The sequence below is a fragment of the Flavobacterium psychraerolatum genome (assembly GCF_025960985.1).
Taxonomy (GTDB): domain Bacteria; phylum Bacteroidota; class Bacteroidia; order Flavobacteriales; family Flavobacteriaceae; genus Flavobacterium.
In genome coordinates, this window is the sequence record NZ_JAOQMX010000013.1 from 1 (window position 1) to 57,671 (window position 57,671).

47 protein-coding genes and 1 pseudogene (1 of these 48 running past the window's edge) are annotated in these 57,671 nt (G+C 33.5%); 28 read left to right on the forward strand and 20 right to left on the reverse strand.

Features of this window, described 5'->3' with window-relative positions:
• Positions 1-1,042: 1,042 nt before the first annotated feature.
• Positions 1,043-1,750, forward strand: coding sequence for a pseudouridine synthase (locus M2326_RS06650; RefSeq protein ID WP_264618777.1), 708 nt, complete (start codon positions 1,043-1,045; stop codon positions 1,748-1,750).
• Between the two features lie 261 nt (positions 1,751-2,011).
• On the opposite strand, the gene trhA is transcribed toward M2326_RS06650, so the two are convergent.
• Positions 2,012-2,659, reverse strand: a complete 648-nt coding sequence (gene trhA, locus M2326_RS06655; protein ID WP_264618778.1) for a PAQR family membrane homeostasis protein TrhA — start codon at positions 2,657-2,659, stop codon at positions 2,012-2,014.
• 346 nt (positions 2,660-3,005) lie between these two features.
• On the opposite strand from trhA, the gene M2326_RS06660 reads away from it, so the two are divergent.
• Both M2326_RS06660 and M2326_RS06665 read left to right on the forward strand, forming a co-directional pair.
• Positions 3,006-4,388 (forward strand): NAD-dependent succinate-semialdehyde dehydrogenase, encoded by a 1,383-nt coding sequence (locus M2326_RS06660; RefSeq protein WP_264618779.1) that lies wholly within the window; start codon positions 3,006-3,008, stop codon positions 4,386-4,388.
• A 181-nt stretch (positions 4,389-4,569) separates the two neighbouring features.
• Positions 4,570-5,205 (forward strand): SDR family oxidoreductase, encoded by a 636-nt coding sequence (locus M2326_RS06665; protein WP_264618780.1) that lies wholly within the window; start codon positions 4,570-4,572, stop codon positions 5,203-5,205.
• A gap of 228 nt (positions 5,206-5,433) precedes the next feature.
• On the opposite strand, the gene M2326_RS06670 is transcribed toward M2326_RS06665, so the two are convergent.
• Together M2326_RS06670 and M2326_RS06675 are read right to left on the reverse strand one after the other, a co-directional pair.
• Entirely contained in the window at positions 5,434-6,288 is an 855-nt protein-coding gene (locus M2326_RS06670; RefSeq protein WP_264618781.1) for a leucine-rich repeat domain-containing protein, read from the reverse strand.
• A 340-nt stretch (positions 6,289-6,628) separates the two neighbouring features.
• Positions 6,629-6,904 carry a 4a-hydroxytetrahydrobiopterin dehydratase gene (locus M2326_RS06675; protein ID WP_264618782.1) on the reverse strand — a complete coding sequence of 92 codons (276 nt, stop codon included), beginning with the start codon at positions 6,902-6,904 and terminating at the stop codon, positions 6,629-6,631.
• Between the two features lie 192 nt (positions 6,905-7,096).
• On the opposite strand from M2326_RS06675, the gene M2326_RS06680 reads away from it, so the two are divergent.
• On the forward strand, positions 7,097-8,158 hold the full coding sequence (locus M2326_RS06680) for an 8-amino-7-oxononanoate synthase (RefSeq protein ID WP_319800825.1): 1,062 nt from the start codon (positions 7,097-7,099) through the stop codon (positions 8,156-8,158).
• Positions 8,159-8,166: 8 nt separating this feature from the next.
• Here M2326_RS06680 and M2326_RS06685 read toward each other — a convergent pair whose 3' ends face one another.
• Positions 8,167-9,039, reverse strand: a complete 873-nt coding sequence (locus tag M2326_RS06685; RefSeq protein ID WP_319800826.1) for a diacylglycerol/lipid kinase family protein — start codon at positions 9,037-9,039, stop codon at positions 8,167-8,169.
• A gap of 62 nt (positions 9,040-9,101) precedes the next feature.
• Here M2326_RS06685 and M2326_RS06690 point away from each other — a divergent pair, with 62 nt between their 5' ends.
• On the forward strand, positions 9,102-10,070 hold the full coding sequence (locus M2326_RS06690; RefSeq protein ID WP_264618784.1) for an App1 family protein: 969 nt from the start codon (positions 9,102-9,104) through the stop codon (positions 10,068-10,070).
• A gap of 159 nt (positions 10,071-10,229) precedes the next feature.
• On the opposite strand, the gene M2326_RS06695 is transcribed toward M2326_RS06690, so the two are convergent.
• Positions 10,230-12,137: an ABC-F family ATP-binding cassette domain-containing protein gene (locus M2326_RS06695; RefSeq protein WP_264618785.1), complete on the reverse strand. Its 1,908-nt coding sequence runs from the start codon at positions 12,135-12,137 to the stop codon at positions 10,230-10,232.
• 65 nt (positions 12,138-12,202) lie between these two features.
• Between M2326_RS06695 and M2326_RS06700 the strand changes: the two genes are divergently transcribed.
• Entirely contained in the window at positions 12,203-12,610 is a 408-nt protein-coding gene (locus M2326_RS06700; RefSeq protein ID WP_264618786.1) for a DUF983 domain-containing protein, read from the forward strand.
• A 116-nt stretch (positions 12,611-12,726) separates the two neighbouring features.
• Here M2326_RS06700 and M2326_RS06705 read toward each other — a convergent pair whose 3' ends face one another.
• The 8 genes from M2326_RS06705 to M2326_RS06740 form a co-directional block, all read right to left on the reverse strand.
• On the reverse strand, positions 12,727-13,782 hold the full coding sequence (locus tag M2326_RS06705) for an NAD(P)/FAD-dependent oxidoreductase (RefSeq protein ID WP_264618787.1): 1,056 nt from the start codon (positions 13,780-13,782) through the stop codon (positions 12,727-12,729).
• Positions 13,783-13,863: 81 nt separating this feature from the next.
• Positions 13,864-14,757, reverse strand: coding sequence for a type IX secretion system ring subunit PorN/GldN (gene porN, locus M2326_RS06710; RefSeq protein WP_264618788.1), 894 nt, complete (start codon positions 14,755-14,757; stop codon positions 13,864-13,866).
• Positions 14,758-14,806: 49 nt separating this feature from the next.
• A complete protein-coding gene (porM, locus tag M2326_RS06715) occupies positions 14,807-16,348 on the reverse strand; it encodes a type IX secretion system motor protein PorM/GldM (RefSeq protein ID WP_264618789.1) in 1,542 nt (513 codons plus the stop codon).
• A 47-nt stretch (positions 16,349-16,395) separates the two neighbouring features.
• Positions 16,396-17,049, reverse strand: coding sequence for a type IX secretion system motor protein PorL/GldL (gene porL, locus M2326_RS06720; protein ID WP_264618790.1), 654 nt, complete (start codon positions 17,047-17,049; stop codon positions 16,396-16,398).
• A gap of 43 nt (positions 17,050-17,092) precedes the next feature.
• A complete protein-coding gene (gene porK, locus M2326_RS06725; RefSeq protein ID WP_264618791.1) occupies positions 17,093-18,496 on the reverse strand; it encodes a T9SS ring complex lipoprotein PorK/GldK in 1,404 nt (467 codons plus the stop codon).
• A gap of 131 nt (positions 18,497-18,627) precedes the next feature.
• On the reverse strand, positions 18,628-19,779 hold the full coding sequence (locus M2326_RS06730) for a formimidoylglutamase (protein WP_264618792.1): 1,152 nt from the start codon (positions 19,777-19,779) through the stop codon (positions 18,628-18,630).
• 3 nt (positions 19,780-19,782) lie between these two features.
• Positions 19,783-22,314, reverse strand: a complete 2,532-nt coding sequence (topA, locus tag M2326_RS06735; protein ID WP_264618793.1) for a type I DNA topoisomerase — start codon at positions 22,312-22,314, stop codon at positions 19,783-19,785.
• Positions 22,315-22,479: 165 nt separating this feature from the next.
• The gene (locus tag M2326_RS06740; RefSeq protein ID WP_264618794.1) at positions 22,480-23,250 is read right to left on the reverse strand and encodes a DeoR/GlpR family DNA-binding transcription regulator; all 771 of its coding nucleotides are present in this window, start codon (positions 23,248-23,250) and stop codon (positions 22,480-22,482) included.
• A 143-nt stretch (positions 23,251-23,393) separates the two neighbouring features.
• Between M2326_RS06740 and M2326_RS06745 the strand changes: the two genes are divergently transcribed.
• The 13 genes and pseudogenes from M2326_RS06745 (at position 23,394) to M2326_RS06805 (ending at position 38,204) form a co-directional block, all read left to right on the forward strand.
• Positions 23,394-24,977, forward strand: a complete 1,584-nt coding sequence (locus tag M2326_RS06745) for a glycerol-3-phosphate dehydrogenase/oxidase (protein ID WP_264618795.1) — start codon at positions 23,394-23,396, stop codon at positions 24,975-24,977.
• Between the two features lie 22 nt (positions 24,978-24,999).
• Entirely contained in the window at positions 25,000-26,496 is a 1,497-nt protein-coding gene (glpK, locus tag M2326_RS06750; protein WP_264618796.1) for a glycerol kinase GlpK, read from the forward strand.
• Positions 26,497-26,531: 35 nt separating this feature from the next.
• A pseudogene (locus M2326_RS06755) lies at positions 26,532-27,263 on the forward strand (MIP/aquaporin family protein); the annotation flags it as partial.
• 38 nt (positions 27,264-27,301) lie between these two features.
• A complete protein-coding gene (locus M2326_RS06760) occupies positions 27,302-28,096 on the forward strand; it encodes a hypothetical protein (protein ID WP_264618798.1) in 795 nt (264 codons plus the stop codon).
• Between the two features lie 217 nt (positions 28,097-28,313).
• The gene (gene miaB / locus M2326_RS06765; protein ID WP_264618799.1) at positions 28,314-29,759 is read left to right on the forward strand and encodes a tRNA (N6-isopentenyl adenosine(37)-C2)-methylthiotransferase MiaB; all 1,446 of its coding nucleotides are present in this window, start codon (positions 28,314-28,316) and stop codon (positions 29,757-29,759) included.
• A gap of 59 nt (positions 29,760-29,818) precedes the next feature.
• Positions 29,819-30,208, forward strand: a complete 390-nt coding sequence (locus tag M2326_RS06770) for a GxxExxY protein (protein WP_264618800.1) — start codon at positions 29,819-29,821, stop codon at positions 30,206-30,208.
• A gap of 76 nt (positions 30,209-30,284) precedes the next feature.
• Positions 30,285-31,541: a sigma-54 interaction domain-containing protein gene (locus tag M2326_RS06775; RefSeq protein WP_264618801.1), complete on the forward strand. Its 1,257-nt coding sequence runs from the start codon at positions 30,285-30,287 to the stop codon at positions 31,539-31,541.
• Positions 31,542-31,591: 50 nt separating this feature from the next.
• Entirely contained in the window at positions 31,592-32,095 is a 504-nt protein-coding gene (locus M2326_RS06780; protein WP_264618802.1) for an LptE family protein, read from the forward strand.
• 37 nt (positions 32,096-32,132) lie between these two features.
• Entirely contained in the window at positions 32,133-32,972 is an 840-nt protein-coding gene (locus M2326_RS06785) for a hypothetical protein (protein ID WP_264618803.1), read from the forward strand.
• 7 nt (positions 32,973-32,979) lie between these two features.
• A complete protein-coding gene (gene secG, locus M2326_RS06790) occupies positions 32,980-33,300 on the forward strand; it encodes a preprotein translocase subunit SecG (RefSeq protein WP_264618804.1) in 321 nt (106 codons plus the stop codon).
• 250 nt (positions 33,301-33,550) lie between these two features.
• Positions 33,551-33,826: a co-chaperone GroES gene (locus tag M2326_RS06795; protein ID WP_239862475.1), complete on the forward strand. Its 276-nt coding sequence runs from the start codon at positions 33,551-33,553 to the stop codon at positions 33,824-33,826.
• A 139-nt stretch (positions 33,827-33,965) separates the two neighbouring features.
• Positions 33,966-35,594 (forward strand): chaperonin GroEL, encoded by a 1,629-nt coding sequence (gene groL / locus M2326_RS06800; protein ID WP_264618805.1) that lies wholly within the window; start codon positions 33,966-33,968, stop codon positions 35,592-35,594.
• 255 nt (positions 35,595-35,849) lie between these two features.
• Entirely contained in the window at positions 35,850-38,204 is a 2,355-nt protein-coding gene (locus tag M2326_RS06805) for a hypothetical protein (protein ID WP_264618806.1), read from the forward strand.
• A 219-nt stretch (positions 38,205-38,423) separates the two neighbouring features.
• Here the strand turns inward: M2326_RS06805 and M2326_RS06810 are convergent, their stop codons facing one another.
• The 3 genes from M2326_RS06810 to M2326_RS06820 all read right to left on the reverse strand — a co-directional run bounded on the left by M2326_RS06810 (position 38,424) and on the right by M2326_RS06820 (position 42,670).
• The gene (locus M2326_RS06810) at positions 38,424-39,104 is read right to left on the reverse strand and encodes a DedA family protein (protein WP_264618807.1); all 681 of its coding nucleotides are present in this window, start codon (positions 39,102-39,104) and stop codon (positions 38,424-38,426) included.
• A 124-nt stretch (positions 39,105-39,228) separates the two neighbouring features.
• Complete coding sequence (locus M2326_RS06815) at positions 39,229-40,098, reverse strand: transglutaminase family protein (protein WP_264618808.1); 870 nt, start codon at positions 40,096-40,098, stop codon at positions 39,229-39,231.
• On the reverse strand, positions 40,088-42,670 hold the full coding sequence (locus tag M2326_RS06820; RefSeq protein WP_264618809.1) for a circularly permuted type 2 ATP-grasp protein: 2,583 nt from the start codon (positions 42,668-42,670) through the stop codon (positions 40,088-40,090). The genes M2326_RS06815 and M2326_RS06820 overlap by 11 nt, the downstream gene beginning before the upstream one ends.
• Before the next feature lie 84 nt (positions 42,671-42,754).
• On the opposite strand from M2326_RS06820, the gene M2326_RS06825 reads away from it, so the two are divergent.
• Positions 42,755-43,597 carry a transglutaminase-like domain-containing protein gene (locus M2326_RS06825; RefSeq protein ID WP_264618810.1) on the forward strand — a complete coding sequence of 281 codons (843 nt, stop codon included), beginning with the start codon at positions 42,755-42,757 and terminating at the stop codon, positions 43,595-43,597.
• Positions 43,598-43,744: 147 nt separating this feature from the next.
• Positions 43,745-47,170: a transglutaminase family protein gene (locus M2326_RS06830; RefSeq protein WP_264618811.1), complete on the forward strand. Its 3,426-nt coding sequence runs from the start codon at positions 43,745-43,747 to the stop codon at positions 47,168-47,170.
• Between the two features lie 216 nt (positions 47,171-47,386).
• Here M2326_RS06830 and M2326_RS06835 read toward each other — a convergent pair whose 3' ends face one another.
• Both M2326_RS06835 and xrtF read right to left on the reverse strand, forming a co-directional pair.
• Positions 47,387-47,833 carry an exosortase F system-associated membrane protein gene (locus M2326_RS06835; protein ID WP_264618812.1) on the reverse strand — a complete coding sequence of 149 codons (447 nt, stop codon included), beginning with the start codon at positions 47,831-47,833 and terminating at the stop codon, positions 47,387-47,389.
• Positions 47,808-48,359, reverse strand: a complete 552-nt coding sequence (xrtF, locus tag M2326_RS06840) for an exosortase family protein XrtF (RefSeq protein ID WP_264618813.1) — start codon at positions 48,357-48,359, stop codon at positions 47,808-47,810. Before xrtF ends, M2326_RS06835 begins: the two co-directional genes overlap by 26 nt.
• A gap of 72 nt (positions 48,360-48,431) precedes the next feature.
• On the opposite strand from xrtF, the gene M2326_RS06845 reads away from it, so the two are divergent.
• From M2326_RS06845 to M2326_RS06865, 5 genes are all read left to right on the forward strand, one after another.
• The gene (locus M2326_RS06845) at positions 48,432-48,890 is read left to right on the forward strand and encodes a GAF domain-containing protein (RefSeq protein ID WP_264618814.1); all 459 of its coding nucleotides are present in this window, start codon (positions 48,432-48,434) and stop codon (positions 48,888-48,890) included.
• Between the two features lie 23 nt (positions 48,891-48,913).
• A complete protein-coding gene (locus tag M2326_RS06850; RefSeq protein ID WP_264618815.1) occupies positions 48,914-49,849 on the forward strand; it encodes an energy transducer TonB in 936 nt (311 codons plus the stop codon).
• 142 nt (positions 49,850-49,991) lie between these two features.
• Entirely contained in the window at positions 49,992-50,942 is a 951-nt protein-coding gene (locus M2326_RS06855) for an energy transducer TonB (RefSeq protein ID WP_264618816.1), read from the forward strand.
• 110 nt (positions 50,943-51,052) lie between these two features.
• Positions 51,053-51,319 (forward strand): 30S ribosomal protein S15, encoded by a 267-nt coding sequence (gene rpsO / locus M2326_RS06860; protein ID WP_264618817.1) that lies wholly within the window; start codon positions 51,053-51,055, stop codon positions 51,317-51,319.
• A 181-nt stretch (positions 51,320-51,500) separates the two neighbouring features.
• A complete protein-coding gene (locus M2326_RS06865; RefSeq protein WP_264618818.1) occupies positions 51,501-53,633 on the forward strand; it encodes a polyribonucleotide nucleotidyltransferase in 2,133 nt (710 codons plus the stop codon).
• Positions 53,634-54,007: 374 nt separating this feature from the next.
• On the opposite strand, the gene M2326_RS06870 is transcribed toward M2326_RS06865, so the two are convergent.
• On the reverse strand, positions 54,008-54,877 hold the full coding sequence (locus M2326_RS06870) for an Abi family protein (RefSeq protein WP_264618819.1): 870 nt from the start codon (positions 54,875-54,877) through the stop codon (positions 54,008-54,010).
• Positions 54,878-55,057: 180 nt separating this feature from the next.
• A complete protein-coding gene (locus tag M2326_RS06875) occupies positions 55,058-55,345 on the reverse strand; it encodes a helix-turn-helix domain-containing protein (protein WP_264618820.1) in 288 nt (95 codons plus the stop codon).
• 56 nt (positions 55,346-55,401) lie between these two features.
• Between M2326_RS06875 and M2326_RS06880 the strand changes: the two genes are divergently transcribed.
• Positions 55,402-57,060: a site-specific DNA-methyltransferase gene (locus M2326_RS06880; RefSeq protein ID WP_264618821.1), complete on the forward strand. Its 1,659-nt coding sequence runs from the start codon at positions 55,402-55,404 to the stop codon at positions 57,058-57,060.
• 102 nt (positions 57,061-57,162) lie between these two features.
• Positions 57,163-57,671, forward strand: the start of a protein-coding gene (locus M2326_RS06885) for a DEAD/DEAH box helicase (protein ID WP_264618822.1). Its footprint extends 2,125 nt past the window's final position; only the first 509 of its 2,634 coding nucleotides appear in the window; its start codon is at positions 57,163-57,165; its stop codon lies beyond the right edge, outside the window.

Sequence of the window (57,671 nt, forward strand, 5' to 3'; positions counted from 1 at the left end):
GCTCTTGAACTACTCCAATACTTTTTCCAGTCGCAATTTCGACAATAGCAGCCTTTACTGATGAACTTCCTATATCAAATCCTATGTAATACATTGTTTATCTTAATTATTACTATTTAAACTCCTTTTCAATCCTTACTGTTAATTTCAATTTTACGACACGCTTTTTGTTCTCAATTATTCCTCTCTCTTTTCTCATTCTTTTATAAAAAGAGTAATGAGAAAAACCTTTGATCAAACTATTATAATTATTCTCACAAGAGTGCCATGCTATTGAAAATTATTTATTTTTACGAGGATAAAATTATACTATTCATTATTATATTGGTAAAAAAAAGAAGAAACAGTGAATTGAAAAACAAAATAAATATAAAATATTTATTTAGAGAAAAACTAACCCAACCCTAATGACTACCAAGTATTTACACTTGTTTTTATTCAAAAAAAAAAATAATATTTAACTACTTAAAGGTTTACGTAACTTTTTCGGTCATATCAAAAAAGAGGTTGTTTTTACAGTAATAAAGTATTCACCAACTACTTATAGTTTAATTTTAAAATAAAATTGCTTCAATAAATTTGATTAAATTACCCAACAAACAATAAAAAAATAACTACAGAATTTAAAATGTCTATTATTACTGTCTATAAAGCACTTAATAACAGCCATGCGATAATCATCAAAAGAGAAAATAAGTTAATTACAAAAGAGGCAAACAAGGAGCCTCAAAAAATTAATTCATTAAATACTATCCTAGAATCATTTATTTATCCGTATTAAGTTTTCCAAACCTTATACAAAATGGTTTGGCATATGTTCGGTTGGAAAAATAAATAGGCTTCTGTTTACAATATATTTTCAACTGATTATCAAGTCAATACCAACAGTTTTCGAGTAGTTAAATTTTTGTTCCCTACCATTATAAATTAATAATTCATGAAATTTGTATAGCATATTATAAAAGGCCCTTCGTAAACTGGAACAATGAAATAAATAAGTTCCAAAAGTCATTTTAATCGAAATCTCTTTTACTTTTGCCAAATGTTAGAAATTCTATACCAAGACGATTATATTGTAGCCATTAATAAACCGAGTGGCCTGTTAGTTCACAAATCATTTTATGCTCGCGATGCAAAAGTATATGCTATTCAAGAGTTGAGAAATCAGATCGGAGGGCAACATGTTTACCCTATTCATAGACTAGACCGAAAAACATCTGGCGTCTTGCTATTTGCACTTGACAAAGAGGTTTTAAAAATCATGAATGATCGTTTTGCCAATCGGGAGGTCGAAAAAAAATATTTAGCCATTTTACGTGGTTGGTCACCTGAAGAACTTACGATAGATTATGACCTAACCAATGATGATGGCATTACACAAAATGCAATAACTTACTTTCATCGTTTGCAAAAAACTGAAATTCAATTAGAGTTTAACAATAAGCCCACATCACGTTATTGTTTGGTGGAAGCAATTCCTGAAACGGGTCGAATGCATCAATTACGGAAGCATTTCAAACATATTTTTCACCCCATTTTAGGAAGTCGTCCACACGGTTGTAACAAACAAAATAAATTATGGTTGGAGAATTACGAACTGAAAGGAATGATGCTTCATGCACATCAATTAATTTTTAATCATCCTATAAATAATACCCCCCTAATTTTGAATGCAAAGATTAACGATGAGTTTAGCAGAGTGGGTACTATTCTTAACCTCGATTTGAGTAAATATAAATACACATCCTAAAAACACTACTATAAGTCTTAAAAACTGTTTATATTTTTTAAAATTAACAATAAAAAACTTTGTTATTATGTAGTGAAAGTAACTTAAAAAATTATTTTTATTGTATCGAAAACATTGGTTACAAGACCAAAACCACCAAATAAACACTTCTTACTCATCGTTAAGAATAATAAACTTTTTCAACATCAACAGACTCGCTTAAAGTTTGCACACAAAATAACCCCATTCCTAATCTATAACGAAAAATAATTATTATCTCAATCAATTTGAAGCGACAGCTAACAAAATAGCTACATAATGACAGACCGCAGCAGTTAGTACAAAAAAATGCCAAACCGCATGATTGTACGGATATTTTTTCCATAAATAAAAGATAACTCCTATAAGATAAAGAGCGCACCCAATAAGAATCATAGTTAGAATATTATTGGGAATACTTTCGAAGAAAGTACGACCGCCAACCACCATGATACACCCCATTCCTATGTAAATCAGTGTTGACAAAATTTCCCATTTGCCAATAAAAAAAATCTTATACAAAATTCCCAATGCTGTAAGACCCCACAAAATAGACAGTAAGGTAATCCCAAATGAATCAAGCATATACATTAATAAAAACGGTGTATAAGTTCCCGATATTAAGAAATAAATACTAATGTGATCTAGAATTTCGAGTGTGTGTTTTGCCTGCGGATGCTGGATTCCATGATATAATGTTGAAAAAGTAAAAAGCTGTAAAAAACAAAAACCATATATAGCCGCACCAATAACTCCAAAAGTATTATTTGTTTTGGTAGCAAATGCTATAAGGATCGGAATACTTATAATTCCAAAAATAATCCCAAAACCATGCACTATACTATTGACTAGTTCTTGGCTAATTTTTTTATTTAATTTTTGATTTGGCATATCGGTCTTTTCGACCTTTTTAATAAGTGGCCTTTTTGTAAAATTACTCAAATCTTCCTTTATATCGAATCTGTTTTTTACCAAATTTATCAATTATTGAATGTTTTCAGTAATGCTAAACCTAAAACAACAATCCTTATAACCTTATTTATAATCACGATGGGAATCATATAACTACTGCTACTAATTCCATAATAACTTTTCTTATACTACTTTATAACTTTGTAATCCTATGATTTTTTTTTAAGAACCATAGTCTCCGTCTTAGGAATATCAATTTCAAATATTCTTTTTATAAATACATAAGGAATTTTCCTTAAAGCAATAAAACTAAACACAAATTACCATGTCTATACAAACAGTTAATCCATACACTAATAAAACAATAAAGTCATTTGAAGAAATGACTGAAACAATAGTTAACGATAAAATTGAAAAAGCAGCAAAAACTTTTTCAGAATGGAAGAAAACAAGTTATCAACACAGAGCAGATTTACTACGGCGGGTAGCCAAACTGATGCGCACAAAAAAAACTGAACTAGCTGAAACCATCACTCTAGAAATGGGAAAACTTCTTTCACAAGCAGAAGGTGAAATTGACGTGAGCGCTTCTATATTAGATTACTATGCGGAGCATGGAGAAACATTTCTTTCCGACAAAATACTCGACCCCGAATATGGGGCAGCTATAATTCGGAATAACCCCATAGGAGTCCTACTAGGTGTAATGCCTTGGAATTTTCCTTATTACCAAGTAGTCCGTTTTGCAGCACCAAACATTATGGTGGGTAACACTATAGTTCTTAAACACGCTTCTATTGTCCCACAATGTGCTGCTACCATTGAGAAACTGTTTCAAGAAGCAGATGCACCAGAAGGATTATATACTAATTTATATATTAGTGGTGAAAATGCATCAAAATTGGTTTCGGACAAAAGAATAAAAGGTATCTCCTTAACAGGAAGTGAAGAAGCAGGTACTAGCATTGCCATGGAAGCTGGCAAACACTTAAAAAAGGTAGTACTGGAATTAGGCGGTAATGATCCCTTTATCATACTTGAAGATGCAGATATCGATAAAACAGTTGAGTGGGCAGTTGTAGGACGGATGAACAATAATGGACAATGTTGTGTTGCCTCGAAACGGTTCATCGCAGTAGAAGCCATAGCCGATGAATTTCTTCAAAAATTCAAAACAAAACTTTCAGAAATGAAAGTAGGTGATCCAATGGACCCTAACACCGATTTAGGTCCGTTGAGTAGCGAAGCTGCTGCAGTACATCTGGCCGATCAGGTAAAACGTAGTATTGAAGAAGGCGCAAAAGTACTTTTGGGAGGAAAACGACCTAACTGTGAAGGTGCTTTTATGGAACCAACCATACTTACCGACTTAAAACCAGGAATAACTGCTTACCATGAAGAACTATTTGGCCCAGTAGCCTCCTTCTATGTAGTAAAAGACGAGCAGGCCGCTATTCATTTGGCGAATGATTCTGAATTTGGTTTAGGTGCTTCCATATTTTCTGAAAACATTGAACGTGCAAAATCAGTTGCTGATCAAATTGATTCTGGAATGGTTTTCATTAACCATCCTACTTGGACACAAGCAGATCTTCCATTTGGTGGAACAAAGCAATCAGGGTTCGGCCGAGAACTTTCAGAATTAGGAATTCAAGAATTTGTAAATAAGAAACTAATTCGTATTAGCGGATTAAATGATCCTTTTTAGAAAGTAATGAATTCCAAAATTTTACTTACACAAGCAAATGCAGACTGATTAAAAATTTAAAGCATATAAAAATTTAACCTTAAGTAATCCTTATTATTTCTTTCAAATACAGAATTAATATTGGTTACTTAAAATTATCGAAAAAGAACAAAGACTATTATTAATTTATAATAAAAAAAACATGAACAAACAAAAACAAAATGTACTGGTAGCAGGTGCTAACGGAACAACTGGAAAAATAATTATTGAAATATTAAAAAATTCCAATACTTACGAACCGATTGCAATGGTTCGAAAACAAAGTCAAAAAGAACAATTTGAGCAAGAGAATGTATCAGCAGTCTTAGGAGATCTAGAAAATGATTTGAGTGATGCCGTAAAAGGTGTACATAAAGTAATATTTGCCGCAGGTTCAAAAGGTGAAAATGTGATTGGAGTAGACCAAGAAGGCGCAAAGAAACTAGTAGATGCTGCCAAAAGTGCTGGAGCCATTAAATTTGTTATGCTAAGCTCTATGGGAGCTGACAACCCTGAAGCAAGTAAAGAGCTGAAAGATTATCTGAAAGCAAAACAAAATGCTGATATTTATTTAAAATCTAGTGGCATAAGCTATAGCATAGTACGTCCTGGATCATTAACAAACGAAAAAGGGACTGGTAGTATTCAATTAAAAGAAAAATTAGACAAGAACGGAAAGATTTCAAGAGCCGATGTTGCACAAACTTTGGTAGATTTATTGGAAGATAGCACAAAACACAATCAAACATTTGAAATTATCTCTGGTGAAATACCCATTAAGACTGCGGTTATGAACTAACTGAATCTAAACGATTAACTCAATTAATAATCACCCATCTAAAGTATCAAATGCATATTTTAAGTAGTGATTAAATCCTCCTTATTTTAAAACTGTATAAAGAAAATGAATAGTTGATTGTTCAGAGAAAAAAGCATTACCCATAAAAAAAAAGCTGTCTTGGAGGAGACAGCTTTCTAAACAAAATTATTAAATACTAACATTATGAAAAAAAACTTTAAATATTTATTATTCTTCTGATACTAATGGTCTTTGAATTTCCATTGCAACTCCCAATAATGCAACAGTACCTTTATCATTATACATTGTCATGTTTAAAATATCTAACACAGCTAATTTCCTCGAAATTAAACCACTGAAATTATTATACGAAATATTCATTTCTTTTAATTGACTCAAACGCTCTAACTCCATTGGAACATGTCCAATAAAAGTATTTTCAAACAAACTCAAATTCTCCAATAATTTCATCTCTGCTATACGAGGACTTAACTCTCCAGATAATTTATTACTATTTAACAACAACACCTTCAATTTAGAAATTTCATATAATGATGTTGGAATTTGTCCTACTATTTCATTATTAAAAAGAGATAATACTTCTAAATTTTTTAAATCTCCAATTTTAGCTGGTAACTCACCAGTCAATCTATTCATATACAAACTTATAGTAGTCAAATTATTTAGATTACAAATAGAAGCCGGAATACTTCCCGATAATTGATTAAAACCAAGATCTAAAACCTTTAATTCCTTCAACTTATTCAATTCATTTGGAATAGCACCAGATAATTTATTCCTATCTAATATCATTTCTTGTAAACTAGTCAAATTTACAATTTCAAAAGAAAAAACTCCATTTAAATTATTATTGGATAAATTCAAAGCAACCACTTTATCACCTTCTAGCTTTACTCCATACCAAGATGATACAGGAGAGTTCAAATCCCATTTTTTATTCCAATTAACACCATCTGTAGCATTATAAAATTTCACAAGTGTTGCGCGGTCTGATACCGAAACCTCTGCAAACATTAAAAAAGAGAATGTGACAGTCAGAATAAAAGTGTATAATTTTTTCATAACAGTGTATTTGGATGTGTACTTTTTATTACTTAGGATTAAATATACTCAATATCTAATCCTAAATACTAAAATAACCGACAAGTTACACTAAAAAACACATAAAGTAATCTAAGGATTACTTTATTGAGATAAATACATATAGAAATTATTATTTTTTTATATTGCTAAAAAGCTCACTTTCAAGTAGAATCATTAGATTTATTTGACCAACCAAAGAAAGCGTACAATTGGAGAAGAGAATTCTGATTACCAACTTTACAAATAAGAGTAACTTATTTGCATTTAAACTACAAACCTAAAAAAACTTATTTCGATCACTTAAAATGAGTATTTAAATCTATATATCTTCAATAGAGGTAGCCAATGAGAAATCTTTGTCGGTTACTCCTCCAACTTCGTGGGTAGACAATCGTATGGTTACTTTATTATAGACATTAAACAATTCCGGATGGTGATTTTGTTTTTCAGCCAACAAACCTATTTGCATAATAAAACCAAGGGCATGGCTGAAATTATTAAAAATGAACTTTTTCTCAATTCCATCACTTTTGAACTCCCAACCTTTCAACTTTTCGAGTAAGGGCTTCGCGTTTATATCGGTATATTTTTCCATAATTAGTCTTATTTTAGAATTATAAAATTAGTTAAAATTTCCCCAATGGTTTTCTATATTAACTTTAAATAGTACTTTAGACCATTAAAAATCGCCTACTTCACTTTGATACCACAATTTTCCTTTAAAATTTACACTTCTACTAAAAACATACCTACAGAATGGGATAGTCTGGCTACAAAAAACATTTTTTTGAGTAAAGATTATTTGAGTATTCTAGAGAAATCCGCACCTGAAAACATGGAATGCTATTTTATAGGTATTTTTAAAGACAATTTATTAGTTGGGATTTCTTTAGCGCAATATATCAACCTAAGTCAAGTGAACTCCTTGGGTGATCGTGACCATTGTTTTAAAACAGCAATCAAAAATTTCTTATTCAAAAGATTTATTTCTAATGTACTTATAATAGGGAACAATATGCTCACTGGACAGAACTGTTTTTGTTTTAGCGATACTATTACTATTGAAGACGGGATAGCAACTATTCATAACGCTACTGATGCAATTAAAAAGCAATTAAAAATCCAAAATAAAAAAATTCACCTTACGGTTTATAAAGATTTCTTAACAACTAATTCCACTTTATTTAAAACACCAAACTACAAACCCTACTATCACTTTAATACACAACCAAATATGGTTTTCAATATTAAAGAGTCCTGGCACTCAATGGATGATTATCTTGGAGATTTGAATAAAAAATATCGTGATCAATATAAACGCGCTAGAAAAAAAGCTATTGGAATTGAAAAAAGAAAACTTTCACTAGAGGAAATACAAAAACTTCATTATAAAATCAATGAACTTTACCTTAACGTAGCACAAAATGCTCCTTTCAATACTTTTTATTTATCTGAAAATCATTTTGAAGTATTTAAGAAAAAACTACATGACAATTTTTTATTCTACGGTTACTTTATTGACCAAGAACTAATTGGTTTTAATACTCTTATAAAAAACGGGAAAGACATTGACACCTATTTCCTTGGTTATGATGAAGGCTTTCAACGAGAAAAAATGTTATATCTTAATATGTTGTATGATATGATTGGCTATTCGATCAATAAAAAATACAAACGTATTATTTTTGCGAGAACAGCATTAGAAATCAAAAGCTCCGTTGGTGCATTACCTATTGAAATGTTTGGTTTAATAAAGCACAAAAACTACTTTGTCAATTTATTAATGGCAAAAAGCTTTGCTTATTTTGAACCTAAAATAGAATGGAAAGAACGAAATCCTTTTAAATAAATTTTAGATTAAAATACTGCTACCTTAATCTTTTCCGTCGCAATGGAGACGTTCAGTTCATTCTCTGTCCCCATAAATTCTCCATCTATTTGAAAATTAACAGGGAAACTAGTTTTAATTACAGCAAGATTGGTTGAGATTATTTCGATTTCATTTTCTTTTTTCATTTTTATGCCCATCATGATTTTACAAAAAATTAATAGATTCATTTTTTTTACAATAACCAATTCGAACTTACCGTCATTCAAAATTCCCAGTGGATTAATAACAACACCTGTTCCATATTTTTTGGCATTAGCCATCACAATCATTCGAGCTTCACAATCAACCACTTTATTGGATGCCGTTATATGAACTCTAAACGGCTTTTTGGCGTGAAGCAACGTACGGAATACCTGTAGCGCATACCCCCACTTACCATGAACCTTACTTTTTTTGTAATTTTTAATTAATTCGGCATTCAAACCAATATCACTTAGATGTAAACTTTTCTTTCCATTAATAAGTACGATATCAATTTCTACGTAGTCATGACGAAGTGCTATCTCCAAATTTTCATCTAAAGTTTTGATTAAATCCAATTCGACTGCTAGTCCGTTTGAAGAACCCACAGGTAAAATTCCACAAATTATGTCTTTTCCTGCCATTGCTTCTCCTACCAATTTTAAAGTCCCATCTCCACCCGCTACAATAATTCTATACGGCTGACTAGTTTCATACATATTTTGAATACCGACAACATCATCATGACCTGTGGTTCTGTATACCACAAGGTTAAAATCATTATTGTTTATAAAATCCCTAGTTGCCTCTACAAACTCATCCTTATCAAAACCACCTGAAACAGGGTTCACAACAAGTAAGACATTCTTTTTCAACATTACTTTTCTTTAATTGGTTATCTTTAACTAAATTTAGTTCTTTCTCCAAAGATACTACACTTATGAAGCCTATTTTAAAATTATATCGCGGTTATGCCAACGAACAGGAATTAATTGTCATGGGGCATGTTTTCCAACCAACGAATAAGAAAGATTATGACTTTTTATCAAAAAAATTCAAAAATGCTACTGCTACCATTAATATGTTCCGCATTAAAACCCAAGCAAATGCAACGGTCTGTCTAGAACATTATAATAAAAAAATAGAAACTAAAACATTGAATGATGGTTATTTTAAATTTTGCATCCCTTTACAAGAGAATCAATATGGTTGGATTGATTATTCTGTAAGTATCATTTACAAAAACCAAACCATCACTACTAAAGAAAAATACAACCGCCCAAAACAAGGAGATTTGGGGATTATATCTGATATTGACGACACTTTTTTAGTTTCTTATACCGGAAATCCTATCAAAAAACTATACCATCTTTTATTTAAGAATGTTACAAAAAGAAAGATATTTGAAGATGTGGTCCTACATTACCAAGCCTTAAGTTTGGCAGGAAGAGATAATGATACGGAAAGAAATACTTTTTTTTATGTTTCTAGCAGTGAGTGGAATTTGTACCGACTCATTATCAAATTTACAGAGATCCATCAATTACCAAAAGCAGTATTACTATTAAAGGATATTAAAACTAGTTTAAGACAATTATTTTGGTCTTTTAATCCTGAGAGTCACAATCATAAATTTGACAAAATAAAACACATACTAGAGTTTTACCCTCATTTACAATACATATTATTGGGTGATGATTCGCAAGAAGACGCTTTTTTGTATGAATCTATTTGTAAAATATTCCCTTTGAGTGTCAAAGCAATTTATATAAGACAAACTGGAACATCCAAAAAAAATAATATTTCTGCTGTTTTAGATAATATTACGACACTAAAGGTTGCTGTTTGCTATTTTGAACATAGTGCACAAGCTATTGAACATTCAAAAAAAATAGGAATTATCCACTAATCGTTTAAAGAACTCATAATAGCCCAGATAGAAATGGAAATCCTTTTTTAAAAAACACTATTTTTTTGCGCCAGTTGCAGAGCGACCAAAGGAAGCTCCTGCAACTGGCTAGCAAAAAAAGTGTTTTTTAAAAAAGATTGGAATGAATAGCTGGATTAGCTACAAATTATCAATTTCTCCTTGTACCTTTTCCCAATCTAATAAAAATTGATCCAAATCGGCTTTTTTCTTGTTATATGCTTTAAAGAAAGCTGCGTCTTCAATATGTTTATCGTAGCTAGACGCTAATTTCTTATCATCAAGCTGAATGTCTTTCTCCAATTGCTTGATCTGACTTTCAATTTTACTTAACCTATTGTTTAGTGCCTTTCCTTTCTTTTGATCTTCGTAGGATGTTTTATTACTTTCTTTTGGAGCAACTGCTTTTTGAGCATCTTTTTTCTCGACTTCACGCATGTTTTCGAGGTTACGTTGCTCTAGGAAGTAATTGATGTCTCCCAAATATTCTTTGATTTTTTGGTCTTTAAACTCATACACAAGATTAGACATTCCTTGCAAAAACTCTCTATCATGGGAAACTAATAGAAGCGTACCACCAAATTTTTGCAAAGCAGCTTTTAAAACATTCTTGGATTTGATATCTAAGTGATTTGTTGGCTCATCCATTAACAATACATTAATTGGCTGTAGTAGTAATTTACAAAGTGCCAAACGGTTTCGCTCACCACCCGAAAGTACTTTTACTTTTTTGTCAACATCATCTCCTCGAAACAAGAAAGAACCTAGCATATCACGTACTTTACTACGGTTGGTATCCATTGCGGCATCTTCCATGGTTTGCAGCAAAGTAATTTCACCATCTAAATATTCGGCTTGGTTTTGAGCAAAATAACCCAATTGTACATTATGCCCAAGTTTAATATTTCCTTGGTATTCAAACTCTTCTACAATTGCTTTTATGAAAGTTGATTTTCCTTGACCATTTTGACCAACAAAAGCAATTTTACTTCCTCTTTCTACCAATAGATTGATGTCCTTCAAAATAGTTTTATCACCATAACTTTTGGTAACATTTTCGGCTTCTACCACTACTCTACCCGGCTCTTTGGAAACTGGGAAGGAAATATTCATTACCGAGTTATCATCTTCATCTACTTCAATTCGTTCAACTTTATCCAATTTCTTGATTAAAGATTGAGCCATAGAAGCTTTGGAAGCTTTGGCACGGAACTTTTCAATTAACTTTTCAGTTTCTTCAATTTTTTTGGTTTGATTCTTTTGCGTAGCCAATTGTTTTTCACGAATTTCGTGACGTAATTCTAAGTATTGAGAATAAGGTTTGTTAAAGTCGTAGGCTTTTCCTAAGGAAATTTCAATCGTCCTATTAGTGACATTATCAAGGAACATTTTATCATGCGAAACAATGACAACAACTCCTGGATAATTACGCAAAAAACTTTCTAACCAAATGATACTCTCAATATCCAAGTGATTTGTAGGCTCATCCAGTAACAAGACATCATTGGATTGTAATAACAATTTTGCCAATTCGATACGCATTCTCCAACCTCCAGAGAATGTCTCTGTTTGATTATTGAATACTTCTCTTTTAAAACCTAAACCTAAAAGTATTTTCTCAGTATCTCCAACATAATTATAACCACCTAGCAAATCAAAACGATGTGTGTTATCTGAAAGGTCTTCGATTATTTTGGAATATTCTTCACTTTCATAATCCGTTCGGGTTACTAATTGATGATTTATTTCTTCTAATTTTTTTTCTACAATTTTGATTTCCACAAAAGCTTCATAAGCTTCTTCCAAAACCGTTCTTCCTTGTTCAAAATCGATGTCTTGACGAAGAAATCCCATACGAACATCTTTCTCCTGTGAAATAACACCAGAATCAGGTTTGAAATCTCCAGCCAACATTTTGAGCATAGTGGACTTTCCAGCACCATTTTTACCAACGAGACCAACTCGGTCTCCAGCTCCTAATCGGAATGTTACTTCTTCGAACAAATAAGTACCTCCGAATGAAACGGATAAATTGTGTATATTAAGCATATAAAGTGACTAAAGTTACAAAGGCTACAATCCTAAAATTGTATCTTTGTTTAAAATTTTTACAAATGTTAAAAAAAGGATCCAAACTAAATAGCATTTTAACAGGAACTTGTCCGAAATGCCAAAAAGAAAGTATGTATGTGGATAAAAATCCCTACCATTTAGGCAATGTATTAAAAATGAATGAAGATTGTAGCAGTTGTCGGCTACATTATCAAATTGAGCCGTCATTCTTTTACGGTGCTATGTATGTAAGTTATGGTCTAAATGTAGCTATCGGAATTGCAACTTTTATTATATCAAAGATAATCTTTGACAGTACATTAAAAACATCTTTCATTGCCATCATTACTGTTTTAATTCTTACCGCACCTCTAATACTTAGATGGTCAAGAAATATATATATTAATATGTTTGTTGATTATGACCCCACATTAAATCATAAAGAACAGAGTACAAAGCATCAAAACTAAAAAAGGTGCAATCGATTACTATTTGGTACCAATAAGTACAAAACAGCCAAATATTTTTAATTTCTAAAATCGCTATATAAAATATTCGGTAATGATCTTCAATAAAAACTAAAAAATTATAACAAATAGTGTTTTGGTTTAATTCGGCTAATATTGATTTCATCGTCTAATGGAATTCCTTGCTCAATAGATTCAAATAAAACTTTTGCCATAGACGGTCCTAGCATTACACCACGAGTACCTAACCCATTTAACAAATGTAGGTTTTTGTGTTCTGGATGAGTACCCACCAAAGGACGCCTATCTTTCACTGTAGGTCTTACACCAGCAAAATGTTCAACTATCTCAAAATCACAAGTAACAATTTCGTTAATCCTTTCCAACAATTCTACCTTTCCTTCTTCAGTTGGTAAATTGGTTTTATCTTTCCAATTGTATGTTGCCCCAACTTTGAACAAGCCTTCTCCAAGTGGCAAAATAAACACACTAGTGTTCACTATTACATCCAAATCTAGTTCTGGAGCTTTAATGATAAATAATTCTCCCTTAGTACCATCCAAAGGCAGGTGTTTAAAATAAGGATTAGCGTGCATTCCAAATCCTTCCGCAAAAATAACATTTTTAGCTTGAATATCTTTGTATTGAACATAATCTACTTTATTACTTAGTTCTGCATAATTAAAAGTTTCTTCGCGCAAAACATCCAAATGAATCAAATACAGTTTATATGATTTTAATAAAGCTGCCGTATCCACATAACCAGTATGTAAAACTTGTCCATAATCAAAAGGAGAATCAATACCTTTAAATGTATCTGTAACTAACGTAAGTGATAAGAAAGGAGAAAGACTTGGTTTATCTGAAGCAGTAAACCAATTATTTTGTTCTTCGATTGAAAAAAACTTACGTAAAATTGGCTTTTTAAAATCAAACTGCTGTCCAAGTTTAGATTCAATTATAGCATAAAAAGACTTCATCAACTCCAATTGCTCCTTAGCCCTCCAAACCTCACTAAAACGTTTTAAAATAACTGGATTGTATAATCCACCGGCGATCCTAGAGGAATTTTGAGAATTATTATCAATAACGATAATGGATTTATTGTTTAACAAAGCATTCTCTGCAAAAGAAATCCCTGCCAATCCCGAACCTACTATTAAATAATCGACCATTTATAAAAGTTTAAAAAAATGAAAAGCAAAAAAAACTCTTACTATTTAAGTAAGAGTTTTTTATATAGTTTACTATTGATATTAGTAATTCCACATATCTGATTCGAAATTACGAATCTTTTCTTTCACCCTCTCAGCCTCAAGCAACTGGTTCTGAGCATTATCTTTCATATAGTCTTTAATTTCTCTATCTCCGTATACATTTTCTTCTTTATAGATAACACTATTGAAACGTCTTGAATTTAAAATTTGATCGAAAGAAATTGGCATTGAAGAGTTTTTGTCATTAAAAGATTTTGCCTCATGTAAAACCTCTCTAGCAGACGGGTAGAAAATCCAAAATAATTCGATATAATCTTTTTCATCATTATTCATTGTATAAACATCTGGTGTAACTGGACAAATACCCAATAAACGATATTTCAATTCACCTTGACGCTTATCAAAATACCAAAACCCTTTAATTTTATATTGTGTTACATCTTGTGATGTTAAATCTGAGCGTAAAATATATTCAGCAGAAACAGATCTTTTACCTGCGTTAATTTGCTCACGACCAGCATCGGTAGTATCAATTCTAGACAAAGAAGATTCAATATCTTTAAAAGTTTTTTTAGTATTAAAATAACTATCTGAATATACCTCAGTGATTTTCCCGTTCTTAACAGCAGTAGTTAAAACTGAGTACAACGAGCGTCTATCAGAACCAATGTTTTCATCGATAGGAAAATATAATGGAAAATTGATTCTTTCACTTAAATCAATAATTTCCCAAACCGTTTTCCCCATCAAAATATCTCTATCATGAACATAACCATATGCCAATGGCTTATCGTTATCCGATATCATTTGAGCTGCAGTTTTAAGTCCAATTTCAGAAGGTACTTTTGCATTCAACAAATTAGATTGAGCAAAAGATACTCCACTCCAAACTATCGAAAACATTACCAATAAAACATTTTTTACATTCTTCATAATGCCATTATAAAATATTAAAGATTTTCCTTTCTTGAAAAATTCTTATTTATTGTATTTCAAAAATAACTGGAGCTGTTCTAGGTAATAAATAACTACCAGCACCAACCAATTTTGTTTTAATATCAGAGATCGTTACTTGATCTCCTCTTCCTGCTTTAGAAAGAACTGATTTACATTGTGCGTTTAATTTATCTCCTTGAACTACAACTGTAGCTTGACCAGTGATTTTCATATTAAATCCAACAACATTCAAACCAACTTCAAAATCAAAGTCTTCTAATTTCGCTCCAATAGTAGCTATTTCTAGATTAGACTTGGGTCCTTTTACTACACCCGTTTCTCCACGAATAGTACCTGTAGGACCAGGAATTCCTTTAATTCTAAATACTTTCTTATCTGAAACTTTCTCACCATTTGGGAGCGTACCAGTTACCACTATACTAACTTCGTTACCTCCACCAGGAGATAAATTATATCTACCTTTACCCGCTGGACTTAACCCTGGAGCAGAAGCGGTCACTTTATCAGCAGAAATACCCGCAAAAGAAACTGAAATAGGATTCACTACTCCTCTATACACCACATTCATTTTATCAGCAGAAATAGTTGCCGAATTAGGTTTTGGGACAACTACATATTTACCACTAAATTTAAGAGGGATATTTTTTCCATCCTCCATAAAACTAAATTGACCATTGATACTTTGCTCTCCAATCCCACCTGCTGTAAGAGATATTACTGCTTGGCCATTTACAATTTTACCAGGTCCAGCAAAAGCTGTAGGCTTTGTATTAGCGTCGTAACGCCCTAAAACAACTTTACCTGTAACTGTTTCTCCTTGAAAATAAGCATTTTTATCCAAAACAACAATCGCTTGATAATTACTGTAAGAAGCAGCAGCTACAGCAGCCTTTCCTAATAGGGTATTATAAACATCCGATTCTACCTTATTAATGTCATTTTGCATTGAAGATAACTTTGCAATAGACGCAATAGCTGGAAAACCTTTGTAATGATACTCTAAGTATTTGATACCTATACCATCTTTATTTTTAACGTCAGAAAGATCCATTTTAGTATCTAACTCACCAATAATCGATTTGAATTTTGCATCTCCACCTAAAACACTTTTTACATCTGCTTTATACTTTTCTACTGTGGCGATAAATTCATTTCCTTTTTCAGAATATCCTTCTGAATTGAAAAACAAATTATCTAACACCTCCGCTTTATCCATTTCCTCGTAAGGCAATTTTCCTGTTTCCTCATCAACTTTAGTTTCACCTAAAACTAAGGATTTAATAGACCCAATATAGTTATAAAAATTTTTATTAATAGTTTGTAATTGGTGTGCATTTTTCGAAGCTACTATAAATTCTCCTTTAGCTTCTTCAGCTTTGGCATCAAGAGCCATTAATAATTGCTCATTGGATTGAGTAGAAGAAGTATTCGAAGCTTCAAATTTTTCATTCATTAATCCAAAAGCTGAAATCACTTCTTTGGATACATTTAATGCTAACATTGCAATGAAAACCAGATACATCAGGTTTACCATTTTCTGTCTTGGGGTTAGTTTTCCTCCAGCCATAATAATATTTTCTAATTAGTTTAAAATCATTTTTAGTATAAAACTAATTATCCTTTATTATTCATTGCAGAAAGCATACCTCCATAAACATTGTTTAAAGAAGACAAGTTTGCCGTCAAAGACTGCATTTGCTCTTTCAATTTAACATTATTCAAAGCTACTTCTTCATTAATCTGAGCATTTTTAGAAGCGCTATCCAATTGTATTTTGTATAGACTATTCAATTTTTCCATTTGATCCGCTGCCATAGTCAACTCATCACTATATTTTTTTGTAGAAGCAATAGAGTTTGCCGTTGGAGCTATTCCTTTAGCTGCCGATTCAAAGTTTTTAATACTATTACCTAAACTAGCCATTAATTCACCATCAATTTTAGCATCTTTAAGCATCGCATCTAATTTCTTAGACAATTGACCTTCCTCGTCAGTAGCAATAACATTTTGTTTTACTGATTTCACTGGAGCAGCACTTTTATCTTTTAATTGTGGATATACATTTTCCCATTTGTATTCATCATCAACAGGTTCAAAAGCTGACAAAGCGAATATTAAGGCTTCAACCAAAAGTCCAATTGTTAACATTCTATTCCCTGTTAAAGGCCCTAATTCTATGTGTGTAATCTTGAATAATGCCCCTACGATAACGACCGCAGCTCCCATTCCGTACGCAAAATTCATTGCTTTTTTACTTAGTAATGCCATAATTTCAAATTTTTAGTAGATTTTTTTTAGTAGATTTGGTTTTTTATTTTCTTTTTGAACCTGGAGTATTTCCTGTCGTCTGTACCCCCATATAATCTTGAACAGTACGGAAACCAATATAACTCCTAGCAGAATCAGCATATTCATAATCTCTAGTAGCTACTTGCAAGAAGTAAGATACATCTTTCCATGAACCTCCACGAACCACTTTACGTTTGTTACCAGAATCTAACACATTAGGATTCATTGAAGAAACAAATTCATAGGCATTTGGGCTATAAGAAGAATCAGTCCATTCGGAAACATTTCCTGCCATATTGTATAAATTATAACCATTAGGATCGTATGATTTAGCTTCTACAGTATATAAAGCCTGATCTGCAGCATAATCACCACGACTTGGTTTAAAATTAGCTAAGAAACAACCCCTGTCATTCTTGGTATATGGTCCTCCCCATGGGTAAGTTCCAGATTCTAATCCACCTCTAGCAGAATATTCCCATTCCGCCTCAGTAGGTAATCTAAAAGAATTAATTAATTCTCTACCATTTGATTTAGATTTAATATACGAATTTTTGTTTAAAGTTCTCCAAGCACAAAATGCTTTAGCTTGAGTCCATTTCACACCAACAACTGGATAATCTCCATATGCTTTATGCCAGAAATAATCATTGTGCATTGGCTCATTATAAGAATAGGAGAAATCTTTAATCCAAACAGTTGTATCTGGATAAATCTTAACTTCTTCAGTTCTAATAAAATCCCTTCTTTTTCCCACTTTTGCTTTCGCTGCAGCTTGAATATCCATCCAAGAATAACGAAATTTTAATTTATCAACATCGATTGTACGCAAACCATTATACGATTCCTCCACTGGAATATACATAGAATCCATTACTTCAACATAATATTCATCTGGATATGCTTTAGGATCTTTGATCAATTTTATTTTTTTATTCAAACGTCTACCTGCGTATGGATCGTCAGATGTACCAATACTATAGTAGTTATCATACATGTATTTATCATATGCAGTCATTTTTTCTGGATCAGAATCATTAAAAGCAAAATCACCAATACTACCCCCTTTGTTTTTTCCAGAACCAGGCTTAATTCCCATTTCATCTGCAAGAATTGCCAAACGTACCCTCATTGTAGAATCCTTTACCCATTCTACAAATTGACGATACTCACTATTTGTAATTTCCGTTTCATCCATATAAAATGATCTAACGGTAACTGTTTTTGTAGGCGCATCCTGTATTCCAGCAACATCTTCGTCTGATTTACCCATGATAAAAGCACCGCCAGGTACCAAGGTCATTCCGTAAGGTTTTTCAGGATGCCATTTAGCACCTTTAACCCCTACTAATTCTCCTTTATCACTTGATTTACCACAGCTAATTAACAGTGTCAAAATTGCTACAAATGCAATGAACTTCTTCATATAAAATCGGGTTATATATTCATTATTTTTCAATGTGTAAACGTATTTATTATTTTATTAAAAAACAATTATTTTACACTAAACAAATTATTTTTTTCAAATTACTAAAAATCGGGCAAACATAACGAATATTACACAATATTTTTCCGTAGAGCTTTCCACCATCTTTCAGGTAATTCTTGATTACAAGCGCCTAAATATTCATCATAGGAACAAGGTAATAACGTATTCCTTTTTAGTTTATTGTCTCCATTTGCAACAAAAGGGATTTCAATCCACCATCTTTCTGTTTTATCACTTTTAAAGAAAATCAAAACTTCCTCTTCAATAGGAACAATAAACTTAATATAGTTCTCTCTACTACCAAATGGATATTCGTTGGAACGATAATGATATCCTTCAATAAAATACCATATAATTTGAGCTATCAAAACTGACTCTTGAATTGTATTTGCATGATTAAAAACCCCAAACAAACTCACTTTATCACTTATACCAGCATATCTTGAAAGGGAACAAATTTCTTTTCCATTAAATCCATTTGGCACAAAAGACACAAAATTTCCTGAATCAGAGGATTTCACAGAAGTCATATCAAGACTAACAATATCAGCATCGCGAAAAACTGGCTCTGCCAATGCTAAGTTATTTGAAATCTCACCTAAACGATAACCGTCAAAAAACAGCTTTTCGATTAAGTCTATTTCTTCTTGTGAATTAAAATAGGTTTGATAACCAATATTACAAAAATTAAAAAGGTTATTTGGCTCATCAATTATCATTTTGGTTAAATAGGAATTCGCAGAAGCAGATTCATTTTCTTTTCCAAAATCAAACTTACTATCAATTGCAACCAAATTAACCATTTGCTCCAACTCATCAAAAGCCCTATACAATGCATAGGTAAGATCTTGTGATCCACCAATTACAATAGGAACTACTCGCTTCTTAATTAATGCCGCTACTACCTTACGAAGCGCAAAATAAGTATCTTCAATTGTATCACCAGGCAAAATATCTCCATAATCAGCTATAGATGCATCCCAATTCCCAGGATATAGAGAATATAATTCCTTTCGAACAGCAAACAAATCAACACTAGAAATAGCTTTATCATCTCCTCTATTATCCAAAACTCCAATTACTGCAACAGCAACTTTATCAATATCTGGAAATTGATTTTGAGTATGAAAAACTACCTTACTACCCAATTGTTGCGGCGAAAACTCCTTAATTAAAGCACTGAAATCTGTACCTAATGGCTTTAAAAATTCAAATTCCATCGTTTATTTCTTTTTAGGTGCTGCTTTCTTCACCACTGCTTTCTTAGCAGGCGTTTTCTTTGTAGCTGCTTTTTTTACTGGTGTTTTCTTAACTGGTGTTTTAAGAGCAATCATTTCTTTAACCTCTTCCAAGGTTAATTTTGTAGCATCTACCTCTTTTCCAAGTTCTATTTTTAATTTTCCTTTTAAAATTACAGAACGACCCCATCTTGCTTTTTCAACCAAAATTCCTTCTTCCTCCCAATTATGAAGTACTTTATCTATATTTTTTTGAATTTTATCATCAATCAGAGCTTCAATATCCGCTTGAGATAAATTATCAAAATCATATTTCTTACTCACATTAATAAACAAACCATCCCACTTGATAAAGGGACCAAAACGACCTACTCCTTTTTGCACTCCTACTCCTTTGTAAGTAGCAATTGGCGCATCGGCTTTAATTTTTTCATCAATCAACTCTTCCGCTCTTTCTTTTGAAACACCTAATGGATCTTCTCCTTTTGGCAACGAAATAAAAACACTACCGTGACGTACATAAGGTCCAAAACGACCATTATTCACTTCTACCTCTTCTTCCATATATACCCCTAAAGCTTTAGGCAATAAAAACAAATTCAAGGCATCTTCAAGCGTGATATTTCCAATATTTTGTTCTTTCATCAAGCTAGCAAATTTTTTCTCTTCGTCTTCGGCATCTCCAATTTGAGCCATAGGTCCAAATTTACCTAAACGAACAGAAACTGGCTTTCCAGATTTTGGATCTGTACCCAAAATACGCTCACCACTTTCTCTTTCTGCATTTGCTTCAACATCTTTTACAGTAGGATGAAATTGATCGTAGAACTCTTTCATCATTACTGCCCAATCCACATTTCCTTCAGCAATTTCATCAAAATCCTGCTCTACTTTAGCAGTAAAATTATAATCTAGAATATTTCCAAAATTCTTCACCAAGAAATCTGTAACGATTGTACCGATATCAGTAGGTACTAATTTCCCTTTGTCTGAACCTGTATTTTCTTTCAATCCTTTTTCTACTAGTTTCCCTGCTTGCAAAGTCAACTGCGTATAATTACGTTCATTTCCTTCTAAATTCCCTTTTTCAACGTAATTTCTATTAATAATTGTCGATATAGTTGGAGCATACGTAGATGGACGCCCAATTCCTAATTCTTCTAATTTCTTAACCAAAGAAGCTTCAGTATAACGTGCTGGCGGTCTAGAATAACGTTCCGTTGCAGTAATAAAATTATTAATTAACTTTTCATTTACTTTCAATGCTGGCAACATCCCTTCTTGTTCCTCCTCATCATCATCATGCCCTTCAAGGTACACTTTTAGAAATCCTTCAAAAAGCAATACTTCTCCTGAAGCAGTAAATATTTCCGAATGATTATTAGCTTGAATTTTAACATTGGTACGCTCCAATTTAGCATCACTCATTTGTGAAGCCAAAGTTCGCTTCCAAATCAAATCATACAAACGAGCTTGATCTCTATCGATATTTACGGTATGGCGAGACATGTCTGTTGGACGAATGGCCTCATGCGCTTCTTGTGCCCCTTTACTTTTATTAACAAAAGTTCGAGGAAAAGAGAATTCTTTACCATAAGAAGTGATGATTTCAGCTTGCGCTGCATCCATAGCATCTTTAGATAAGTTCACACTATCCGTTCTCATATAAGTAATCAATCCCGCCTCGTACAAACGTTGCGCCAATTGCATGGTGATTCCAACTGGCAAATATAATTTACGTGCAGCTTCTTGTTGCAAGGTCGAAGTCGTAAAAGGAGCTGTTGGTGTTTTCTTGGTCGGTTTTGTTTCTAAATCAGAAACTTTATAGGTAGAACCGATATTTTTATTTAAAAAATCTTCAGCTTCTTTTTTAGTATTGAAATTTTTAGGCAATTTAGCTTTAAAAGTCTTCCCTGCTTCATTGGTAAATTCAGCTACAACAGAATAACTTGCAACTGCATTAAAATTTTGAATATCTCTTTCTCGCTCTACAATCAAGCGAACAGAAACAGATTGAACACGTCCAGCAGACAAACCACCTTTGATCTTTCTCCAAAGTACAGGTGACAGTTCATATCCAACCAATCGGTCTAATACACGGCGGGCTTGCTGTGCATTTACTAGATTATAATCAATTTCACGCGGATTATCAATAGCCTTAAGAATAGCTGTTTTTGTAATTTCATGAAAAACGATACGTTTTGTTTTTTTCGAATCTAACTTTAACTCTTCGGCAAGATGCCAAGAAATAGCTTCTCCCTCGCGATCCTCATCACTTGCTAACCAAACCATATCGGCTTTTTTGGCTAAACCTCTTAATTTGGTAACCAAGGCTTTCTTATCAGATGAAACTTCATATTTAGGCTTAAAACCATTCTCAACATCTACCCCTATTTCTTTGGAAGGTAAATCGGCAATATGCCCGTAACTTGATTCTACTTGATAATCACTTCCTAGAAATTTCTCGATTGTTTTCGCCTTTGCAGGTGACTCCACTATTACTAAATTCTTTGCCATTGCTCTATTTTTCTGAGGCAAAAGTAGAAGTTTTTTTTAAATATAATGCTTTTGCTTATTTTTAAAAAAAGTTTTTCTTTTTACAAACACTTAAAAAAAAGTCTTAAAAGCCTACTGTCACGCCTAAAAAACTACTCCAAACCTTACCTGAAAAAAAATCTTTTTCTACAATTCTGCTACAACTACATCAATACCAAACTCTTCTAATTTTGATTTTGTTTCGCTATCAATTCCTGAATCTGTAATTAGGATATCTATTTTATTCAAGTTACAAATTTTACCAAAACCACGAACATTCATTTTAGTTGAATCTGCTAAGACGATAACTTTTTCGGCAACTGCAATCATAGCTTGATTGAGATGTGCTTCTAAAGCATTTGATGTACTTAGTCCAAAATCTAAATGAACCCCATCTGTCCCCAAAAACAATTTATTGCATGAAAATTGCCCCAACGTAGCTTCTGCAATAGGGCCTACGACAGAAGTAGAACTGTTTCGAATATCACCGCCCAACTGAATGGTACTTATAGATGCTTCTCTACAAAGCTCCAATGACACCTTTAAAGAAGAAGTCATCACTGTTAATTTAGTAAAATCTTTAACAATTCTTGATAAATAATGAATATTAGATCCTGAACCTAAAATTATATAATCATTATTACTTATATATTTTAACGCTTCTTTTGCAATTTGCTTCTTTTGCTCAACCTGCAACTCTTCTTTATCGTTAACATTTCGCTCAAACGCGTACAAAGGTTTCTTACTCGCACCACCGTGCGTACGGTGTAATAATTTTTCATTTTCCAGAAATGTTAAGTCCTTTCGAATAGTTACGGTTGAGACATTATGTGTTTCACATAAATCTACCACATTAACATAACCTTTTTGTCCTAACTCGTTAAGTATATCCTCCTGTCTCCTATTAATCAATGCCATTTCTATTTATTAAAATTAAACAATTGAATATTATTCAACACAAAAATACAACAATTAAACAAAATTTTACAAAAACATCGTTACTTTCGTTTTGTTTCGTTATATTTGCATATCGAAACTAACGAAACTAAAAAATTGCAACAATGAAACTTACAGAACAATTATCAAAACTAAAACAAACCCCAGAATGGGATGTAATCATCATTGGTGGAGGAGCAAGTGGTCTTGGAACCGCACTTGACGCTGCCAGTAGAGGATATAAAACCATTTTGGTTGAGGCAGTAGATTTCGCAAAAGGAACGTCAAGCCGAAGCACCAAATTAGTTCACGGAGGTGTAAGATACCTTGAACAAGGAGACATCTCACTTGTTAGAGAAGCTTTAAAAGAAAGAGGTTTAATGGCTCAAAATGCTGGACATCTAGTAAAAAATCAATCTTTCGTTATCCCAAACTACAATTGGTGGGGAGGTTATTTCTACACAATCGGACTAACTATATACGACATGTTATCAGGAAAATTAAGTCTTGGTAAATCCCAATATATTTCGAAGAAAAAAACAATTGAGCTACTTCCCACCATCGAGCAAAAAGGACTTGTAAGTGGCGTAATATATCAAGACGGACAATTTGATGATTCTCGCTTGGCCATCAACATTGCTCAGACAGCTGTAGAAAAAGGCGCTTGTTTACTGAATTACACTAAAGTTGTCAACCTATTAAAAGACGACAACAATCAAGTAACTGGCGTTCAAGTAGAAAACCAAGAAACCGGAGAACTATACGAACTTAAAGGAAAAGCAATCATCAATGCAACTGGTGTTTTTACCAATGCTATCATGAAGTTAAATGATAAAGTTTATAAAAAATATATTGTTCCAAGCCAGGGTATTCACCTTGTTTTCGACAAATCCTTCTTACCAAGTGACCATGCCTTAATGATTCCAAAAACAAGCGATGGTCGTGTACTATTTGCTGTGCCATGGCATGATAAAATTGTGGTTGGAACAACCGACACATTAATCAAAAGTCACAGCCTAGAACCAATTGCATTAGAAAAAGAAATCGAATTTGTACTTGAAACAGCTCAACGATTTTTAGCAAAAAAACCAACTCGTGCAGATGTACTATCTGTATTTGCAGGACTACGACCACTAGCCGCACCAGAAAAAGAAGGAAAAAGTACGAAAGAAGTTTCGAGAAGTCATAAAATAATCGTTTCTGAAACAGGATTAATTACTATTACTGGTGGTAAATGGACCACCTACCGAAAAATTGCCGAAGATATCATTAACAAAGCCATTTCTACGCGTAATTTACCAGCCAAAGAATGCGTAACTGAACATATTTCCATACACGGAAACCTTAAAACAACGACAGCAGACCGTAAAAACCATTTATACATTTACGGGACTGACATACCTAAAATACTTGAACTCCAAAACAAAGAACCTGAATTAAAACAAAAACTACACCCTAATTACGACTATACGTTAGCCGAAGTTGTTTGGTCCATTCGCCACGAAATGGCACGAACAATTGACGATGTATTATCGAGAAGAGTTCGTCTATTATTTCTAGATTCTCGCGCAGCTTTAGATTCCGCAGAAAAAGTAGCGCTACTTCTAGCAAAAGAACTTGGACATAACGAAGATTGGGTAAAAACTCAAATTCAAGAATTCAATGAACTCGCAAACGGCTTCTTATTAACTGAATTTAGAACAAATTAATTAACAACTATATCTATTAACCATGAAAAACAAATTTATTTTGGCCCTTGACCAAGGAACAACGTCATCACGAGCAATCGTATTCAACCATGACGGTGAAATTGTAAAAATTTCTCAAAAACCGTTTGAACAAATCTTTCCAAAACCAGGATGGATTGAGCATGACCCTAATGAAATTTGGTCTTCTCAAATCAGTGTTGCTGCAGAAGTTATCGCAAAAACTGGAATTAACGGAAAAGAAATTGCTGCAATTGGTATCACCAATCAAAGAGAAACAACTATAGTTTGGGACAGAGAGACCAGTGAACCTATATATAATGCAATTGTCTGGCAAGATCGTAGAACTGCAAAATACTGTGATGAATTAAAAGCAGCAGGACATGCTGAAATGATTCAAAAGAAGACAGGTTTAGTATTAGACGCTTATTTTTCTGGAACCAAAGTAAAATGGATTTTAGACAATGTTCCTGGTGCTCGCGAAAAAGCAGAACAAGGAAAATTGTGTTTCGGTACCGTTGACACATGGTTGATATGGAAACTAAGTCGTGGAGCCCTATTCATGACAGATGTATCTAACGCTAGCAGAACATTATTATTAAACATACATACTTTAGAATGGGATACCGAACTTTTGGAATTATTTGATATCCCAAGAGCCATGCTACCGGAAGTTAAACAAAGTAGCGAAATATATGGAGAAACCTGTACTACACTATTCGCAACAAAAATTCCTATCGCAGGAGTTGCAGGAGACCAACAAGCTGCTCTTTTTGGTCAATTGTGTACAGAACCAGGTATGGTTAAAAACACCTACGGAACAGGATGTTTTATGCTAATGAACACAGGAGAGAAACCTATATATTCTAAAAATAACTTATTAACAACTGTAGCTTGGAAAATCAACGGAAAAACAACTTATGCCTTAGAGGGAAGTGTATTTGTTGGAGGAGCTGCCGTTCAATGGTTACGAGATGGTGCTAAAATGATTGAATCAGCGGAAGAAGTAGAAGCGCTAGCATTACAAGTTCCAGACAACGGAGGAGTTTACTTTGTACCTGCATTAACTGGTTTAGGAGCACCCTATTGGGACCAATATGCTAGAGGTGCAATTGTAGGGATCACAAGAGGAACAACTAATGCACATATTGCACGTGCTACTATAGAAGGAATAGCTTACCAAGTTTATGATTTGGCTAAGGCAATGGAAGGTGATTTTGGAGAAAAAGGGAAAGAATTACGCGTTGATGGTGGAGCAGTATCCAATAATTTATTAATGCAATTTCAATCAGACTTATTCGATTTTAAAGTAATTCGCCCAAAAACATTAGAAACAACAGCATTAGGAGCCGCTTATTTAGCAGGTTTAGCCGTTGGATACTGGGAAAGTATCGATGATTTACAAAAACAATGGTCAATTGATCGCGAATTCACACCAGAAATGCCTAGAACAGAAGTAGACAAACTAGTTCACAACTGGGACAAAGCAGTTGGAAGAGCTAGCAACTGGATCGAAGATTAACTATTGAGCTCAACTAAAAAACCAAAAAACCAAAAAAAATGTCACCATTCACAGCAGAAATCATTGGCACCATGCTAATGATATTATTAGGAAATGGCGTAGTAGCCAATGTTGTACTTAAAGATACCAAAGGAAATAATTCAGGCTGGATCGTCATAACGACAGCCTGGGCTTTTGCCGTTTTCGTTGGAGTAGTTGTTGCAGGCCCTATTAGTGGAGCTCATTTAAATCCTATTGTAACACTAGGACTTGCTCTTGTAGGTAAATTTGCATGGAATCAAGTCGCAGGATATGTTCTTGCACAATTAATTGGAGCAATGCTAGGTGCTTTCCTAGTTTGGCTATCCCACAAAGATCATTTTGCAGCAACAGAAGATGAAGGCGGAAAACTAGCTTGTTTCAGTACAGGCCCTGCCATTAGAAACTACAGCTCAAATTTGATTAGTGAAATCATCGGGACCTTTGTCCTTATTTTTGTTATTTTCTACTTATCTGGACCTGATTTAAGCATCGCTGCCGCAGCAGATGCCAAAATAGGACTAGGATCTATAGGTGCTTTACCCGTAGCTATTTTAGTATGGGCAATTGGATTAAGTTTAGGAGGAACAACAGGATACGCTATTAATCCCGCAAGAGATTTAGGCCCTAGAATTGTTCACTCTATTTTGTATAAAGGTAAAAGTGACTGGAGTTACGCATGGGTTCCTATACTTGGACCTATCATTGGGTCTAGCCTAGCTGCTTTTTGCTATACTTTACTTATTTAAACAACTAATTACCATAAACTAGAATAATCAATTAAACCATGAAGAATTTTTTAATCGCCTCTGCATTATCTTTTGCAGGGTTAAATGGCTATGCACAAAACGCAACCGAAATAGACACTATTGAGAAAAAACAAATAAATACCACAAAAACATCAAGATTAGATTTTAATGTAGGAATAGAAACAAGTCACTTATGGAGAGGTTTAGTCATCAATGACGGTATGACGGCCACAGGAAATATTCACTACGCTTTGAACGAAAGCCAAACAATTAAGGTCGGATTCTGGGGCGGTGCAGGATTTGATGGGACTTATCACGAGATTGACTATTATGTGCAATATCAAAAAAACAATTTATCAATAGCAATATGGGACTTGTTTAATACTACTGGCATAGAAACACCAAAATCATTTAATTATGACAAATTAACGACAACACATCTTATCGACTTAAGAACTTCATATCGTTTTCCGAAAAATTTTCCGCTAAGAATTGAAGCAGATATCATATTATACAGTGGTTTAAATGACCGAGAATTAAACAATAATAATGAGTATCGCAGCAAGAACTCTACTTATATCGAATTAAGCTACCCACTTATTAGTGATCAAAAAGTTAACTTAAATGCCTTTATAGGAGCTGCATTACCTCTCCATGGAAGTAAACATCTATATACAACCAAAACACAAACAGATTTTGACATTGTAAACACAGGTATAACTGCTTCAAAGAATATTGAAATATTTAATTACAAACTCCCCGTTTCTGCTACAGCAATGTGGAATCCTGCCAATAAAATAGCCCGAATAAAACTAGACGTTAATCTGTTTTAATATTTAATTTGCAATACATTATTAAAAACTCTCTTATTATTAAGAGAGTTTTTTTTTTGATCGTGTAACCTTCAATAATATTTACAAATTCAACCCCATAAAGAAGAATCCACCAAATAACTAAATATCTGTTAATTCTTAATCTGACATCTTGTCATATTCAATCAAATAATTGTACATTTGCAGACTTATTAAAACACACTTTTGAAAGTGACTTATGGAAAAGATTATTGACGAAAACAAACAAGGCGAAAGTCTAGTTTTACAAAATAAACCCGAAAACACAAAAAAATTATTTATCGAAAGTTATGGTTGTGCCATGAACTTTTCGGATAGTGAAATTGTAGCTTCGATATTATCTACAAACGGATACAATACCACTCAAATATTAGAAGAAGCCGATCTTGTTTTGGTAAACACCTGCTCTATTAGAGATAAAGCAGAACAAACCATTCGAAAACGACTAGAAAAATACAATGCAGTAAAACGCATCAACTCCAAGATGAAAGTAGGCGTTTTGGGTTGTATGGCAGAACGTTTGAAAGAAAAATTTCTTGATGAAGAAAAAATAGTTGATCTCGTTGTAGGCCCTGATGCTTACAAGGATTTACCCAATTTATTGAGTGAAGTTGAGGAAGGACGTGATGCTATCAATGTAATATTATCTAAGGACGAAACCTACGGAGACATCTCACCTGTTCGTTTGATGAGTAACGGAATTACCGCTTTAGTTTCCATCACACGTGGTTGTGATAATATGTGTACATTTTGCGTGGTTCCCTTCACCAGAGGGCGTGAGCGTAGCCGTGAGCCTCAAAGTATCATGACCGAAATTCAAGATTTATGGAGTAAAGGTTTTAAAGAAATCACACTACTCGGGCAAAACGTAGACAGTTATTTATGGTATGGTGGCGGACTAAAAAAAGATTTTGAAAACGCAACCGAAATGCAAAAAGCAACTGCAGTAGATTTTGACCAATTACTCGAAATGGTAGCGGTAGGTTTTCCAAAGATGCGCATTCGATTCTCTACTTCAAATCCACAAGATATGCACGAAAGTGTTTTGCACGTGATTGCAAAGCACCCAAATATATGTAAGCACATTCACTTACCCGTACAATCAGGAAGCAACCGTATTTTGAAAGAAATGAACCGCTTACACACCCGCGAAGAGTACATGACTTTGATTGATAAAATTAGAAGTATCATTCCGGATTGCGCTATCTCTCAAGATATGATTGCAGGTTTCCCAACAGAAACTGAGCAAGATCACCAAGACACCATGAGTTTAATGGAATATGTAAAATATAACTTCGGATACATGTACTCTTACTCTGAACGCCCTGGAACATTGGCCGGAAGAAAAATGGAAGACGATGTAGAAGAGCCAACCAAAGCGAGACGCTTGCAAGAAATTGTTGATTTACAGCAAAAACACGCTTGGCTTAGATCTGAAGAATTTATTGGTAAAACGGTTGAAGTTTTAATCGAAAAAGTATCTAAAAAATCTAAAGAAGAATTTTCTGGTCGAAATTCGCAAAGCATAACAGTAGTTTTCCCAAAGGAAGATTACAAGATTGGAGATTTTGTGAATGTAAAAATACTTAGTTGTACGAGCGGAACTCTTAAAGGAGAATCAGTTGGATTAAGCGATATGAATTAAATTTTTTAACCGCAAATTTCGCAAATTTTCACAAATTATATTCTTTTAAAAAATTCAAGATGGATAACTCAGATGAATATTATTATAAAAAAGACGAAAACTATCAAATCGTAGGTCTATGTATGGAAGTTCATAGAATTCTTGGACCAGGATTACTTGAAATCGTATACAAGGACGCATTAGAAATAGAATTCAGAAACCATAATATTCCTTACAGCAGAGAAAAAGAGTTTATCGTAGAATACAAAGGTACTATACTACCACATAAATTTTATGCTGATTTTGTAGTTTACACTGATATTATTCTAGAAATAAAATCAACGAAAGAAATTAGCAATGACCATCTTGCTCAAACTTTAAATTATATGAAATTAGCAAAAACTCCAATTGGAATTATAGCAAACTTTCAAAACAAATCATTGGTTCACAAAAGAATGATAAATACTTAAAAAGTAATTTGTGAAAATTTGTGTAATTTGTGGTTAAAAACAATAATAAAAATACTTTGTTCCTAGAAAACTAAATATGGAGTCAGTACAAAATATAAAACAACGATTTGAGATTATTGGTAACGAACCAAAGCTTAATCGTGCGATAGAAAAAGCGATACAAGTCGCCCCTACCGATATCTCTGTCTTGGTAGTGGGTGAAAGTGGCGTTGGAAAAGAAAGCATTCCCAAGATAATACACTCTCTTTCACATAGAAAACACGGCAAATACATTGCGGTAAACTGTGGTGCAATACCCGAAGGAACGATTGATAGTGAACTTTTCGGACACGAAAAAGGAGCCTTCACAGGTGCTACAAGTACACGTGAAGGGTATTTTGAGGTAGCAAACGGCGGAACTATCTTTTTGGATGAAGTAGGTGAATTGCCTCTTACCACTCAAGTTCGACTGTTAAGAATTTTGGAGAACGGAGAATTCTTAAAAGTAGGATCCTCACAAGTTCAAAAAACAGATGTACGTATAGTCGCAGCTACAAACGTCAATTTATTCGATGCTATCCAAAAAGGAAAATTTCGTGAAGACTTATACTACCGTTTAAGTACGGTTGACATCGTTTTACCTCCTTTGAGAGAAAGAAAGGAAGACATCCACTTACTTTTTAGGAAATTTGCTGCAGATTTTGCTCACAAATACAAGATGCCACCATTAAAACTTGATGAAGCTGCTGTACAATTACTACAAAAGTTTCGTTGGAGTGGTAACATTCGTCAATTGCGAAATGTAGCCGAACAGATTTCAGTTTTAGAAACTAATCGTGAAATTAATGCAATTATTTTACAATCGTATTTGCCTGCAGAAGGCTCTAACTTACCGTCTGTCATTAGCGATAAAAAAGCAGAAAGCGACTTCAGTACTGAAAGGGATATTTTATACAAAGTATTGTTTGATATGAAAAGTGATTTGAATGATTTAAAGAAACTCACTTTAGAATTAATGAAAAATGGCACCGCAAAAGCACAAGATATTAATCCTAATTTGATTTCAAAAATATACGGTTCACAGGAAAACGAAAGCGAAATAGACTTTGAAGAAAGACCTAAACCAGCGTTAATGGCGAGCCAAAAACAAGACAATCATTATGATGAGCCCGAAGACAATTACCTTTTTGCCGAGACTATTGAAGAGGAGGAGATATTGCGATTGGAACAAAAAGAAATCGAAATGATCAAAAAATCATTAGAAAAGAATAAAGGAAAACGAAAAGCAGCCGCAGAAGAGTTGGGAATTTCTGAGCGTACTTTGTATCGAAAAATCAAGCAATTTGATCTTTAAAATAATTCTTATCTTTGTAATCTAAATTCATCCCCCTTTTCAAGCATAAAATGAAGAAAATACAATTTATATTCGTCCTATTCCTATTTTTAAACCTGACAAGTTGTTCTGTTTATAACTTTACAGGTACTGGAAAAATAGATGCCAAAACATTTCAAGTGAATTTTTTTCAAAATAACGCAGACTTAATTGAACCTGGAATCGACCGTACGTTCACGCTTACACTTCAAGAAATCATTCAAAATCAAACCAATTTAAATTTAGTTAAAAACGGAGGAGATTTAACTTACGAAGGAGAAATAATTGATTACAGAATAAGTCCTATGACGGCCACTGCAAACCAACAAGCTTCACAAAACAGATTAAAAATACGTGTGAATGTTCGTTTCATAAATAAAAAGAAAGAAACTGATAATTTCGAAAAACCTTTTGAATTTTATTATGATTACCCAGCAACAACACAATTAGCTGGATCAACAAAAAGTACTGCTCTAAAAGATATTTTTGAAAGAATAACACAAGATATTTTCAACGAATCATTAGCAAAATGGTAATCATTTCGTTTCCCGTAGAACGAGAGAATAACATACTATGAACATAACCGATTATACTTATTTAATAAACAGCCCAGACGCAATTTCAGAACAACAAACGTTGGCGCTTGAAAATGTACTGGATGAATTTCCGTATTTTCAAAGTGCTCGTGCTTTGCGTTTAAAAGGACTATACAACCAAAATAATTTTAAATACAATTATGCTTTAAAAGTTACAGCTGCACATTCTACAGACAGAACAGTTTTATTTGATTTTATTACATCAGATTCGTTTACTGCCATTCAGCGCGATTTGTTTAATCAAAAAGCAGCCGAACTATTAGACATTATAGTGATTGATAGTGAAATACTGACAACCGAGAAACCAGCAACTTCAAAACTAGAAGATTCTATATTACACACTATTAAAGAAGCTTCTCCAGTAAAATTAGAAGAAAAAAAACCTTCTATCGAAGAAAAATTAGAATTAGGAGCACCTTTAGATTTTTCCAAGACAGAGAAACATTCCTTTCAAGAATGGCTTAAGTTATCTAGAGCGCAACCTATTATTCGAGAAAAAGAGTCAAAAGAAACTTTTGCGACTATTCAACTTGATCCCGAAAAACAAAAGAAAGCAGCAATAATTGATAAATTCATTGAGACTAGTCCAAAAATTTCTCCCGTAAAAAAAGAAAGTATTTCAAATGTACAAATTGATATTAATAAAGAAGACCATTCTTATTTAATGACAGAGACTTTAGCGAAAGTTTACCTAGAACAAAAAAAATATCTAAAAGCGATACAAGCTTATGAGATATTAATTTTGAAATATCCAGAAAAAAGTAGTTTCTTTGCAGACCGTATCTCAGATATAAAACATTTACAACAAAATAATTAAACATACAATGAGCACATTTTCAATTTTTTTAGTTTTAATCACAATCGTTTGCTTTTTATTGATTGTAGTTATCATGGTTCAAAACCCTAAAGGAGGTGGATTGTCATCTACATTAGGTGGATCTACGCAAATGGGTGGTGTACAAAAAACAACTGACTTTTTAGACAAAAGTACCTGGACTCTAGCAACTATCTTAATTGCATTAATTTTATTATCCACTTTGAGCTTCACAGGAACCTTGAGTGATAATGATTCAAAAATTATTGATAACATACCTGCTGCTGCTCCAGCTCCAGTTCAAAATGCTCCTGTAACTCCTGCAAAATAATAAATATTATATTTAAATTAGACCAATCATTTGTTCTATTTCTTTATTTAATAAATCATATTAAAACAATAGTTTGACACGAAACATACACTCACTAAAGCTAATTTGCAACTTACAAAATATAAAAAATGCCAGCTTGTCAAAGCTGGCATTTTTTATAGGTAAAATTGTCAGTAAAAATGGAGTGGCACAGTTTCTGAGCGACCAATAACATCATACAAATATTTAACTTTTAAAATAAATAAAAATCATGGCATTAAACATTAAACCACTTTCAGATAGAGTTCTTATTGAGCCAGTAGCAGCTGAAACAAAAACTGCGTCAGGAATTTTTATTCCAGATACTGCCAAAGAAAAACCACAAAAGGGAACTGTTGTAGCTGTAGGAAATGGCACAAAAGATCATGCAATGACTGTAAAAATTGGTGATACCGTACTTTACGGAAAATATGCAGGTACCGAACTTAAACTTGAAGGTACTGACTATTTGATCATGAGAGAAGATGATATTCTTGCGATAATCTAAAAAATTGCTTTTGGCTGGTAGCTTTTGGCTATTAGCTCTCAAAAAATAGAATTTAATAATTAATAAAACATTTTGGTTATTGCTTTAAAAGGTATTCAAAATCCTAAAAGCCAATAGCCAAAAGCTAAAAGCTTACAAAATGGCAAAAGATATAAAATTTGATATTGAAGCACGTGACGGACTAAAACGTGGAGTTGATGCATTGGCAAATGCAGTAAAAGTAACTTTGGGACCAAAAGGTCGTAACGTAATTATTGGAAAATCATTTGGAGGTCCTACAGTGACTAAAGATGGTGTTTCGGTAGCTAAAGAAATCGAATTGAAAGACCCATTGGAAAATATGGGAGCTCAAATGGTAAAAGAAGTAGCATCAAAAACTAACGACTTAGCTGGAGATGGAACAACAACTGCAACCGTATTAGCGCAAGCAATCGTAAAAGAAGGTTTGAAAAACGTTGCTGCAGGTGCAAACCCAATGGATTTAAAAAGAGGAATTGACAAAGCTGTTGAAGCAATCGTAGGTGATTTGGCGAAACAAGCAAAAGTTGTTGGTTCTGATTCAGATAAAATCAAACAAATCGCATCTATTTCTGCTAATAATGACGAAGTAATTGGTGAACTAATCGCTACTGCTTTCGCAAAAGTTGGAAAAGAAGGTGTAATTACTGTTGAAGAAGCAAAAGGAACAGAAACGTATGTGGATGTTGTAGAAGGAATGCAGTTTGACAGAGGATACCTTTCTCCTTACTTTGTAACTAATTCTGAAAAAATGGAAGTAGAACTTGAAAACCCATACATCCTTTTGTATGACAAAAAAGTTTCTTCTCTAAAAGAGTTATTGCCAGTATTGGAGCCAGTTGCTCAATCAGGAAAACCATTATTGATCATTGCTGAAGATGTGGATGGTGAAGCACTTTCTACTTTGGTAGTGAACAAATTGCGTGGAGCTTTAAAAATCGCTGCTGTAAAAGCACCTGGTTTTGGAGACAGAAGAAAAGCAATGTTAGAGGATATCGCTATCTTGACTGGTGGAACTGTAATCTCTGAAGAAAGAGGATACAACCTTGAAAACACAACACTTGAAATGTTGGGTACTGCTGCAAAAGTAACTATCGACAAAGACAACACAACTGTTGTAAGTGGTGCTGGTGAAGCAGATATGATTAAAAACAGAGTAAACCAAATCAAAGGTCAAATGGAAGCTTCGACTTCTGACTATGACAAAGAAAAATTGCAAGAGCGTTTGGCTAAATTAGCTGGTGGTGTTGCTGTTCTTTATGTAGGTGCTGCCTCTGAAGTTGAAATGAAAGAGAAAAAAGACCGTGTTGATGATGCATTACACGCAACTCGTGCGGCTGTAGAAGAAGGTATTGTTGCTGGTGGTGGTGTAGCTTTATTGAGAGCAAAAAACGCCTTAAAAGACATTACTGCTGAGAATGCTGATGAAGCTACAGGAATTCAAATTATCTCTCGTGCTATTGAAGCACCTTTGAGAACTATTGTTGAAAACGCTGGTCTTGAAGGATCTGTTGTTGTTGCAAAAGTAGCTGAAGGATCTGGAGATTTTGGATACAATGCAAAAACAAATGAATATGTTGACATGCTTGCAGCTGGAATCATTGATCCTAAAAAAGTAACTCGTGTAGCATTAGAAAATGCTGCCTCTGTTTCTGGAATGATCTTGACTACAGAATGTGCTTTAATTGATATTAAAGAAGAAGGTCCTGCTCACTCTCATGGTGGTGGAGGTATGCCTGGAATGATGTAAGTCTTACTTCATTATAAACTTTAAAATCCGTTCATTTATTTGAACGGATTTTTTTTATACAAAAATTAAACTATTTCACAAAAATTAAGTCTAAATTACGATTCTAAAATACAAGTTGAAATTTGAATTTCAGAGTCAAGATATAGATGAAGAATAGTTAATAATATTTAATTAACAATAACGTATTGTATAACTACTTAAATTTACACATTATAACCAATTGATTTTTTTAACTAATTAAACATTTTTCTCAAAATGAGATTAAAACTAACCATCATTAGCTTTCTATTTTTTGCGCACTCTTTTTCACAAACTATTAATAACTCCGATAAAATTAATTCATATATTGAATCCTATTTTAGGCTTGACCGAGAAAACATACATGTTCAATTCAACAAGAATACCTATGTAAACAATGAAGATATCGGTTTTAAAGGTTATGTATTAAGCAAGAATAATGGAAAACTAAATACAAATACAACCAATGTACAATTAGTTGTTTATGACAATCAAGAGCAAATTGTATTAAAACAACTCCTTTTTACATCCAAAGGGACTTTTGCCGGTGGGATTCATCTAACAGACAAATTCAAGTCTGGAATTTATCATTTCCATTTTTATACCAACTGGATGAATAATTTTAATGAAGATGATTCGTTCACCCAGAAAATTGAAATTATCGACAAAAGTGAACCCTATAATTTAAAAACTACAGAACCGAATTATAAAACGGCCCAAGTAACCTTTTTCCCAGAAGGAGGCCTAATTATTGATGCGATAAACAACACCATAGGCGTGAAAATTGTAGATTGCAATCAAAAAGGAATCGAAGTAGAAGGAATAAGTATCGTTGACTCAAAATTAAATGAAATCACAAAACTTAATACCAACAAAATGGGAAATGGAAGCTTCTATTTTATCCCAGAAACCAATGAGTCCTATACTTTAAAAATAAAAACCGATAAAATTGACATCCAACAGCCTTTACCAAAGATTAGCGAAACAGGACTTACATTAAGCTATAACAACAACTTACCAAAAAATATCATAGCTGTTGCCATAAAAACAAATGAAAAAGGATTAGAAACTTATAAAGGAAAAAAATACACTATCCTCATTCATCAGGATGGTAATTCAATTCAAAAAGAACTAACACTCAAAGGAGATGAGACAGAGCAAGTTTTACTTTTTGACAAGAAATTCCTATCAAACGGAGTAAACAGTATACGTTTACTTGATGAAAACCTCAATGAAATCACAGAACGATTGGTTTATAAATACGCTACTCAAAAAGCACAAACTACACTTGAAGCTAAAGCAATTGCCAATGATAGCATTATATTATTAGGAAAAACAAATACCAAACAAGCACAACTAAGCATTAGTGTTTTACCACATGATAACATTAATTTAGCACAAAATAAATCCATTATGGGTACTTTTTATCTAAATGCTTACTTGGAAAATCCCGAAAATGATAACTACATTTATTTTGACCAAAATAACAAAAACCAAAAGCAAGATATGGAACTCCTAATGCTTAATCAGCATAGAAGTAAATTTCTCTGGAATAACATTAAAGCAAACCCTCCAAAAATAAATTATAAATTCAATAAAGGAGTCACTATTAGTGGAAAAGTAGAAAAAAACACTTCAGGGAATTCTAAATATAGAATCTCCCTCATTTCACTTAAAAACAGTGTTTTTGAAGAAACTGCTATCGATCAAAACAGTGATTTTAAATTTGAAAATTTCTTTGCACAAGATTCAACCGTTTTCCTACTTCAAATGATTAATGAAAAAAGTGCCGTGAAATTCACAAAAATGGAAGCCCGAGTTACTCCTAACGAATCCAAATTCATGCTGCCCTTACGCTTTGAAAAAGACGTATGCCCATTAGAAAAAAAGCCAGAAACTAGTTTTTCATTTTCGAAATCCCCTTTTGACGGTGGCGCAGTTGACTTGGCAGGAGTTACCATCCAAAATACGTTTAAGAAAGATGTTTTCACTCATAAAAGTGATATGAGTATAAATGCAACAGCTTTTAAAATCGATGATACCGAATTTGGTAATGTATTAGATTTTATTGGAAGAAATGGTTTTAAAACAGGTATAGACCCTGAAGAGAATACAGCGTATATACGTAATAGTAGAGATGCTTTCTCGGATAACCCACCAGCAGTTTACCTAGATAATGCGGTTGTATTTGACTATAATCTATTATACAGCCTTGACCTCAACGATGTCGACGAAATCTACATTGATAAATCAGGTGCTTCAGATACATCGGCAAGTAGCTCAGGAACTATTAAAATATTCTTGAAAATTGGATCAGACAAAAACGACTATTTTAGAGCAAAATACACCTCATTAATTGTAACAACAGGATTTACAAAAAACATTGAATTTAAAAATGCTAGTTTTGAATCTCAAAAAGAATATTTTTATTTTGGAACTTTAAATTGGACACCTACTATTGAGATCAAAGAAAATCCAAACTACGAACTTAGATTTCCAAAAACAGGACAAACAGAAATAAAAGTTCTAATCGAAGGAATGGCTGCAGACGGACAACCCATCTCAGAAATCCAAACTATTCCTGTTCAATAAATCAAAACCTGATAGATTATTATTTAATCCCCTATTTTTAATCAAATAGGAACGCTACATGTACTAATTAAAATAAGCTAGTTATAATCATACTAATAGCTATAAAAGTAATTATTACCTATAAACAAATAAAGGAAAGCATTTTGCTTTCCTTTATTTGTTTATATAATATAGCAATAACAATACAGCTCTAATAATATCTTATATTGACATCTTCCGCTACTCGTCTACTGGAGCTTTTTTTGCAAATTTAATAATCACTGGTGAAAGGGTGATGATCACCAACCCTATGATAATCATTTCGATATGATTTTTCAAATCAATTTGATAGTTCTCTAATAAAAAGCCATATAAATAATGACCTGCAAAAATCAATGCAAAAGACCACAAGAAAGAGCTAACAACATTAAAAAACATAAATTTCTTTTTTTCCATCGAAACAATTCCTGCTACAATTGGCGCAAAAGTTCTGAATATTGGAATAAATCTAGCAAAGATAATCGCTCTACCTCCATGTTTTTCAAAGAAATCTTTTGATTGAATTAAATATTTCTTTTTGAACCAAAAACTATCTTCTTTATTATATAAGTAATAGCCACTTTTGGCACCAAACCAATAACCAATTATATTACCCAATATTCCCGCAATTGCAACAAAAAGCGATAGGACAAAAACATTAACAAAATCACTTTCAAAAACTAGAATATTTTCTATTAATTCTCTATTGTAGATTCCTGCCAAAAAAAGCAAACTATCTCCTGGCAAAAAGAACCCTGCAAACAAACCTGTCTCAGCAAATACAATAAACAAGACGATAAACAAACCTACTTTTATACCATTTATATCAAAATGAATATAAAAAAGGGGATCCACTAAATTTTTCCAATCAAAGCCACTCATAGTCTATTATTTTTTTTGCGTAAAATTTGCCGTGAAAATAGGTATAATTTATTTTAACAACAATTTATTCTGTTTTTTTAAACCTTTATTAACGAATAATCGTAATTTTTTTTATTCTACTTTTTTACCCCAATGGAATCACATCTACCTCAACTTTAACCTTATGCTGCCCAGAACTGAAAATAATTCCTTTTAAAGGTGAAATATCCGAATAGTCACGACCATAGGCAGTCACAATATGACGCTCACCTGGAACAATATTATTAGTGGGATCAAATTCACACCAACCCATTCCAGGTACATATACAGAAACCCAGGCATGAGAAGCGTCAGACCCTTGCAATTTAACTTTTCCTTTTGGAGGTAATGTCTCTAGATAACCGCTTACATAACGCGCAGCAAACCCCATGCTTCTTAAACTCGCAATCATCAAATGTGTAAAATCTTGACATACCCCCTTGCGCTCTTTCAAAACAGTTTTCAACGGAGTATTTATACTAGTTGCCCCCGACTTGAATTCAAAATCGGTAAATATTTTAGCCGACAATTTTGATATTGCTTCATAAAAAGGGATATCTGTAATCAAACAGGTTTCGGCGAAAACCTTAATTTCATCATCCCAAAAAATAAACGGACTTGGTAGTTGATATTGAAGCATTTCGTTTTTCAAAGTCAATTTAGTTTTAAACATCTCCAATACTTCGTTGCAAGTAAGTGCACTCACAAATAGTAATTCAACCGGTAGTACTTCAACGATACTCGTAGCGGTAACTTGCAGTACTTTATGAGGTTTTAAAATAGAAAAATAATATTTTGTATTATCAAAATAATCTTTTCTTGGATATAGATTTTGAGGTTTTGGATCTATTGTTAACTTATAATCTTCACAAACTTGCGAAGCTGAATTTACAGGATGCAAACAGATAATACATTGGTAATTATGCACTGCGTTTACATAGGTATAAGTCGTTTTATGTACTAATTTATACTTCATCAGAATCAATTTTTTCAGTGTCTAAAAAGGAAAGTTGCATCACCGAGTGATTAAAATACAAACTAGAAAGTCCATTGGTTACTGTAGAAAGAAGTGTAGAAACATTATTTATTGTCTCATCCAATACTTCTCTGTAATTTGCTTCATCCGCTTGAACTAATTCTTCAGGGTCTATTAATTTTATGATTGTACTTGCTTCTAGTACTTTCTTTTCTGCAATACTCAATTGATTTATTTCTGATTTCTTAGGCAGTTGCCCAATATTATAAGAGAGTGTATCCAATATATATGCCAGTGTGTAAGGCGAATTTTTCTCCAAAAACAACATATTGATAACAGTTACCAAATTGATTTGGGACTTATAAATACTTCTATATTGCGCTAGTAAATTATGATTTTCGAGCACCGACTCCAACAAAAGCTGCTCTACGTCTTCAGATCTCTTAAAACAAAACAAAGTTTGAATTACAGAGGTAAGAGACAAGAATCGTTCTATATTTTTACCTGCTTCGAATAGAAAGAAACCGCTTTCTCTTGGTAATGTCTCATAAGTATTACCATAAAAAGCCATCATTCTGATATATAACTTATCTAAGCTATGTATAGTTTTACTAATACTACTGGCCTCTGCTTCTTTCAAGCCTACCAAACTTTCCTCTATTAAACTTATAATCCTCTTAGTATCATGATTCCATTTTTCACTAATATGATTGATGGAATACAACAATGATTGTACATTATAAGCAACAGAACCTTCCTTTTTTTGATCTTTTATCAGTGAAATTAGTTCGGCTAATGGTTTTTCAAAGACAGTCTCATCCTCTTCTCCATCTTCTCCTACAAATCCAGGATAAGACTGTGTGAGATGAGTTAGTGCTTTTAGTAAAACAATCAGAAACTCTGGTTGTTTTTTACCATGACTACTTACATTTTCATTTAATCTACTGAAGATTATTTTTAGAAATCCAGTCAAAACCATCGTTCTTTCAGACAACCTACCTACCCAAAATAAATTTTCAGCATTTCTACTAGTTAGGGCTGTAGTTCTAGAAACGTGATTTGACTTTTTAACTTCAATAACCTGATCCTGTAGAATAGGAACCTCTTCCGACTCTTTTATTTTATCGGTAACAACCCATGTATCTTTTGATATTCCACCAAATTGATTGGAAATTTGAAATTTATCTTCAACCACCGAGCTTCGAGTTAGTCCGCCTTGCATGACTTTATAATCTTTTCCATCCGAAATTAGAAAAGCTCTAATTACAGCCAATCTAGGAACAATTTCACCCTCAATTAATGAAGGAGTAGTCGAAAGGCTAACTTCCTCTTGTGCTACAAACTCTTTAGGGCTTTTTAAAATCTTAGCTTTTAATTCTATTAATTCTTTTTCATTTAGCTTACGTCCATATATTGATTTTACACCTAAATTTCTATTTGTTTTTTTAATAATTAATTTAGGTAAATTATTCAAAACATAATTAAGCTCTTTCACTTGTCCACACCACCAAGTAGCAGTCGAATTCATAATTAGTGGCTCTTTCAATAAAAATTTACACGCATTTTGTATAAAAGCCATCAATCCATGATTTTCTAGTACAGCTATTCCAGGAGGATTGATAACTGTTACATTCCCAAGACGCATCACTTGTAACAAACCTGGAATACCCAATAAGGAATTGCTATTCAATTCCAAAGGATCACACCATAAATCATCTACTCGTTTAATAATAACATCTACACGTTCTAATTGGTCAATCGTCTTCAACCAAACATAACCCTCTCTAACTAATAAATCACTTCCTTCTACTAAGTTATATCCCAAATAGGAAGAAAGATAAACATGTTCAAAATAGGTTTCATTGCCTTCTCCTGGAGATAAAAACACAACATTAGGATTATCCGAATTGGTTCCAAACTTCCCAACTGTTTTTTGTAACTCATTAAAATAAGGTCCTAGTTTATTACGATGAATATCTTTATTTAATTTTGGAAAAACATTCGCCATTACAATACGGTTTTCAAGGGCATAACCCGTACCTGATGGTGACTGCACACGATTGTCTAACAACCACATTTTCCCATCTGGACCTCTAGCAATATCGCATGCCAAAATAGTCAATTGATGAAATTCTTTTGGGGTAACATCAAAACAAGGTCTTAAAAAACCAGTATTATCAAAAACTAATTCTGCCGGAATAATATTATTTTTGATTAAAAGTTGCTCTCCATAAATATCTTTATAGATCAAGTCTAATAACTTTGCGCGTTGAATTAACCCTTTTTCAACTTCAATCCATTCTGATTGATGAATAATAAAAGGGATTGGATCGAGTTTCCAAGGACGTACAGATCCATTTTCCGAATCGTATACATTATAAGTAACTCCGTTCTCTTTGAGTCGATTAATAATTTCTACATTACGAATGGCTAATTCCTCCATACCTACCTTTTCAAGGGTTTCAAAGAGGGCTACCCAATAAGGCTTTACCTGTCCGTTTTTGTCAATTATTTCGTCGTATGATTTTATGGTTTTTTTATAGGAATCTATAAAAGATAATGGCGTGCTCATTTAAGATTTTTAAAGTCGCAACAAATCTACATTAAATTTTAAGAAAACGGGACTGATTGCCCTCAATATTAGTACATTTACTTCATGGAATTCACACTTAAAACAACAATCCAGTATGATGTTTATGCTGCCACAACATTCATATTTAACATTCAGGCATTAAGCCTCGCCACAAATCAGTCCATTATATCCGAATCTTTAGAAATCACCCCCAACTTACCTTACAAGGAATACAGTTTGAAAGGTTCTAAAACGCGTTTCATTAAACTTCAAGCGATCGAATACATACCATTCACTATTACATACCAAGCACAGGTAGACGTAAGCTACAAGTGGATTGCGAAAAAAAAACTCTTGAAAAATGTTTCTATTTATAACTTGAAGCATGAAATCATTCCTTTTCTTACGCCGACAAGAAATTGTCCTTCGGATAAATTAATGGAATTTGCCTTTACTATTTTTGGTCACATCACAACTGATTTAGAAAAAACGGTAGCCATCGATGACTGGATTTTTAACAACATTAAATATGTGAGTGGCTCATCTAACGCTAACACAACTGCTTATGACACTTTGAATAGAAAGGAAGGTGTTTGCAAAGATTTTGCTCACCTAGGTATCGCACTATGCAGATCATTAAACATTCCTGCGCGTTATTTCACTTGTTACGCCAGCAATATCTACCCTCCTGATATTCATGCTTGTTTTGAAGCCTACTTAGGTAATAAATGGATTCTTTTTGACCCCACACGATTGGCAAACTTAAATCAATTAGTCAAAATTGCGGACGGAAAAGATGGATCTGAAATTGCAGTAGCAACACTTTTTGGCAATGCTTTTTGCAACTCTATGAATATTGAATGTTCACTGTCTAATCAAGAATCCGAAATTTTCGATTTATCCGAAGATTTTTTCATATCCTATTAAATAATAAATAATATTACATTATACATAACTTTATACTCTTAAAATTATCATTCTGATATTTATATAATTAGTGATTCTTTTTTAATGAGTTACCGATATAAAAATTGTATTTTTATTAAAATTTAGAAACAAAAAAACTCGATATTTATGGCTGTTAAAATTGCAATTTCACACAAAACAACCTATACTTTTGACCGTAGTGTCAAATTATTCCCTCATGTTTTTAGGCTTCGACCAGCGGCACATTCCAGAACTCAAATAGAAGGATACACCTTCAAAATTAGTCCAGAAAATCACTTTATCAATTGGCAACAAGATCCATTTGGAAATTATCAAGCTAGAGTTGTTTTTCCAGACCCTGTACAGGAGTTAAAAGTAGAAGTAGAAGTGATTGCAAAACTACAAGTAATCAATCCCTTTGATTTTTTTGTTGAAGAATATGCAGAACAATTCCCTTTTACCTATGACAAAACCCTGCAGCAAGAACTTACTGCCTACCTACCCTTAACAGAAGAGAGCCCTACATTTCTCAAGTTCATGGAAGGCTTAAAAATAAGCAACCCCTTACCAACCAACGACTTTTTGGTAGCTATCAATCAGGCCGTTTACAACGAGCTTACCTATAATTTGCGAATGGAAGTTGGGGTACAAACTCCTGAAGAAACACTACGTATTAAGAGTGGATCTTGTCGTGACTTTGCTTGGTTACTTATACATGTGTTACGCCATTTTGGCCTTGCCGCACGTTTTGTTTCCGGATATATTGTTCAACTAGCACCCGACCAAAAATCACTTGATGGCCCATCTGGTCCCGAAACTGATTTTACTGATTTGCATGCTTGGGTAGAAGTTTATTTACCTGGAGCAGGATGGATAGGTCTTGACCCTACCTCTGGACTTTTTGCCAGTGAAGGTCATATTCCGTTGTGTTGCACACCTCATTATGAGAGCGCAGCACCAGTAACAGGTGCGACTGGTAAATGCGAAGTAACGTTTGATTTTGAAAATAAAGTTACACGCATTCATGAAGACCCTAGAGTTACAAAACCCTACTCCGACAATCAGTGGAATGACATCATGGAAGTTGGAAATGTAGTTGAAAAAGATCTAATTGAAGGTGATGTTCGTTTAACAATGGGTGGTGAACCTACCTTTGTATCAATAGATGATTACGAAGCTGACGAATGGAATACTACCGCCGATGGCCCTATGAAACGTAGACTTGCTTATGACTTAGCCTTGCGATTAAAAAAACGTTTTGCCCATGGTGGTTTATTGCATTTTGGTCAAGGAAAATGGTATCCTGGCGAATTATTTCCGCGCTGGCAATATGGATTGTATTGGCGAAAAGATGGATTGCCTTTATGGAAAAATGATACATTAGTTGCTAAAGAAGGGGAATCTAGTTTTACGTTTCATGATGCTGAAAAATTTGCTGCCGAATTGACGAAATTCTTAGGAATTGACACTCAAAACATAACTCCTACTTATGAGGACCCTATATATTGGGCATTGGAAGAAGGTAAACTACCAATTAATTTAGATCCGTTAAAGGTAAATTTAAAAGACTCTATTGAACGCCACAACTTGGCAAAAACACTTGAAAAAGGATTAAACAACCCTTCGGGATTTGTATTGCCTTTGCGAAAAGATCATGTAGCTGATAACTGGGAAAGTTGCGCATGGGAATTCAGACGTGGCAATTGTTTTTTAATTCCTGGAAACTCACCAATTGGCTTGCGTTTACCACTGGACTCACTCCCACAAACGTCCAAAAACATTAGAGAAGCAGTTGTTGATAGAAGTCCGTTTGAGGACCTATCACCTCTTGGCGATTACAATGACAAAGTTAAAAAAAGATATGGCACCATTGTTAAAATGTTCAAAAATGCCAAACTAATGTTAACCAAAAAAGAAACCAAAGAAAAGGAGAAAGAGAAAGAAAAAAATCCTAACCAATTTGAAGTTGATACTTTTATCACTGCAATGTGTATAGAGGAACGCGAAGGGATTATTTACATTTTCTTGCCTCCTACTGATTATTTGGAAGATTATGTCGACTTGATCACCTCTATAGAAAATACGGCTGAGAAATTACAAATGCCCGTTCGTATAGAAGGATATCAACCAAAATCGGATTACCGCGTTGAAAAAATGATGGTAACTCCAGACCCTGGTGTTATTGAGGTAAATGTCCATCCAGCCAAATCATGGCAAGAAATTGTAGACAATACAACTGCTTTGTATGAAGAAGCCTTTTTATCTCGCTTGGGAACCGACAAATTCATGGTGGACGGCCGTCATACCGGAACAGGTGGAGGAAACCACGTTACTCTTGGAGCAGCAAAACCCGAAGATAGTCCGTTATTAAGAAGACCAGACTTGTTGCGTAGTTTAATTACGTATTGGCAACACCATCCAGTATTGAGTTACTTATTTGCTGGACCTTTTATAGGGCCTACAAGTCAAGCGCCTCGTATTGACGAAGGAAGAGATGAGAAATTATACGAAATGGAAATTGCGTTTGACCAAATCCCGAAAGGACAAGAAGTTCCATTTTGGATGGTGGATCGAATTTTCAGAAATCTATTGACTGATATTACAGGAAACACACATAGAACAGAATTTTGTATTGACAAACTATATTCTCCTGATTCTTCGACAGGAAGACTAGGGATATTGGAGCTTCGCGCTTTTGACATGCCACCACACAAGCACATGAACTTAGTTCAAAATTTATTGGTTCGTGCTTTGGTCGCTAAATTCTGGAAAGAACCTTATGAGAAAAAACTAATCCGTTGGGGAACTGAATTGCATGACAAATTTTTGTTGCCGCATTTTGCTTATCTAGACATGATTGATGTGGTAAATGATTTGAAAGATTCTGGTTATAACTTTGACATTTCTTGGTTTGATCCCTTCTTTGAATTTAGATACCCACACCACGGAACGGTTACCATTGACAATGTTCAACTAGAAATAAGACTCGGAATAGAACCTTGGCACGTATTGGGAGAAGAGCTATCAAGTTCTGGAACTTCTCGTTTTGTAGACTCATCTTTAGAACGCTTACAAGTAAAAGTTTCTGGAATTGTACCCGAACGACATATTTTACTGTGCAAAGGATGTAGAATTCCGTTGCGAAGTACGGGGACAAAAGGAGAATATGTTGCAGGAATTAGATATAAATCATGGAATCCGCCATCTGCTTTACACCCAAATATTGGTATTGATGTACCACTCGTTTTTGACCTTGTAGATACTTGGAACAACAAAGTGATTGGTGGTTGTACTTATTTTGTAACACATCCTGGAGGCCGTAGTTTTGACACACTTCCGGTAAATAGTTTTGAAGCAGAGTCTAGAAAAATGAGTCGTTTTTGGGACTTTGGACATACGCCAGGTTCTGCTATGGAAAACAAAGAGTTTGAGACGCCTGCCAACAGCACGGCAACTTCAAGATTTTTGGTCGAATCAAAATCAGACTTAAAACATGACACTCCAATTGAATTAATCAATCCTGAATACCCTTACACTTTAGATTTAAGACATTTTTGGACTGCAAAAAACTAATTATCCGCTGGGCCGTTTTGCGTGAGGGATAGCAGTGAAAAGCCCACAAACAAGTGTAGCGATAGCGGAACTTGTTGAGGACTTGCAACGAATAGCCCGACCCGCTTTTTTCTGCGGGTCACGCCCAAAATAATAAAAGAATTGGTTTTCTTTTTAAAACTGAGATACTATTTAAAATCACTTTTCGATGCGAAGTTGTTTTAAATAGTATCTTTTTTATTTTAAAGAAAGTCGTTGGTAGTAAAATGCGGGAATGAAAAGCAACACAAAAATGGGCTGTATTAAAAATCTACGAATATAAAAAAGCATGAAATTATCATCCGTTTCATAAAAATGTAAAACTGTACCCATACTCATCATGAGAACTAGAAAAAAAACAGCGTACAATACTAATGCAAATTTGATCGTATTGTATTCCTTAAAAACGATATAAATCAGCAGTAAAGAAAAAACACTATTGAGCACGTACCTAAACGTGAGACTTAGGAACAACGAAAAAGAATCGTAAGTTGGTAACGGAATCCTATTGAACTCCAACTCAAAATAGTATAGAAAGGGATCATAAAACAAAACCCTCTCAAACACACGAATTGAGATCAAAGCAAAAATAGCTAGACCACCCAAAAGGATTCTATATTTATACTGGCGTATTTTTTTTAGCATATTTTGAAAAATTAGAAATCCACAGTATCCATAGTAGAAACACAAACCCGTATATAAAAAGCGGAAAAAAGATGCGATGTAAAAAGGCTTCTTGCTCAGGGAAATAAAATAGCAACACACAAAGTACCGCAATACGTACTACATTTAGTAAATAAATTAAGGCAACACCACCAAAGAGAAACAAAAGCGTTGCTTTTAATGTACCCGAAAATGACACTACAAAAGCCATAAAAAGAATAAGTACACTCACACTATTGCAACCTTCAATAATTCGGGCCACATATTTTCCATTATAAAACAACCTCAAATAGGATTCGTTTGAATTTTTATCGAATGAGAAAGGAGCTCCAAAAAGATCCAGAAGTTCCTTTGTGTTGCGCCCAACTGCCTGCGTAATGCCATCAACTTTATCAAACCCAAAACTATTTAAATAGCCTTGATATACCAAGGTTAAAATTCCGTAGGTCAAAAAAAACTTCAACAAGAACAATAGGAAGGGCTTATATTTTAAGAGATAATAATTCAAAGCTGATTTTTTAACAAATTTATGTAATTATAATATGGAGTTTAAATACTTTTGTATAAAAAATATAAAAATATGACATTTCAGGAATTACAACCTAAGGTAACAATAATCACAACTCATGAATCTCTTTCAAGAGATGAGAAACTTTTAGCAATCTGTAAACTTTTAAATGAGAATATCGAATATTACAACTGGGTTGGCTTCTATTTTGCAAATCACGAGACCAAAACATTGCACCTAGGCCCGTATATAGGAGCAGAAACAGATCATACAGTTATTCCGTTTGGAAAGGGGATTTGCGGACAGGTAGCAGAATCAAATGCAAACTTTGTTGTTCCAGACGTCGCTGCTCAAGACAATTACATCGCTTGCAGCTTTACAGTAAAGTCGGAAATTGTAGTTCCATTATTTGTAGATGGAAAAAACATAGGACAAATTGATATTGACAGCCACGTAATTGATCCTTTTACCGCTGATGATGAACGTTTTTTGGAATTTGTAAACGTACAGGTAGCCCAACTTTTCGCTTAAAACCCCACCTATATTCCTTCTATATGAAAAAATTATTACTTGCAGTTCTGTTTATTCCTACGCTCTTTTTTGCCCAAGATAAATTTGAAAACAAAATCTACTTGGACTCACTTTGGAATGAATCAACTGAAAATAATTATAAATATTATAGAATTGTAGCTGATTACGATGCTTCAACGGAATTATACCTTATCAAAGACTATTACAAATCTGGCGTTTTACAGATGGAAGGACATTCGAAAACTAAAAATAATGGTAGCAAAGAAGGCGAATTCACCTTTTACTATGAAAACGGTCAAAAAAAAACCGTTAATAACTACCTCAAATCTAGATTGACTGGAAAAGAAAGCCAATGGCATGAGAATGGTCAAAAAAAATTAGAAGGAGAATATGCTGATTCTAAAAATGGTTTCAGTAACCAATTTCGAATGGACCAATATTGGAATGTAGATGGTAATCACCTAATAATTAACGGAACGGGACTATACGAAAACAAAGGAGATAACTTTTTTGACAAAGGCTGGTACAAAAACGGAATTAAGGATGGAGAATGGACCGGTCAATACAACAAAGATAAAACGTATACGGAAACATACAAAAAAGGCGAATTAGTATCCGGTGTTAGTAAGGACAACAATGGGACAGCGTATCATTATACAGAACTCGAAAGTAGACCACTACCTCTGAGAGGAATAAACGACTTCTACAAACACATTGGAAAAAACTTCCATACTGCAAAAGAATACGAATCATTAAGCGGAAAAATATTCACCACCTTTATTGTAGATAAGGACGGCCAAATTGTAGAACCAAAAACGATTAAATCTTTAAATGAAACATTGGATGCAGAAGCTATTCGGGTAATAAGTAGTTATGAGCGATGGATTCCGGCCAAACAAAGGGGGCAATATGTGCGAGTCTTATATTCAATACCCATTACATTAATGGGAAGAAAGTAAAAGCACTAACTTATCACTTTAATGAAATATAACGTGAAAGTAATTTTTATTAAATTTTAAATTAAAACTGATAAGGACTTTACACAAGCTATAATTCTATTCAAAAACCAGTCTTTAAACACCTATTAAACCAAATAATTTTATGAGACTAAAACTACTTACAATTCTATTTCTATCAAATTATACGTTTGGTCAAATGCGTTTAGGCAACAACAAAGTTACTTATTACAAAGATGGTAAGCCTCAAAAAGTATCCTTAACCGTATTTGACTCTTGTACTGTAATAAAAGATCAGTATATCATTAAAGATGAGTACGTACGATCTGACTATAATAAATCTGGAAAATTAATTCGAGAGATCACATTTAAAGTAATAAAAAACAAAGGTTACTCGCCCAATAGTAAGGTAATTGAATATTACGACAATGGAGACAAAAAACTAGAAGGTGAAACAAATTCTTCTGGTCCACGAATTAACATCAGAAAAATAGAACAGTTTTGGAATACAGAAAAAATCCAAACCATCATTGATGGTGATGGAGAGTTTCTGATTGATAATGATAGCCTTAGTATTCAAGGAAAATTTGTTAACGGTTTAAAGGATGGCGTTTGGCATGAAAATGACCGTAAAAAAAACAGCTCGTATACAGAAAAATTCAAAAAGGGAACGCTACTATCTGGAATATTTACCGACAACAAAGGCAACGAATCGAAATATGCGAACATGGAAGAGAAACCGATACCAAAAAAAGGCATAGAAGATTTCTACTCCTATATATCGAATAACTTCGTTATAACTAATAGAGCAAAATTAAGAGAAAAAACAGGTAAAATCTATGCGGCTTTTGTGATTGATAAAGAAGGACAAGTATCCAAAATAAAAATACTAAGAGGACTTGGAGAAGGGCTAGACGAAGAATTAATCAAAGTACTTACTAGTTATGAAAGGTGGATACTTGGAAAAAGAAGAGGACAGCCAGTAAATGTTTTGTACAGCATAACAATTAATATTGCCGAACCTCAAAACAAAAGTACAGATCCACTAGCGAGTCCTTACGATCAATTTTTAGAGCGAAAAAGCAATTTCAAATAGCAAAAAAAAACTTATAACTCATAACTCATAACTCATAATTATTTTTTACCTTTGCAGCCGTCGTACAATAAATGTATTGGCATACATAATAATCATTAAATAATATTGGAATGTATTTAACTAAAGAAGTAAAAGAAGAAATCTTCGCACAACACGGAGAAAAAACAAACACTGGAAAAGCTGAAGCGCAAATCGCTTTATTTACTTTCAGAATCTCTCACTTAACAGAGCACTTGAAAAAAAATCGTCACGATTATAACACAGAGCGTTCATTAGTATTACTAGTAGGTAAAAGAAGATCTTTACTAGATTACTTGAAAAAGAAAGAGATCAACAGATATCGTGAGATTATCAAAGTATTGGGTATTAGAAAATAATCAATATAAAAAAAGAGGTGCGCAAGTACCTCTTTTTGCTTTATACCCCTAATGTATTTTAGGACATTACATTGAATAAAAAAGTTTTGGTTTTTCATTGGATTTTACGCATTAACTACGCGCAACAACTACAACACAACTAGTTATCCATTTTTTTAATAACCAAAAAAAAAGAAAATTTATGATTCCACAATTATTTGTAGAAACCATCGATTTAGGTGATGGAAGAAACATCACAATCGAGACAGGACGTTTGGCTAAACAAGCTGACGGATCTGTAGTAATTAGAATAGGAAAAACTGTAATCTTAGGAACAGTAGTATCATCAAGAAAAGCAAGTCCTGGTATTGACTTTTTACCATTAACGGTAGATTACCGCGAAAAATTTGCTGCCGCTGGACGTTTCCCTGGAGGTTTCTTCAAAAGAGAAGCAAGACCAAGTGATAGCGAAGTATTGACAATGAGACTAGTTGACCGTGTATTGCGTCCACTTTTCCCATCAGACTATCATGCAGAAGTACAGGTTATGATTCAGTTGATGTCTTATGACGAAGATGTTATGCCAGATGCATTAGCAGGTTTAGCAGCATCAGCAGCATTGGCTTTATCTGACATTCCTTTCGAAACATTAATCTCTGAAGCTAGAGTTGGTCGTATTGATGGAAAATTCATTATCAACCCAAGCCGTGCACAATTAGACTTATCTGACATCGATATGATGATTGGAGCTTCTATGGATTCTATTGCAATGGTAGAAGGAGAGATGAAAGAAATCTCAGAAGCTGAAATGTTAGAAGCAATTAAATTTGCTCACGAACATATCAAGAACCAAATTTCGGCTCAATTGCGTTTGCAAGCAGCTTTTGGTAAAAAAGAAGTACGTACTTACGAAACTGAAAGAACAGATGATGCCATTTACGCTAAAGTAAAAGCAGCATCTTACGATAAAATCTATGCTATTGCAAGCAAAGGTTCTTCAAAACAAGAACGTACAGCTGCATTTGCAGAGGTGAAAGAAGAAGTAAAAGCATTGTTTACAGAAGAAGAATTAGCAGAAAATGGCGATTTAGTTTCTAAATACTTTTACAAAACAAACAAAGAAGCAGTTCGTAACGTAACCCTAGATTTAGGAACACGTTTGGACGGTAGAAAAACTACAGAAATCAGACCTATCTGGTGTGAAATTGATTATTTACCATCTGTACACGGATCGGCTTTGTTTACACGTGGAGAAACTCAAGCATTGGCAACAGCAACTTTAGGAACTTCTAGAGAGGCAAACCAAATTGACTCTCCATCACAACAAGGTGAAGAGAAATTCTACTTGCACTATAACTTCCCTCCTTTCTCTACAGGTGAAGCTCGTCCGTTGAGAGGAACTTCAAGAAGAGAAGTAGGTCACGGAAACTTGGCGCAAAGAGCGTTAAAAAACATGATTCCTGCAGATTGTCCTTATACAATTCGTGTGGTATCTGAAGTATTAGAATCGAATGGATCTTCTTCTATGGCAACTGTTTGTGCTGGAACTCTATCTTTGATGGATGCTGGTATTCAAATGATTCGTCCAGTTTCTGGAATCGCTATGGGATTAATTACTGACGGTGATCGTTACGCTGTATTGTCTGATATTTTGGGTGACGAAGATCACTTGGGAGACATGGACTTTAAAGTAACTGGAACTTCAGTTGGTATCACAGCTTGTCAAATGGACATCAAAATTGACGGTTTGAAATACGAGATTATGGAAGCTGCTTTGGCTCAAGCTAGAGACGGTCGTTTGCATATCCTTGGAAAACTAATCGAAACTTTAGCTTCTCCAAAAGAAGATGTTAAAGCTTACGCTCCAAAAATCATTACAAGAAGAATTCCTAATGCTTTCATCGGAGCCTTAATCGGACCTGGTGGAAAAGTAATTCAAGAATTACAAAAAACTACTGGAACAACTATCGTTATCAATGAAGATCCTACTACTGAAGAAGGAGTTATTGAAATCTTAGGTACAGATCCTGCTGGAATTGAAGCGGTATTGGCTAAAATTAAGTCTATCACTTTCAAACCAAAAATGAACGAGACTTATGATGTGAAAGTAATCAAAATGCTAGATTTTGGTGCTGTCGTTGAATATCTTGATGCTCCAGGAAACGAAGTTTTATTGCACGTATCTGAGTTAGCTTGGGAACGCACAGAAAACGTTACTGACGTAGTTAATATGGGAGATACTTTCCAAATTAAATACTTAGGTATGGATCCAAAAACTAGAAAAGAAAAAGTTTCTAGAAAAGCACTTTTACCAAGACCTCCACGTGAGTCATAATTAGAGTAATCAGATCTTAGTTTACTAAAGGTTTATTTATAAAAAATCCCGTTTCATTCATTTGAGACGGGATTTTTGTTTTATCAGGGCATGCCGCCAGCAAACATAAGGGGCTTATTCTTATGAGTACTATAAGCCCCTTATCTTTACTGCCGTCGGGCTATACGCGCTACTTCGGTAGCTAGCTCCTATCCCTCATGCGGATTTGTGTTTGATACAAAACATTCTAAACAAAAAAACCCAGAGCAAAGTCTGGGTTTATATTATTTTTTTAGAGTGCAGCACTAATGCAAAGAATAGCAGGGCACTTATTATATTGCAAAGATACAAAGAAATGCCAATTTAATTTAAAATAAATCAAAAATAAAATTAACTCAAAACTTAAAACCAATTTTATTTTCAATAATTCCTTTAATAATTTCATTTTCAGAGTGTTTATTAAATAGCTGATTCAAATCTCTATCCAGATCATTTGCCCTTTCATTAGATACCGATTTCAAAATGAAAGAAATTATTTTTATAGCAGAGTCCAAAGAGTGCCTATTGTTATTATTAAAGCTAATATTTGGTAATGAAGCAATCCCTTTGGGAGTTTTAAAATCAAACAATACACCACCATGTGCACAAGTATTCCTCACATAGACAATTGTATCAAATAGATTAATAAACTTTGACAAATTCAAAATACCATACAAATTTGCGACCTTTACTTTCAACTCACCATCATTTAAAGATTTAAAAGTTTTAAGTACAGCCCCAAATGTAAAAAATTCTAATGTTTTCCATGCGGGAGCGTATAAATCATTGATATTATTTAAATGATGTAATTTGATTGTTTTGTTTGTTCTTTTAAAATCTTCATTATAGTACTTCCCAATGGTATTAATGTACCGAATATCTATTACTCTAGGATTTATAAACCAAGTAGGCGAAGACTTGTACTTATTAGAAACATAATAAACTAGTTTGGTTCTAAAATTAATTTCTATTCTGTTCAAATATTTGAGCAGCAAATTTCTTAAATCCACATCTAAATAATATAAAGTTACAGCATTCGAAAATAATGTGCCATCTTTGAATATATGATCCGAATTTATCTCAAAAGGATTCCAATAAAACCCTAACCTATAATAACCAATATCAAGCAAAATCTCCTTAACTTTTTCAATTTCTAAGTCCAAAACCATTCCACGGTCCTGTAGCTTTAAAACCTGATCATCAACATTGGTCGCTATACCTGCCATTTTCTTTTTTTACAAAGTTTGCGTTTTTTAATAAGAATTAAAAGTCAAACTTATTCACAATAAAGTATAGTTTTGAACAACTCTGTCAATAGGTTAAATTATAAAAACATTTCAAACACAAGCAAAAAAAAACCAGAGCAAAGTCTGGGTTTATAGTGTTTTCTAGTTCAAAACTAAAAATCAAATATCGTTTTCTAAATCTATTTTCAATCCTTTGATTAATTCGGAGGGATCTATATTGAGAGCATGAGCAATTTTAAAAAATAAATTCATTGTCATACCTTGGTTTTTATCAAAAATTAAACGCAAGGTTTTCTCATCACAACCTACTTTTTTGGCAAATTGAAGCTTATTCCCATTATGCTGTTCCATAAAGAGAATACGAATTCTTTCGGTAAGGGTTTCCTTTATTTTATCTAATTCGCTTTGCACATAGCAAATAAACCCAACACAACTAAAATATTTCATTTTAACGTTCGGAGTTTTGTCCGAAATATTTATATTTGAAGAAAATCAATAATAAAATGCCCACATTACACTGGATCGGTAAAGACAAAATCATCAACCATCATCAAGATGTTCCTTACAAAGTCTTGAATCATCAATATGGTTTTTCAAACAAAGGAAAAACAGAAACACCAATCGACTCAGGCAACCTCATCATTAATGGTGACAACCTCGAAGCCCTAAAATCATTATTACCCAAATACGAAGGAAAAGTAAATTGTATTTACATAGACCCACCATACAATACAGGAAACGAAGGTTGGGTTTATAATGACAACACCAATTCACCACAAATCAAGAAATGGCTAGGTAAAGTTGTAGGTAAAGAAAGTGAAGATTTAACGCGCCACGACAAATGGTTGTGTATGATGTACCCACGATTGAAATTACTTCACAAACTTTTGGCAAAAGACGGGGTGATTTTTATTTCTATTGATGATCATGAGTTGTCACATCTTAAAATAATGATGGATGAAATATTTGGACCGTATAATTTTGTAGATTATTTCTGTTGGACAAAAACATCAACACCACCAAGTTTAGCTAATAAATCGAGGAAAACCGTAGAATATGTTTTATGTTTTGAAAAAAGAAAAACAAGCACAAAATATGTTGCTGAACTAGGAGACGGAGGAGACGCACCTTTATTAAATTCTGGAAATCCTTTGGCAAAAATAAAATTTAGAAGCGAAGATGTCTTTTTTAAAATGTCTGATGTAACATTTCCTGCAGGTCAATACGACAAGTGTTACCTTCATCAAAACATTACAATTAAGAATGGATATTCAAATATAGATTTTGAGCTGACAGGCACATTTAAATGGATCCAAAAAACTATAAATTTAGAAATCTCACAAGGAACAACATTTGTAATAAAATCAGATAAATTTTCGATGCGTTTTCTAAGAACAACGGATAGTTATAAAGCCCCTACAAATCTTTTAAAAGAAAAATACTTCACAACAACTTTGGATAAGAAAAATGAAGGAATTGAAACTAATGAAGGTGCAAAAAAAGACTTAGAAAACATATTTGGTAAATATATGTTTGACTATCCTAAACCTACTTCACTTGTTAGTTTCTTCATAAACTTAATAGAAAACCCAAACTCCATAATCCTAGACAGCTTTGCTGGCTCAGGCACAACAGCCCATGCCGTTTTAAACTTAAACAAACAAGATGGTGGCAACAGAAAATTCATTTTAATAGAAATGGAAAACTACGCAGAAACCATCACTGCCGAACGTGTTAAAAGAGTGATAAATGGCTATGGCGAAGACTCAAAAGCGGTTGAAGGAACAGGAGGTAATTTCGATTATTACACTTTAGGTGAACCCCTTTTTGACGACAACAATAATCTAAATGAAAACATACCAATCGAAAAAATCCAAGAATACGTTTGGTTCACAGAAACCCGCAGCGCATATTCCCCTCCATTGGAGGGGTGTCCGAAGGACGGGGTGGTTTTTCTTGGCAATCACAACGATACTGGCTATTATTTCATTTACGACAAAGATAATTTAACCACTCTAGACTACGATTCTCTAGCAGCCTACGTACAACAAAAAGCAGAGCGCTACATCATTTACGCAGACAACTGTTTATTGCCCGAAACGTTTTTGCGAGAAAAAAATATAGAGTTCAAAAAAATACCAAGAGACATAACACGGTTTTAACGAGCAACCCTTTCAGGGTTTAAAACCCTGAAAGGGTTAAAAAAACAAAATAAGAGTAAAAATCTTAAAGTCCTTGTGACTTTGTGGCAAATAAGTAAACCAATGGAATTAAAAACCTACCAAAAACAAGTCATTGACGACTTAGAAAATTATTTTGAGTATTTACAAAACCATAAAAAAGCCGATACGGCTTTCAATACGTTTTGGCAGGACAAAGTAGGCTATTATAATCCACTGACTGGCGAAGGAATGCGTCCGTACCAAAACACCGTACCAGGAGCAGTACATTTGAGTATAAAAGTTCCCACAGCAGGCGGAAAAACTTTTATAGCATGCAATGCGCTCAAAACCATTTTTGACGCCATGCCAGATACTAAAACACGTGCTGTGGTTTGGCTTGTGCCTTGGAGTAACCTATTGGACCAAACCGTACGTAATCTTTCCAACCCTGAACATCCCTACTGCCAAAAACTAAATTCACTTTTCAACAATAGATTTCAAGTTTTTGAAAAACGAGACTTGTTACAAGGCGCAAGTTTCAATCCATCTTCAGTACAAGAACAACTGAGCATTATGGTCATGAATTTTGCTTCGATACGAGCAAAAAACAA

Bases quoted from the DNA above. Each gene is read 5' to 3' on its own strand.
- M2326_RS06745 (WP_264618795.1), top strand. From the start codon at position 23,394: ATGAAACTTACAGAACAATTATCAAAACTAAAACAAACCCCAGAATGG.
- M2326_RS06780 (WP_264618802.1), top strand. From the start codon at position 31,592: ATGAAGAAAATACAATTTATATTCGTCCTATTCCTATTTTTAAACCTG.
- M2326_RS06820 (WP_264618809.1), bottom strand. From the start codon at position 42,670: ATGAGCACGCCATTATCTTTTATAGATTCCTATAAAAAAACCATAAAA.
- M2326_RS06845 (WP_264618814.1), top strand. From the start codon at position 48,432: ATGACATTTCAGGAATTACAACCTAAGGTAACAATAATCACAACTCAT.
- miaB (WP_264618799.1), top strand. From the start codon at position 28,314: ATGGAAAAGATTATTGACGAAAACAAACAAGGCGAAAGTCTAGTTTTA.
- M2326_RS06770 (WP_264618800.1), top strand. From the start codon at position 29,819: ATGGATAACTCAGATGAATATTATTATAAAAAAGACGAAAACTATCAA.
- rpsO (WP_264618817.1), top strand. From the start codon at position 51,053: ATGTATTTAACTAAAGAAGTAAAAGAAGAAATCTTCGCACAACACGGA.
- M2326_RS06675 (WP_264618782.1), bottom strand. From the start codon at position 6,904: ATGGAAAAATATACCGATATAAACGCGAAGCCCTTACTCGAAAAGTTG.
- porN (WP_264618788.1), bottom strand. From the start codon at position 14,757: ATGAAGAATGTAAAAAATGTTTTATTGGTAATGTTTTCGATAGTTTGG.
- trhA (WP_264618778.1), bottom strand. From the start codon at position 2,659: ATGCCAAATCAAAAATTAAATAAAAAAATTAGCCAAGAACTAGTCAAT.
- porK (WP_264618791.1), bottom strand. From the start codon at position 18,496: ATGAAGAAGTTCATTGCATTTGTAGCAATTTTGACACTGTTAATTAGC.
- M2326_RS06660 (WP_264618779.1), top strand. From the start codon at position 3,006: ATGTCTATACAAACAGTTAATCCATACACTAATAAAACAATAAAGTCA.
- M2326_RS06875 (WP_264618820.1), bottom strand. From the start codon at position 55,345: ATGAAATATTTTAGTTGTGTTGGGTTTATTTGCTATGTGCAAAGCGAA.
- groL (WP_264618805.1), top strand. From the start codon at position 33,966: ATGGCAAAAGATATAAAATTTGATATTGAAGCACGTGACGGACTAAAA.
- topA (WP_264618793.1), bottom strand. From the start codon at position 22,314: ATGGCAAAGAATTTAGTAATAGTGGAGTCACCTGCAAAGGCGAAAACA.
- M2326_RS06650 (WP_264618777.1), top strand. From the start codon at position 1,043: ATGTTAGAAATTCTATACCAAGACGATTATATTGTAGCCATTAATAAA.
- M2326_RS06685 (WP_319800826.1), bottom strand. From the start codon at position 9,039: ATGTTGAAAAAGAATGTCTTACTTGTTGTGAACCCTGTTTCAGGTGGT.
- M2326_RS06695 (WP_264618785.1), bottom strand. From the start codon at position 12,137: ATGCTTAATATACACAATTTATCCGTTTCATTCGGAGGTACTTATTTG.
- M2326_RS06775 (WP_264618801.1), top strand. From the start codon at position 30,285: ATGGAGTCAGTACAAAATATAAAACAACGATTTGAGATTATTGGTAAC.
- M2326_RS06855 (WP_264618816.1), top strand. From the start codon at position 49,992: ATGAGACTAAAACTACTTACAATTCTATTTCTATCAAATTATACGTTT.
- M2326_RS06815 (WP_264618808.1), bottom strand. From the start codon at position 40,098: ATGAAGTATAAATTAGTACATAAAACGACTTATACCTATGTAAACGCA.
- M2326_RS06785 (WP_264618803.1), top strand. From the start codon at position 32,133: ATGAACATAACCGATTATACTTATTTAATAAACAGCCCAGACGCAATT.
- M2326_RS06705 (WP_264618787.1), bottom strand. From the start codon at position 13,782: ATGGTCGATTATTTAATAGTAGGTTCGGGATTGGCAGGGATTTCTTTT.
- M2326_RS06825 (WP_264618810.1), top strand. From the start codon at position 42,755: ATGGAATTCACACTTAAAACAACAATCCAGTATGATGTTTATGCTGCC.
- M2326_RS06665 (WP_264618780.1), top strand. From the start codon at position 4,570: ATGAACAAACAAAAACAAAATGTACTGGTAGCAGGTGCTAACGGAACA.
- M2326_RS06760 (WP_264618798.1), top strand. From the start codon at position 27,302: ATGAAGAATTTTTTAATCGCCTCTGCATTATCTTTTGCAGGGTTAAAT.
- M2326_RS06830 (WP_264618811.1), top strand. From the start codon at position 43,745: ATGGCTGTTAAAATTGCAATTTCACACAAAACAACCTATACTTTTGAC.
- porL (WP_264618790.1), bottom strand. From the start codon at position 17,049: ATGGCATTACTAAGTAAAAAAGCAATGAATTTTGCGTACGGAATGGGA.
- M2326_RS06700 (WP_264618786.1), top strand. From the start codon at position 12,203: ATGTTAAAAAAAGGATCCAAACTAAATAGCATTTTAACAGGAACTTGT.
- M2326_RS06880 (WP_264618821.1), top strand. From the start codon at position 55,402: ATGCCCACATTACACTGGATCGGTAAAGACAAAATCATCAACCATCAT.
- M2326_RS06730 (WP_264618792.1), bottom strand. From the start codon at position 19,779: ATGGAATTTGAATTTTTAAAGCCATTAGGTACAGATTTCAGTGCTTTA.
- glpK (WP_264618796.1), top strand. From the start codon at position 25,000: ATGAAAAACAAATTTATTTTGGCCCTTGACCAAGGAACAACGTCATCA.
- M2326_RS06805 (WP_264618806.1), top strand. From the start codon at position 35,850: ATGAGATTAAAACTAACCATCATTAGCTTTCTATTTTTTGCGCACTCT.
- M2326_RS06795 (WP_239862475.1), top strand. From the start codon at position 33,551: ATGGCATTAAACATTAAACCACTTTCAGATAGAGTTCTTATTGAGCCA.
- M2326_RS06835 (WP_264618812.1), bottom strand. From the start codon at position 47,833: ATGCTAAAAAAAATACGCCAGTATAAATATAGAATCCTTTTGGGTGGT.
- M2326_RS06850 (WP_264618815.1), top strand. From the start codon at position 48,914: ATGAAAAAATTATTACTTGCAGTTCTGTTTATTCCTACGCTCTTTTTT.
- secG (WP_264618804.1), top strand. From the start codon at position 32,980: ATGAGCACATTTTCAATTTTTTTAGTTTTAATCACAATCGTTTGCTTT.
- M2326_RS06670 (WP_264618781.1), bottom strand. From the start codon at position 6,288: ATGAAAAAATTATACACTTTTATTCTGACTGTCACATTCTCTTTTTTA.
- porM (WP_264618789.1), bottom strand. From the start codon at position 16,348: ATGGCTGGAGGAAAACTAACCCCAAGACAGAAAATGGTAAACCTGATG.
- M2326_RS06810 (WP_264618807.1), bottom strand. From the start codon at position 39,104: ATGAGTGGCTTTGATTGGAAAAATTTAGTGGATCCCCTTTTTTATATT.
- M2326_RS06740 (WP_264618794.1), bottom strand. From the start codon at position 23,250: ATGGCATTGATTAATAGGAGACAGGAGGATATACTTAACGAGTTAGGA.
- M2326_RS06865 (WP_264618818.1), top strand. From the start codon at position 51,501: ATGATTCCACAATTATTTGTAGAAACCATCGATTTAGGTGATGGAAGA.
- M2326_RS06870 (WP_264618819.1), bottom strand. From the start codon at position 54,877: ATGGCAGGTATAGCGACCAATGTTGATGATCAGGTTTTAAAGCTACAG.
- M2326_RS06690 (WP_264618784.1), top strand. From the start codon at position 9,102: ATGAAGCCTATTTTAAAATTATATCGCGGTTATGCCAACGAACAGGAA.